49 protein-coding genes, 3 tRNA genes and 1 pseudogene (1 of these 53 only partly in view) are annotated in these 57,127 nt (G+C 71.8%); 30 read left to right on the top strand and 23 right to left on the bottom strand.

All coding sequences use genetic code 11. The features are described 5' to 3' along the window. From gyrA to IG02_RS0109770, 5 genes are all read left to right on the top strand, one after another. Window positions 1-1,445: the 3' portion of a DNA gyrase subunit A gene (gene gyrA, locus IG02_RS0109790; RefSeq protein WP_234314693.1), read on the top strand. The gene continues 1,120 nt to the left of window position 1, outside the view; 1,445 of the gene's 2,565 nt are visible here — the last part of the coding sequence; the start codon falls outside the window, past its left edge; the stop codon is at window positions 1,443-1,445. Window positions 1,446-1,538: 93 nt separating this feature from the next. Beyond that, on the top strand, window positions 1,539-2,276 hold the full coding sequence (locus tag IG02_RS39020; RefSeq protein ID WP_078854337.1) for a DUF3566 domain-containing protein: 738 nt from the start codon (window positions 1,539-1,541) through the stop codon (window positions 2,274-2,276). Between the two features lie 58 nt (window positions 2,277-2,334). Next, a tRNA-Ile gene (locus IG02_RS0109780) sits at window positions 2,335-2,408 on the top strand. A 263-nt stretch (window positions 2,409-2,671) separates the two neighbouring features. Further along, complete coding sequence (locus IG02_RS42685; RefSeq protein ID WP_003958712.1) at window positions 2,672-2,806, top strand: DLW-39 family protein; 135 nt, start codon at window positions 2,672-2,674, stop codon at window positions 2,804-2,806. A 364-nt stretch (window positions 2,807-3,170) separates the two neighbouring features. After that, window positions 3,171-4,595 (top strand): hypothetical protein, encoded by a 1,425-nt coding sequence (locus tag IG02_RS0109770; RefSeq protein ID WP_234314681.1) that lies wholly within the window; start codon window positions 3,171-3,173, stop codon window positions 4,593-4,595. A gap of 51 nt (window positions 4,596-4,646) precedes the next feature. Here the strand turns inward: IG02_RS0109770 and IG02_RS0109765 are convergent, their stop codons facing one another. Then, window positions 4,647-6,074, bottom strand: coding sequence for a serine/threonine-protein kinase (locus tag IG02_RS0109765; protein WP_030744290.1), 1,428 nt, complete (start codon window positions 6,072-6,074; stop codon window positions 4,647-4,649). Window positions 6,075-6,354: 280 nt separating this feature from the next. After that, window positions 6,355-6,903 (bottom strand): helix-turn-helix domain-containing protein, encoded by a 549-nt coding sequence (locus IG02_RS0109760; RefSeq protein WP_030744288.1) that lies wholly within the window; start codon window positions 6,901-6,903, stop codon window positions 6,355-6,357. 187 nt (window positions 6,904-7,090) lie between these two features. On the opposite strand from IG02_RS0109760, the gene IG02_RS0109755 reads away from it, so the two are divergent. Together IG02_RS0109755 and IG02_RS0109750 are read left to right on the top strand one after the other, a co-directional pair. After that, a tRNA-Ala gene (locus IG02_RS0109755) sits at window positions 7,091-7,163 on the top strand. Between the two features lie 224 nt (window positions 7,164-7,387). Then, window positions 7,388-7,762 (top strand): DUF6344 domain-containing protein, encoded by a 375-nt coding sequence (locus IG02_RS0109750; RefSeq protein ID WP_030744285.1) that lies wholly within the window; start codon window positions 7,388-7,390, stop codon window positions 7,760-7,762. Window positions 7,763-8,048: 286 nt separating this feature from the next. Here IG02_RS0109750 and IG02_RS0109745 read toward each other — a convergent pair whose 3' ends face one another. Beyond that, the gene (locus IG02_RS0109745; RefSeq protein ID WP_051764743.1) at window positions 8,049-8,702 is read right to left on the bottom strand and encodes a DUF5324 family protein; all 654 of its coding nucleotides are present in this window, start codon (window positions 8,700-8,702) and stop codon (window positions 8,049-8,051) included. Between the two features lie 336 nt (window positions 8,703-9,038). Here IG02_RS0109745 and IG02_RS0109740 point away from each other — a divergent pair, with 336 nt between their 5' ends. Both IG02_RS0109740 and IG02_RS0109735 read left to right on the top strand, forming a co-directional pair. Beyond that, window positions 9,039-9,566 (top strand): peptidylprolyl isomerase, encoded by a 528-nt coding sequence (locus tag IG02_RS0109740; protein ID WP_030744280.1) that lies wholly within the window; start codon window positions 9,039-9,041, stop codon window positions 9,564-9,566. A 146-nt stretch (window positions 9,567-9,712) separates the two neighbouring features. Beyond that, the gene (locus tag IG02_RS0109735; protein WP_030744278.1) at window positions 9,713-10,633 is read left to right on the top strand and encodes a rhomboid family intramembrane serine protease; all 921 of its coding nucleotides are present in this window, start codon (window positions 9,713-9,715) and stop codon (window positions 10,631-10,633) included. A 331-nt stretch (window positions 10,634-10,964) separates the two neighbouring features. Here IG02_RS0109735 and crgA read toward each other — a convergent pair whose 3' ends face one another. Next, window positions 10,965-11,222 (bottom strand): cell division protein CrgA, encoded by a 258-nt coding sequence (crgA, locus tag IG02_RS0109730; protein ID WP_030744276.1) that lies wholly within the window; start codon window positions 11,220-11,222, stop codon window positions 10,965-10,967. A 139-nt stretch (window positions 11,223-11,361) separates the two neighbouring features. Between crgA and IG02_RS0109725 the strand changes: the two genes are divergently transcribed. From IG02_RS0109725 to IG02_RS0109705, 5 genes are all read left to right on the top strand, one after another. Then, on the top strand, window positions 11,362-12,171 hold the full coding sequence (locus IG02_RS0109725) for a DUF881 domain-containing protein (protein ID WP_030744274.1): 810 nt from the start codon (window positions 11,362-11,364) through the stop codon (window positions 12,169-12,171). A 145-nt stretch (window positions 12,172-12,316) separates the two neighbouring features. After that, entirely contained in the window at window positions 12,317-12,490 is a 174-nt protein-coding gene (locus tag IG02_RS40490; protein ID WP_030744272.1) for a hypothetical protein, read from the top strand. After that, window positions 12,487-13,125: an aminodeoxychorismate/anthranilate synthase component II gene (locus IG02_RS0109715; protein ID WP_030744270.1), complete on the top strand. Its 639-nt coding sequence runs from the start codon at window positions 12,487-12,489 to the stop codon at window positions 13,123-13,125. The genes IG02_RS40490 and IG02_RS0109715 overlap by 4 nt, the downstream gene beginning before the upstream one ends. Then, a complete protein-coding gene (locus tag IG02_RS39010) occupies window positions 13,122-14,693 on the top strand; it encodes a class E sortase (RefSeq protein WP_078854336.1) in 1,572 nt (523 codons plus the stop codon). The genes IG02_RS0109715 and IG02_RS39010 overlap by 4 nt, the downstream gene beginning before the upstream one ends. A gap of 190 nt (window positions 14,694-14,883) precedes the next feature. After that, window positions 14,884-15,597 carry a class E sortase gene (locus tag IG02_RS0109705; protein WP_051764795.1) on the top strand — a complete coding sequence of 238 codons (714 nt, stop codon included), beginning with the start codon at window positions 14,884-14,886 and terminating at the stop codon, window positions 15,595-15,597. Window positions 15,598-15,692: 95 nt separating this feature from the next. Here the strand turns inward: IG02_RS0109705 and pknB are convergent, their stop codons facing one another. The 6 genes from pknB to IG02_RS0109675 form a co-directional block, all read right to left on the bottom strand. After that, complete coding sequence (pknB, locus tag IG02_RS0109700) at window positions 15,693-17,720, bottom strand: Stk1 family PASTA domain-containing Ser/Thr kinase (RefSeq protein WP_030744263.1); 2,028 nt, start codon at window positions 17,718-17,720, stop codon at window positions 15,693-15,695. Window positions 17,721-17,888: 168 nt separating this feature from the next. Then, window positions 17,889-19,355 (bottom strand): peptidoglycan D,D-transpeptidase FtsI family protein, encoded by a 1,467-nt coding sequence (locus IG02_RS0109695; RefSeq protein ID WP_030744261.1) that lies wholly within the window; start codon window positions 19,353-19,355, stop codon window positions 17,889-17,891. Beyond that, window positions 19,352-20,743 (bottom strand): FtsW/RodA/SpoVE family cell cycle protein, encoded by a 1,392-nt coding sequence (locus IG02_RS0109690; protein WP_030744259.1) that lies wholly within the window; start codon window positions 20,741-20,743, stop codon window positions 19,352-19,354. The genes IG02_RS0109695 and IG02_RS0109690 overlap by 4 nt, the downstream gene beginning before the upstream one ends. A 28-nt stretch (window positions 20,744-20,771) precedes the next feature. Further along, window positions 20,772-22,334 (bottom strand): Stp1/IreP family PP2C-type Ser/Thr phosphatase, encoded by a 1,563-nt coding sequence (locus IG02_RS0109685; RefSeq protein ID WP_030744257.1) that lies wholly within the window; start codon window positions 22,332-22,334, stop codon window positions 20,772-20,774. 84 nt (window positions 22,335-22,418) lie between these two features. Beyond that, a complete protein-coding gene (locus IG02_RS0109680; RefSeq protein WP_030744255.1) occupies window positions 22,419-22,931 on the bottom strand; it encodes an FHA domain-containing protein FhaB/FipA in 513 nt (170 codons plus the stop codon). A gap of 10 nt (window positions 22,932-22,941) precedes the next feature. Next, window positions 22,942-23,784 (bottom strand): FhaA domain-containing protein, encoded by an 843-nt coding sequence (locus tag IG02_RS0109675; protein WP_030744253.1) that lies wholly within the window; start codon window positions 23,782-23,784, stop codon window positions 22,942-22,944. A gap of 316 nt (window positions 23,785-24,100) precedes the next feature. On the opposite strand from IG02_RS0109675, the gene IG02_RS0109670 reads away from it, so the two are divergent. The 4 genes from IG02_RS0109670 (at window position 24,101) to IG02_RS0109655 (ending at window position 27,664) form a co-directional block, all read left to right on the top strand. After that, window positions 24,101-24,184 (top strand) — tRNA-Leu (locus IG02_RS0109670). A 340-nt stretch (window positions 24,185-24,524) separates the two neighbouring features. After that, on the top strand, window positions 24,525-26,105 hold the full coding sequence (locus tag IG02_RS0109665) for a DUF2252 domain-containing protein (RefSeq protein WP_030744251.1): 1,581 nt from the start codon (window positions 24,525-24,527) through the stop codon (window positions 26,103-26,105). 48 nt (window positions 26,106-26,153) lie between these two features. Continuing rightward, window positions 26,154-27,197, top strand: a complete 1,044-nt coding sequence (locus IG02_RS0109660; RefSeq protein WP_030744249.1) for a J domain-containing protein — start codon at window positions 26,154-26,156, stop codon at window positions 27,195-27,197. A gap of 122 nt (window positions 27,198-27,319) precedes the next feature. Beyond that, window positions 27,320-27,664, top strand: a complete 345-nt coding sequence (locus IG02_RS0109655; protein WP_030744247.1) for a rhodanese-like domain-containing protein — start codon at window positions 27,320-27,322, stop codon at window positions 27,662-27,664. A 131-nt stretch (window positions 27,665-27,795) separates the two neighbouring features. Here the strand turns inward: IG02_RS0109655 and IG02_RS0109650 are convergent, their stop codons facing one another. Genes IG02_RS0109650 through paaA form a run of 5 tightly spaced genes read right to left on the bottom strand, consistent with a single transcriptional unit; the run spans window position 27,796 to window position 31,470 of the window. Beyond that, window positions 27,796-28,863, bottom strand: a complete 1,068-nt coding sequence (locus tag IG02_RS0109650) for a 2Fe-2S iron-sulfur cluster-binding protein (RefSeq protein ID WP_030744244.1) — start codon at window positions 28,861-28,863, stop codon at window positions 27,796-27,798. Continuing rightward, window positions 28,864-29,409: a 1,2-phenylacetyl-CoA epoxidase subunit PaaD gene (gene paaD / locus IG02_RS0109645; RefSeq protein WP_078854334.1), complete on the bottom strand. Its 546-nt coding sequence runs from the start codon at window positions 29,407-29,409 to the stop codon at window positions 28,864-28,866. It lies immediately after the preceding gene. Further along, window positions 29,403-30,122 carry a 1,2-phenylacetyl-CoA epoxidase subunit PaaC gene (gene paaC, locus IG02_RS0109640; protein ID WP_030744240.1) on the bottom strand — a complete coding sequence of 240 codons (720 nt, stop codon included), beginning with the start codon at window positions 30,120-30,122 and terminating at the stop codon, window positions 29,403-29,405. Before paaC ends, paaD begins: the two co-directional genes overlap by 7 nt. Then, window positions 30,119-30,409: a 1,2-phenylacetyl-CoA epoxidase subunit PaaB gene (gene paaB, locus IG02_RS0109635; RefSeq protein ID WP_030744238.1), complete on the bottom strand. Its 291-nt coding sequence runs from the start codon at window positions 30,407-30,409 to the stop codon at window positions 30,119-30,121. The genes paaC and paaB overlap by 4 nt, the downstream gene beginning before the upstream one ends. After that, on the bottom strand, window positions 30,406-31,470 hold the full coding sequence (gene paaA, locus IG02_RS0109630) for a 1,2-phenylacetyl-CoA epoxidase subunit PaaA (protein WP_234314679.1): 1,065 nt from the start codon (window positions 31,468-31,470) through the stop codon (window positions 30,406-30,408). The genes paaB and paaA overlap by 4 nt, the downstream gene beginning before the upstream one ends. 119 nt (window positions 31,471-31,589) lie before the next feature. Here paaA and IG02_RS0109625 point away from each other — a divergent pair, with 119 nt between their 5' ends. From IG02_RS0109625 to IG02_RS0109615, 3 genes are all read left to right on the top strand, one after another. Next, a complete protein-coding gene (locus IG02_RS0109625; RefSeq protein ID WP_037802636.1) occupies window positions 31,590-32,300 on the top strand; it encodes a DUF5819 family protein in 711 nt (236 codons plus the stop codon). 149 nt (window positions 32,301-32,449) lie between these two features. After that, on the top strand, window positions 32,450-33,640 hold the full coding sequence (locus tag IG02_RS0109620) for an HTTM domain-containing protein (RefSeq protein WP_234314691.1): 1,191 nt from the start codon (window positions 32,450-32,452) through the stop codon (window positions 33,638-33,640). Window positions 33,641-33,737: 97 nt separating this feature from the next. Further along, entirely contained in the window at window positions 33,738-34,424 is a 687-nt protein-coding gene (locus IG02_RS0109615) for a TrmH family RNA methyltransferase (RefSeq protein WP_199813994.1), read from the top strand. A 110-nt stretch (window positions 34,425-34,534) separates the two neighbouring features. On the opposite strand, the gene paaN is transcribed toward IG02_RS0109615, so the two are convergent. Further along, window positions 34,535-36,256 (bottom strand): phenylacetic acid degradation protein PaaN, encoded by a 1,722-nt coding sequence (gene paaN, locus IG02_RS0109610; RefSeq protein ID WP_030744227.1) that lies wholly within the window; start codon window positions 36,254-36,256, stop codon window positions 34,535-34,537. Between the two features lie 229 nt (window positions 36,257-36,485). Between paaN and IG02_RS0109605 the strand changes: the two genes are divergently transcribed. Both IG02_RS0109605 and IG02_RS0109600 read left to right on the top strand, forming a co-directional pair. Next, entirely contained in the window at window positions 36,486-38,081 is a 1,596-nt protein-coding gene (locus tag IG02_RS0109605; protein WP_030744224.1) for a 3-hydroxyacyl-CoA dehydrogenase, read from the top strand. Then, window positions 38,078-38,677, top strand: a complete 600-nt coding sequence (locus IG02_RS0109600) for a TetR/AcrR family transcriptional regulator (protein ID WP_030744221.1) — start codon at window positions 38,078-38,080, stop codon at window positions 38,675-38,677. The genes IG02_RS0109605 and IG02_RS0109600 overlap by 4 nt, the downstream gene beginning before the upstream one ends. 19 nt (window positions 38,678-38,696) lie before the next feature. On the opposite strand, the gene IG02_RS0109595 is transcribed toward IG02_RS0109600, so the two are convergent. Next, window positions 38,697-39,260 carry an Lrp/AsnC family transcriptional regulator gene (locus IG02_RS0109595; protein WP_234314678.1) on the bottom strand — a complete coding sequence of 188 codons (564 nt, stop codon included), beginning with the start codon at window positions 39,258-39,260 and terminating at the stop codon, window positions 38,697-38,699. Between the two features lie 188 nt (window positions 39,261-39,448). Here IG02_RS0109595 and pdhA point away from each other — a divergent pair, with 188 nt between their 5' ends. From pdhA to IG02_RS0109560, 7 genes are all read left to right on the top strand, one after another. Beyond that, entirely contained in the window at window positions 39,449-40,717 is a 1,269-nt protein-coding gene (pdhA, locus tag IG02_RS0109590; RefSeq protein ID WP_051764740.1) for a pyruvate dehydrogenase (acetyl-transferring) E1 component subunit alpha, read from the top strand. After that, on the top strand, window positions 40,714-41,718 hold the full coding sequence (locus IG02_RS0109585) for an alpha-ketoacid dehydrogenase subunit beta (protein WP_030744213.1): 1,005 nt from the start codon (window positions 40,714-40,716) through the stop codon (window positions 41,716-41,718). The genes pdhA and IG02_RS0109585 overlap by 4 nt, the downstream gene beginning before the upstream one ends. After that, a complete protein-coding gene (locus tag IG02_RS0109580) occupies window positions 41,718-43,307 on the top strand; it encodes a dihydrolipoamide acetyltransferase family protein (protein WP_030744211.1) in 1,590 nt (529 codons plus the stop codon). Before IG02_RS0109585 ends, IG02_RS0109580 begins: the two co-directional genes overlap by 1 nt. Before the next feature lie 361 nt (window positions 43,308-43,668). Continuing rightward, complete coding sequence (locus IG02_RS0109575) at window positions 43,669-44,574, top strand: NTP transferase domain-containing protein (RefSeq protein ID WP_030744209.1); 906 nt, start codon at window positions 43,669-43,671, stop codon at window positions 44,572-44,574. Beyond that, entirely contained in the window at window positions 44,571-46,253 is a 1,683-nt protein-coding gene (locus tag IG02_RS0109570; RefSeq protein ID WP_078854332.1) for a molybdopterin molybdotransferase MoeA, read from the top strand. Before IG02_RS0109575 ends, IG02_RS0109570 begins: the two co-directional genes overlap by 4 nt. Then, complete coding sequence (locus IG02_RS0109565; RefSeq protein ID WP_030744203.1) at window positions 46,217-47,329, top strand: potassium channel family protein; 1,113 nt, start codon at window positions 46,217-46,219, stop codon at window positions 47,327-47,329. Before IG02_RS0109570 ends, IG02_RS0109565 begins: the two co-directional genes overlap by 37 nt. Before the next feature lie 176 nt (window positions 47,330-47,505). Next, window positions 47,506-48,495 (top strand): NAD(P)H-quinone oxidoreductase, encoded by a 990-nt coding sequence (locus tag IG02_RS0109560; protein WP_030744200.1) that lies wholly within the window; start codon window positions 47,506-47,508, stop codon window positions 48,493-48,495. 337 nt (window positions 48,496-48,832) lie between these two features. Here IG02_RS0109560 and IG02_RS0109555 read toward each other — a convergent pair whose 3' ends face one another. From IG02_RS0109555 to IG02_RS0109530, 6 genes and pseudogenes are all read right to left on the bottom strand, one after another. After that, the gene (locus tag IG02_RS0109555) at window positions 48,833-49,378 is read right to left on the bottom strand and encodes a bacterial proteasome activator family protein (RefSeq protein WP_030744198.1); all 546 of its coding nucleotides are present in this window, start codon (window positions 49,376-49,378) and stop codon (window positions 48,833-48,835) included. 101 nt (window positions 49,379-49,479) lie between these two features. Next, window positions 49,480-52,329 carry an ABC transporter permease gene (locus IG02_RS0109550; protein ID WP_030744195.1) on the bottom strand — a complete coding sequence of 950 codons (2,850 nt, stop codon included), beginning with the start codon at window positions 52,327-52,329 and terminating at the stop codon, window positions 49,480-49,482. Then, a complete protein-coding gene (locus tag IG02_RS0109545) occupies window positions 52,326-53,171 on the bottom strand; it encodes an ABC transporter ATP-binding protein (protein WP_078854330.1) in 846 nt (281 codons plus the stop codon). The genes IG02_RS0109550 and IG02_RS0109545 overlap by 4 nt, the downstream gene beginning before the upstream one ends. Window positions 53,172-53,666: 495 nt before the next feature. Further along, window positions 53,667-54,194, bottom strand: a pseudogene (locus tag IG02_RS0109540) (PadR family transcriptional regulator); the annotation flags it as partial. A 136-nt stretch (window positions 54,195-54,330) separates the two neighbouring features. Beyond that, on the bottom strand, window positions 54,331-55,005 hold the full coding sequence (locus IG02_RS41460; protein WP_030744188.1) for a hypothetical protein: 675 nt from the start codon (window positions 55,003-55,005) through the stop codon (window positions 54,331-54,333). 246 nt (window positions 55,006-55,251) lie between these two features. Continuing rightward, window positions 55,252-56,901 carry a protein kinase domain-containing protein gene (locus IG02_RS0109530; protein ID WP_030744186.1) on the bottom strand — a complete coding sequence of 550 codons (1,650 nt, stop codon included), beginning with the start codon at window positions 56,899-56,901 and terminating at the stop codon, window positions 55,252-55,254. Window positions 56,902-57,127 lie beyond the last annotated feature (226 nt).

Here is a 57,127-nt window from a genome sequence, read left to right as displayed (position 1 = left end):
GGGCGCACATCCTGCGCGGTCTGCTCAAGGCGCTCGACGCGATCGACGAGGTCATCGCGCTGATCCGGCGCAGCGACACGGTCGAGACCGCGCGCCAGGGCCTGATGGGCCTGCTCACGATCGACGAGATCCAGGCGAACGCGATCCTGGAGATGCAGCTGCGGCGGCTGGCGGCCCTGGAGCGGCAGAAGATCGTCGCGGAGCACGACGAGCTCCAGCAGAAGATCGACGAGTACAACGCGATCCTGGCCTCCCCCGCGAAGCAGCGCCAGATCGTCAGCGAGGAACTGGCGGTACTCGTCGAGAAGTTCGGTGACGACCGGCGCACCAAGCTGGTCCCCTTCGAGGGTGACATGTCCATCGAGGACCTGATCGCCGAGGAGGACATCGTCGTCACGATCACGCGGGGCGGCTATGTGAAGCGCACGAAGACGGACGACTACCGCTCGCAGAAGCGCGGCGGCAAGGGCGTGCGCGGCACGAAGCTCAAGGAAGACGACATCGTCGACCACTTCTTCGTCTCCACGACCCATCACTGGCTGCTGTTCTTCACGAACAAGGGCCGGGTCTACCGGGCGAAGGCGTACGAGCTCCCCGACGCGGGCCGGGAGGCGCGGGGCCAGCACGTGGCCAATCTGCTGGCCTTCCAGCCGGACGAGCAGATCGCCGAGATCCTGGCGATCCGCGACTACGAGGCCGTGCCGTACCTGGTCCTCGCCACCAAGGCCGGCCTGGTGAAGAAGACGCCGCTCAAGGACTACGACTCCCCGCGGTCCGGCGGTGTCATCGCGATCAACCTCCGGGAGATGGAGGACGGCCGCGACGACGAACTGATCGGCGCCGAGCTGGTGTCGGCCGCGGACGATCTGCTGCTGATCAGCAAGAAGGCGCAGTCGATCCGGTTCACCGCGACGGACGAGGCCCTGCGCCCGATGGGGCGCGCCACCTCGGGCGTGAAGGGGATGAGCTTCCGCGAGGGCGACGAACTGCTGTCGATGAGCGTCGTCCGGCCCGGTACCTTCGTGTTCACCGCCACGGACGGCGGGTACGCGAAGCGGACGGCCGTCGACGAGTACCGCGTCCAGGGCCGCGGCGGGCTCGGCATCAAGGCCGCCAAGATCGTGGAGGACCGTGGTTCGCTCGTCGGCGCGCTGGTGGTCGAGGAGACGGACGAGATCCTGGCGATCACCCTCGGCGGAGGTGTGATCCGCACGCGCGTCAGCGAAGTCAGGGAGACGGGCCGTGACACCATGGGCGTCCAACTGATCAACCTGGGCAAGCGCGATGCCGTCGTCGGTATCGCCCGCAACGCCGAGGCGGGCCGTGAGGCGGAAGAGGTCGAAGGGGCCGTGGACCCGGCGGCCGACGAGTCCGCTCCGGCCGCTGTCGCCGCGGACGGGATCGCCGAGGGCACGCGGCCCTTGGCAGGGGAGCACGAGGAGTAGAGCGTGAGTGGAGCCACGGGCGCCGGATCGGCCTCTTCCGGAGCGAGATCGAACGATGCCCGTGGCCCCGCCACGGACTCCCAGGGGGTAACGGTGACCGATACCCGGGGGCAGCAGCCCTCATACGAGAAGTACGGTGCTGAGCAGCCGCAGCAGGGCGCTCAGCCGTATCATCCGCCGCAGGCATATCCCTCGCCCCAGAGCGCGGGCGCCAAGAGCGGACCCGGTCAGAGCCGGAGCCAGGCACAGATCCATGGCCAGAGCCAAGGCCAGCAGGGGCTCGTACAGGGCCAGAAGGGGACTCCCGTGACATCAGCAGCCTCCACCGCAGGACCCGGTACCGCAGCCGGGCCCGCCCCGGCTGCGGCCCAGCCTCCGGCCGAGGGCCAGGGCACCCTGGCCGGTCAGGCCGGGGCGTCGGCGGTCCGCAGGCCGCGGACGAACGCGCGCACCACCCCGCGTACGCGCAAGGCACGGCTCCGGGTGGCGAAGGCCGACCCGTGGTCCGTGATGAAGGTCAGCTTCCTGCTCTCCATCGCGCTCGGCGTGTGCACGGTCGTCGCGTCCGCCGTGCTGTGGATGGTCATGGACGCGATGGGCGTCTTCTCCACGGTCGGCGGGACGATCAGCGAGGCCACGGGCTCGAACGAGAGCAACGGCTTCGATCTCCAGTCGTTCCTCTCGCTGCCGCGGGTCCTCGTCTTCACGTCGGTCATCGCCGTGATCGACGTGGTCCTGGCGACCGCTCTGGCGACGCTCGGCGCCTTCATCTACAACCTGTCGGCGGGCTTCGTGGGCGGTGTCGAGCTCACGCTCGCCGAGGACGAGTGAGCTCGGGGTATCGATTTTGGGGCTGGCCCTGAAGTGCGCTAATCTTCAGGGGCAGCGCGGGGCTATAGCTCAGTTGGTTAGAGCGCATCCCTGATAAGGATGAGGCCACAGGTTCAAATCCTGTTAGCCCCACCGCGTGGACCGGCCCGTACGGATTTGCTCCGTACGGGCCGGTCGCGTAAGGCCCGGCCGATGTAGGCCGGCCGATCCGACCGGTGGGCCGAAGGCCCGGCTCCGAGGCCCGCTCGGATTCTCCCTTGAGATTCCCCCTCGGGGTGACCGGGTCCCCTGTCCGGCGCTCTCCGGGTTGCGGCCAGGTCACCGATCGATATCGGTCGGTGTGTATAGTCGGGCGGCAGAAGTCCCCTTACGTCAAGGAAAGACGAGGTCGCGCGGTGAAGAAGCTTCTCCTGGTCGCACTGGCCGCAATCGGCGGGCTCCTCGTGTACCGCCAGATCCAGGCGGACCGCGCCGAGCAGGATCTGTGGACGGAGGCGACCGACTCCGTGCCCGCAGGTTCGGGTGTGTGAGCCCCAGCAGTCCTGAGAATGCGAGCCCCGGCCGCCGAGCGGCCGGGGCTTCGTGCTGTCCGGTGCCCCGTCGGCGCGTCGATTCACTTTCGCGAATCTTTCGTATGCGTGAGCGAATCGCGCAGGCGGGGGTGGCGTGCGGGTTCCGGGAGGACGGGGCCGGCCGCGTACACGCGATGAGGGCGGCCGCACAGACAGGGGGCCGGTCCTCGGGGCAGGATGGAGCGGCTCGGGCGCGTCCGGGGACCCGCCGGGCGGGAACGAGGGCGGAGCCGCCCGGGCGAGTCGCCCGGACGACCGGACCGGGCGGTGTGGCGGTCGGACGACGGCGCGAGGCGGCCGTGGGGGCAAAGGGGGCGAGCGCGTGAAGTGGCGGGGCGGCAGGGGCCGTGATGCGGGCCGTACGGCGGTGGTGGGCCGGGCACGGAGCGGACGGGGCGACCGGACGGGCCCGACCGGTCGGCTCGGAGTGGCTTCCGGCAGGCGGGCGTTCACCGGCCCACCCGCCGGGCGCGCGGTGCGGATCGTGGCCGTCGGCGCGTTGCTGGCCGTGGTGGTGCTGCCGGGAGCGCCCGGGCTGTCGGGCCGGGCGTCGGCCGCGGACGCGGCGCCGACCCCGTACGGATACGACCCGGAGGCGAAGCGCGTCACCGGCGCGTCGACCACCAGCGCGGCGGAGCCGCTCGACGCCGGCTCCACCTACCGCGACTCGATCGGGCCGAACCGGACCCGTGTCTACCGGCTGAACCTGGACGCGAAGACGAACGCCTATGTCTCCGCCGTCGCCGTGCCCGAAGCGGGCACGAAGGTCGACGGCCGCGACGAGCTGTCGGTCTCGGTCCAGGACCAGCAGGGCAGCGACTGCGGTTCGAACGACGCGCGGTTCGGCAGCAGTTCACGTTTTCCCCGGCCGCTCGCCGCCTACGCCTACCGGCTGATCGACAAGAAGGCCTACAACTGCCAGGAGGCGGGGCCGTACTACGTCGTCATCGAGCGGACCGGCGAGGCCACCTCCTCGGCCGAGCCCTGGGGCCTGGAGATCCGCCACCTCTCGGAGCCCGGTCTGGCGAAGACGGGGCCGACCGCGGCGCCGTCGCAGTGGCCCAGCGCCTCACCTGAGCCGCCGGCCGCCGTCGGCCCGCCCCAGTCCCGCGACGGTGGCGCCGGCTTCCATGACGCGACCGCGCTGACCTCCGGCGAGTGGTCGACGGAGATCGAACCGGGCGGCTCGCTCTTCTACAAGATCCCGGTCGACTGGGGCCAGCAGCTCTTCGCCGGCGCGGAGCTCGGCAGCTCGACGGGGAAGGGGTTCGTGACCGGCGCACTGGCGATGTCCCTGTACAACCCGGCGCGGGGGCTGGTCGACAGCAGTTCCCCGGTCTCGTACGACGGGAAGCAGAAGACGACGTCGCTCGATCCGCTGCCGCCGGTGGCGTACGAGAACCGCTTCGGGTTCAGCACCGGTGACAAGGACATGCGGTTCGCGGGCTGGTACTACCTGAAGGTCAGTCTCGATCCCGAGGTGGGCGAGAAGTTCGGAATACGGCCGTACGGGCTGACCCTGCGGACGAACGTCGAGGGCGAGGCGAAGGCGGGACCGGCCTACGACGGGCCGGCGGGCGAGTTCGCGGTGACGGACGACGACCGGACGGAGGCGACGGACGGCAGGGCGAGGAACGGCGCCATGGTGCTCGTCGCCACGGCCGCTCTCGGCACGGGCACGGTGCTGGTGCTCGGTCTCGGCGTCTGGACGCTGCTGGCCCGGCGACGAGCGGTGGCCTCTTCGTAGCAGAAGAGGGGACGAGGAAAGAGGGGTGCGGCCCGAGAGGCGCCCGCTCCCTCAGATCTGGGTCAGCGCCCAGATGCCCACGGCGAAGCAGACCAGCGCCACCAGCAGCACCGGGATCGCCACCTTCGAGGGCGGTCCCGGACGTATGTGCGATGAGGCATGGTGTGCGGGCGTCCGTGCCCGCTCGGCGGTGTACGGGCGGGTGGGCGCCGGCTCGTCGGGGCCGGGGCGCACGGGCGCGGCCGCGGTCGGAGCGTGGGCGTGCGCCAGCTCGGCCGGGGTGGGAGCCGAGCCGGCCCCGGGGGAGGACTCGTACTGCCGATCCGGAGGCGGTGGCAGATGGAAGCTGCCGGTGTCCGACATGGCGTCGGGAGCGGGAGCGGGAGCGGGAACGGGAACGGGCGACGGTGCGAACGGGGGTACGGGCGCCGGCAGGGGCGCGTATGCGTCGTCGGTCCGCTCCGCCCGGGGGTCGGAAGGGGCGCCGGTCCGCGGATCCGTCGGCGCGGCCGGTACGGAGCCGGGGGCGGCCCCCGCGTAAGGCCCCGCGTAAGCCCCCGCCCTCATGCCGGTGCCGGCGCCGCCTCCTTTGGGACGGGCGAGGGGGCCGGACGGGCCGTACCCGGGCGGCAGGGGGCCGATCTGGTCGAAGACCTCGACCGGCTCCTCTTCGAGTGACGGTTCGGGCAGCATCTCGACGGCGGTCGCCAGCGCCTTGCGGGCGCCCGTGGCCGTACGGAACCGCGCGTGCGGATCGGGCTGCAACAGGGCCGCCAGGACCTGCCACAGCGGCTCGGGGATGCCCTGGGGCGCCCCCGGGGTGCCATGGGAGACGAAAAGCTCCACCAGGGCCTGGGAATCGGGTTTGCTGCCCTGGAGCAGATAGAGGGCGACGAGACCGGTGGCGAAGAGATCGGCCGGGAAGTCGGGTTCGGCGCCCATGAGTTGCTCGGGCGCGAAGTAACCGGGTGTTCCCACCACGTAGTTGGTCTCCGTCAGCCGCGGCTCTCCCTTGCGCATGGAGATGCCGAAGTCGGACAGCCGCAGATGCGGGCGGGCCGTGCCGGTCGACTCCAGCAGGATGTTGGCCGGTTTGATGTCCCGGTGGACGACCCCCTCCGCGTGCACCGCGGAGAGCCCGGCCAGCAGCTGGTCGAGCAGGGTGCAGACGAACCGCGGCGGCAGCGGGCCGTAGTCGCCGATGAGATGCGCCAGGGACCCGCCGCTCACCAGATCCATGGTGAACAGCACCTTGTCGTCGTCCGCCGCCCAGCTGGCGGGCGCGAGGACGTGCGGGTGGTCGATCCGGAGCGCCTGCTCCCGCACGAACCGCAGCAGGGTGTGCGCGTCGCTCTGCTGGAGGACCTTCGCCGCGACGTAGCGCCGGCGGCGGTAATCCCAGGCGCGCCAGACGGCGCCGACACCGCCCCGCCCGATCGGGTCGATCAGCTCGTACCGTCCCGCGAAGACCTCACCCATACCGCCGCGCCGCTCCCCGTCGTCCCGTCCTGTACATTCCGCACGCTTCCCGTACTGCCCTGACGCCGCTCCGTACAACCGCCGCGGTCGCCGCGGCGGCGGCCTGTGCCCGGTCGGGCCCGGTCGTGCCTCCGGACGCACCAACAGCGTCGTGCCTCCGGCTCGGGCCCCCGGCCCGCGCGCCACCCCCCTGGCGCGCGCCCCCGGCCTCGGGGCCCCGGCTCGGAACCGGTCCGGCTGATCGGTCCTGCTGATGGGTTCAGCCGGCCGGCCCGGCTGGCTAGCCCTGGTGCGCCTCGTAGTGCGCGACCGCCTCGGCGGTGCGGCCGGCGCCGTACACCCGGAGGAACTCCGCCAGTTCGGGCTGGGTCCGGGCGAGCGAGTCGGCGGCGTCGATGATGTCCCCGGCCCCGGCCACCGAGCGCAGCAGCGACTGGATCTCACGGACCACCCGGCGCACGGTGGGCGCGCCCGAACTGTTCGTCGTCTGGCTGGTGCCGGTGAGCACCGAGCCGCCCTGCGACTTCTTGATCTCCGCCATGCGGTCCGCCGCCTCGGCCGCGCTGACGCTGCCGTCGGCCACCTGACCGGCCAGGTCCTGGAGGGCCTGGACCCGCTGGACCACCGCCGGGTTGCCGATCTTCGCGCGTTGACCGCTCATCAGCTGGGAGAGCATCGGCGCGGACAGGCCCAGGACCGAGGCGAGCCGGGCCTGGTTCAGCCCCAGGTCGTCGATGAGGCGACGGAAGAGCGCCCCCAGCGGCTCCCCGTACCAGCTTCGCTGCAGCTCTCTGGCTCTTGCCGTCGATTCCTGCTGTGTTGCGTCCATGCGCGTCTCCCCATCGCTTCCCCAATGCGGCAGCTTCGCTGCTGCGAACCTCGTGGGGCATCTTACGGAGCGTGGTCGCGCGCGGGGAGTCCCCATCGTTTTGCCGGATCGCGGGGTACACCCGGTACTCTGGTGCGCGGTGATGGACGTGCCGCTCTCCTCGGCCCGACCGTACCCATCCCGTCCCGGGGCCTTAGCTCAGTTGGTAGAGCGCTGTCTTTGCATGGCAGATGTCAGGGGTTCGACTCCCCTAGGCTCCACGTCCAGACCCCTCTCGCCCGTGTGCACGCGGTGAGAGGGGTCTTCTCATGTCCGGGCGGGGTCTCTCATAGGTCATGACAGCCGGTCCCGCACGTCTGGTTGGACCGTACGAGTGGTGTTCATCCGAAGAACTGCGGACCGAGGGCGTCGCTGCCGGGATTCCCGAGTTGCGTACACATCATGAGGAAGGTATTTAAACCGCCCAACCCGAAAGCGAGGGGTCATGGCCGCCGTCAAGGTCAAGAATCTGTGGACCGTATTCATCACCGCCTTCTTCGCGGTGCTCGCCTCCCTGGGGTTCAGCACCCCCGCCGCTGCCGCCGGTAGCGCCGCCGTGCGCCAGCCGGCCGAGCAGCCCGCGTCGGCCCCCGCCGCCGCGCTGCGCACCGACGCCAGGACGGCGCGGGCCCTGCCGCCGAGAGCGCTGCCCCGGGACCGCTCGCTGCCGCCCACGATCAAGCAGCGCATCACCGCCGAGGCGCATGGTTCGTCACCGTCGGTCCGGCACCTTCCGGCGAGCCGGCAGTCGAGCGAGAACGACCCGCGTGCGGCACGCGAGCGGGCGTACGCCGCGGACGCGGCACTCGTCGCCGCGTGAGCGTGGTCAGCGTCCGGCCCGCACGACGTGGTCCCGCTTTCCGCCGGGACGGCACAGAGCGCCGACGCCCAGCCGAGTGCCGAGTCCGCTCGCACCGCCCGGACTGCCGGAAGCCCGAAGACCGCCCGGAGCCAGAGGACCACCGGAAAGCCGAAGACCGCCCGAAGCCCGAAGACCGCCGGAAAGCCGAAGTGCGCCGGAAGCCTCCGGAACGGAGGAAGCCCCGAGACCGCCGGGATGCCCGGGGTCGTCGAGGCCACCACGATCGTCGGCGAGGTCCCCAGGATCAGGGACGGTCGTCCCGGTCCGCGCCGGGCGTTCCCGCCTCCGCCACATGGCTCCCGCCGAGCGGCGCGGACGAGGCGTGCGCGGAGACCTCGGTGGCCGCGGGAGGCTCCACCAGCCAGTCCGGATTCGCCTGCTTGTGCCACCACTTCCAGGCGGCGAAAGCACCGCCGGCCAGCATTCCGAAGACCGCGAGGCCCTTGGCCACGCGACCGGCCCTGGCCCGCCGCTCGTGCTTCCTCGACAGTTTCCGGATCTCCCGCACGGTGACCTGTCCGCGCAGCGCCGCCACGGCCGCCGCGGAGCGGGCCGCGGCCTCCTCGGCCACCGGCTGAGCGGTCGCCACCGCGTGCCCGACCCGTGGGACCGTGTAGTCCGCCGTCTGACGGGCGACCTCGCGGGTGCGGACGGCCGCGCGATGAGCCGCCGCGTCGATTTTCGGGGGTACCCGGGGCGCCACATGGGCGCAGTACTGAACACGAGCCTGCTTCGCGGCCTTCGACATCGTCGGGGCGAGCCGTACGCGGGCCTCATTGGCGTACAGAGCGGCGTGCTGCTTCGCCGTACCGGCGTACGGTGCCACCGCTTCCGCGGCGTGCTGGACGCTCTCCTTCGCCGAACCCGTAGCGGCGCGCACGCTGTCCATGCGGGTCACTGGATCAACCTCCTCGGTGGCGTTCCGTGTTTCGCCTGTCCGCCCTTGCCGAAATCATGCCTGCCGGGGTCCGACCCGGCATGTGGTGCGGGCATCCGGGTCACGCCGCGCTCTTCCCGTTCTCCCTCCGGCCGCGCTTCGCCTTCTCCGTGCCGGTCCGTACGGCCCGTACCGGCTCGTACCCTTCGCCGTGTTTCGCCTGTTCCGCGCCTCTTTCGTGTGTCCTCCGCAGGGCCGCCCACGGCCCGCTGTGCCTGTCGGCGCCGCTCGCGTGCGAGGATCGGGAGGGTCGGAGAAGACGTACGAAGACTTACGAAGACTTACGGAAGGCAGATCGTGGCCGAGCAGCTTTTCGCCACCCTGAAGACCAACCACGGTGACATCGAGGTCCGGCTGCTGCCGAACCACGCCCCGAAGACGGTCAAGAACTTTGTCGAGCTCGCCCAGGGCGAGCGGGAGTGGACGCACCCCGCGACCGGAAAGAAGTCCAAGGACAGGCTGTACGACGGCACGGTCTTCCACCGGGTGATCAGTGGCTTCATGATCCAGGGCGGTGACCCGCTGGGCAACGGCACCGGCGGCCCGGGCTACGAGTTCGAGGACGAGTTCCACCCGGACCTCGCCTTCGACAAGCCGTACCTGCTGGCCATGGCCAACGCCGGCCCGGGCACGAACGGCTCGCAGTTCTTCATCACCGTGGCGCCGACCGCCTGGCTGACCCGTAAGCACACCATCTTCGGCGAGGTCAGCACCGAGGCCGGCAAGAAGGTCGTGGACGCCATCGGCGCCACCCGGACCAACCCGCGCACCGACCGTCCGGTGGAGGACGTGGTGATCGAGTCCGTCGTCATCGAGACGCGCTGACCCAAGGGCCGACCGGTCCGCCCTTCCCGCCGAGGGGACGCCCCTCCGGGAACCTTCCCGCCCTGCCCGTCCGTAGTGGTTACATAACCGGCCGGGCGGGGCGGCGCGCTGTGCGCCGCCCGCCGTGACGAGGACCGAGGGGACCGATGGACCACCCGCCTGGAGGCCACGGAGGCCAGGACCAGCCCGCTGCCGGCGAGGGGCTGCCCCACTGCTACCGGCATCCCGGCCGTGAGACGGGCATACGCTGCACCCGCTGCGAGCGCCCCATCTGCCCCGACTGCATGATCAGCGCGTCCGTCGGGTTCCAGTGCCCGGACTGTGTGCGGCAGGGGTCCGGTACGGGGCGCGGGCCCGCGGCCGCCCGGCCGCGCACCCTCGCCGGGGGGACCGTCACGTCCGACCCCCGGCTGGTCACCAAGGTCCTGATCGGGATCAACGCCGCGGTCTTCTTCGCGGTGCTCGGCGTGGGCGAGAACCATCTGCTGATCAAGCGGCTCGACCTCATCGGGGCCGCCTTCGACCCGGCGCTCGGCCATTCCGTCGGTGTCGCCGACGGCGAGTGGTACCGGCTGGTCACGGCGATGTTCCTGCACCAGGAGATCTGGCACATCGCGTTCAACATGATGGGCCTGTGGTGGCTCGGCGGACCGCTGGAGGCGGCGCTCGGCCGGGTCCGGTTCCTGGCGCTCTACCTGCTCTCCGGACTGGCGGGCAGCGCCTTCACGTATCTGATCGCGGCGCCCAACCAGGGCTCACTGGGCGCGTCCGGTGCCGTCTTCGGACTGCTCGGCGCGACCGTCGTGCTGATGCGCCGGATGAACTACGACCTGCGGCCGGTCCTGATCCTGCTGGCGCTGAATCTGCTCCTCACCTTCACCTGGTCCGGTATCGCCTGGGAGGCGCACGTCGGCGGACTGGTGGCGGGCACGGTGATCGCCATAGGCATGGTGCACGCGCCCCGCGCGCACCGGACGCCGGTGCAGTCAGGGACCTGCGCGCTGGTGCTGGCGACGACGGTCGCGATCGTCGTGCTCAGGACCATGTCGCTGACCACCGGCGGCTGAGCGGGCGACCCCCGACGCCCGGGCCTACCTGATGGTTGTCCACAGTATGTGGTGGATCTTGTGCACGCCGTGGGGAACATGCGTGCCCCTTGTCCCCGATGTGGGTCTGACCAGCGGCGACAAGGGGCGTGCGAGGCGGCGGAGCGGCGGACGCGGTCACACCGGCGTCAACATTCCGTGGAGTTATCCACAGATCGTCTGACCTTTTCCCCTGCTGTGGACAACGCTGTGGATAAGTCGGGGCGGAGCTTGACGAGCGTGGGGCGGATCCGCTATCTCCGCCGCCGGGAGCCCCCGCCGGCCTCGTGGGTCAGACCCACATCGGGGCCGGCTACTTCCACTGAGTGGAGACGCCGAACCCCGCCGCGATGAAGCCGAAGCCGACGACGATGTTCCAGTTCCCGAAGCTGTCCACCGGGAGATCACCGTCAGTTACGTAGAAGACGACGATCCAGGCCAGCCCGATCAGAAACAGCGCGAGCATGACCGGGGCCACCCAGCTCCGGTTGGTGAGCTTTATGCTGGCCGCCTGCTTCGCGGCCGGCGGCGGCGTGAAGTCGGCCTTCTTGCGGATACGTGACTTCGGCACGAGGGACTCTCCTGTCGATGCGCTGCGTGACCGCGCAGGTAACTGAAACGGGCTGCCTGGGCGACGCGCAGGGGGAAACGCCACTCCCGGGCGTCCGTTAGCGTAGTGCTTCCGCGGCGCCGAAGGAGATAAGGGTACGTTGAGCAATTCCGCCGACTCTCTCCCGAAGCAGGCCGACTCTTCCCCGGAGCGGGAGCCAGGACCGCGCTCCAGGCCCTCCCTGCGGCCCGTACGGCTGCTCACGGCGGCCGTTTTCGGCCTCGCCGGGCTGATCTTCGTCACCAGCTTCAACACGGCCAAGGGCACCAACATCCGCACCGACGCCTCGCTGCTGAAGCTCTCCGACCTGATCCACGAGCGCGACCGGAAGAACCAGCAGCTGGGCGACACCACCGCCGCTCTCCGGGACGACATCGACACCCTGGTCCGCCGCGACCACGGCGCCACCGACGCGGAGAACGCCGGGCTGCGCGCCCTGGAGAAGTCCGCGGGGACGGAGAAGGTGACCGGTGAGAGCCTCACCGTCACGCTGAACGACGCCCCGCCGGACGCCACCGCGAACCCCGGCTACCCCGAGCCCCAGCCCAACGACCTCGTCATCCACCAGCAGGACCTCCAGGCGGTCGTCAACGCGCTGTGGGCGGGCGGCGCGCGGGGCATCCGGGTGATGGACCAGCGGCTGATCTCCACCAGCGCCGTGCGGTGCGTCGGCAACACGCTGATCCTCCAGGGGCGTGTCTACTCCCCGCCATACAAGATCACCGCTGTCGGTGACGCGGACAGGCTGCGCAAGGCCGTCGACGATTCTCCCGCGATCCAGAACTACCTGCTGTACGTGAAGGCGTACGGGCTGGGCTGGAAGCTTGAGGAGCGCGGCGAGGAGACCCTCCCCGGCTACTCGGGCACGGTGGACCTGCACTACGCGGAGCCGGTGCGGCCCTCGGAGTAGCCACGGTGTACGCCGGACGGGCGGCTGTGACGAAGAGCAACCCCGAACCTCCGTACAGCTGCCCCATGCGCCGCCCATATGCCCTCGGTGCCCTTTAGTCTGGTGCCGTACCGCCCGAGGGCGGCACCAGGACGGAAGGGACGGCATGTACGGCTGGATCTGGCGGCATCTGCCGGGCAACGCGTGGGTGCGGGCGGCGCTCTCGCTCGTGCTGGCGCTCGCCGTCGTCTTCGTGCTGTTCCAGTACGTCTTCCCGTGGGCGGAGCCGCTGCTGCCGTTCAACGATGTCACCGTCGACGGAGCAGGAGCTGCCGGATGAGCGCGCGCATTCTCGTCGTGGACAACTACGACAGCTTCGTCTTCAACCTCGTCCAGTACCTGTACCAGCTGGGCGCCGAGTGCGAGGTCCTGCGCAACGACGAGGTGGCCACCTCGCACGCCCAGGACGGCTTCGACGGCGTCCTGCTCTCCCCCGGCCCCGGCACTCCCGAACAGGCCGGTGTCTGCGTCGACATGGTGCGCCACTGCGCCGCGACCGGCGTGCCCGTCTTCGGCGTCTGCCTCGGCATGCAGTCGATGGCGGTGGCGTACGGCGGTGTCGTCGGCCGCGCCCCCGAGCTGCTGCACGGAAAGACATCGCTGGTCCTGCACGAGGGGCGGGGCGTCTTCGCGGGGCTGCCCTCGCCGTTCACCGCCACCCGCTACCACTCGCTGGCCGCGGAGCCCGCCGAGCTGCCGGCCGAGCTGGAGGTCACGGCGCGGACCGAGGACGGCATCGTCATGGGGCTGCGCCACCGAGAACTGCCGGTCGAGGGCGTGCAGTTCCACCCCGAGTCGGTGCTCACCGAATACGGCCACCTGATGCTGGCCAACTGGCTGACGCGGTGCGGTGACCCGGGCGCGGTGGGCCGGTCGGAGGGCCTGGCGCCGGTGGTGGGCAAGGCGTTCGCGTGACCGAACCCCGTCCCGAGCACGGTACGGGTCCCGGAGATCCGTACGGGGAGTACGGACGGCACGAGCAGAGTCCGTACGGGCAGGGCTCGTACGGGCAGGGAACGCCGTCGCACGAGCAGGGGGCGTACGGCCGGGGACCGTACGAGGGCGCCGACGCGCCGGGGGCGGAGAGGCCGGTGGACCCGCTGAACGATCCGCTTCCCGACGGACAGCCGCCGCCCCCGGAACCGGGCCGGAGACAGGGCGGCCGCCACCGCGGTCGGCAGCGGGAGGGACAGCCGGACGCGCCGGGCCCGGCATTCCCGGGGCCCCCGCGGGACCACGCCGCGGGGCAGCCAGGACCGGTGCGGCCCGGACAGGGACGGCGCAGACGGCACGGCGCGCCCTGGTCGCCCGAGGGCGAGCGGCCGGCGGGGCCGGGAGCGGCGGGGCCCGGCCCCGTACCGGCGCCGGGCCCCCTACGGCCACCAGGACGGGCATCGGCGCCGCCCGCAGGGCCGGCGGGCCCGGCCGGACCGGGCGTGCGGGAGTTCTCCGTACAGGGGCCTCCCGGACCGCAATCTCCCGCTCCGGAGCCCCCCGCGCCGGATCAGGCGGCCACGGCGGTCCTCCCCGTCATCGGCCCCTCGGACGACGAGACCGTGGGGCTGCGTACGCGCGACACGCGTCGTGCCGCCGCACCGGGGGCGGGAGAGGCCGGGGAGCCCCGTACGGGCGGCCGGGCCGAGCGGCGCCGGGCCGCGAAAGGGGGCGGGCGGGGGCGCAGACGCGCGGCGTCCGCCGCGACGGGGACGGCTGCGGTACCGGCCGGTGCCGGTGCCGGGGCCCGGTCCGAGGCGGCGGCGGCCTCCCGGCCGCTCTCCCGCGTCGAGGCGCGCCGCGCGGCCCGCGCACTCAAGGAGAGCCCGGCCGTCATCGTCAGCCGGGTGGTCGGCGAGCTGTTCATCACCTTCGGCGTCGTGATGCTGCTGTTCGTCACGTACCAGCTCTGGTGGACCAACGTCCGTGCCGGTGCCTACGCCGGCGACCAGACGAACCAGATCCAGGACGGCTGGGCCAAGGGCCGCAAGCCCGACGCCTTCCGGCCCGGACAGGGCTTCGCCATCATGTACATACCGAAGCTGGACGTCGTGGTGCCGATCGCCGAGGGCATCAGCAAGACGCAGGTCCTCGACCGCGGAATGGTGGGGCACTACGCGGAGGGCGGCCTCAAGACGGCGATGCCGTCCGCCCGCCAGGGCAACTTCGCGGTGGCCGGGCACCGGAACACGCACGGCGAACCGTTCCGCTACATCAACCAGCTCCAGCCCGGCGACGACATCGTCGTCGAGACCCAGGACACGTACTACACGTACGAGATGGCCAGCATCCTGCCGCAGACCCCGCCGTCGAACGTGAGCGTGCTCCGTCCCGTGCCGCCGGGTTCGGGGTTCACCGGGCCCGGTCGCTACATCACGCTGACGACCTGCACGCCCGAATTCACCAGTACCTATCGTCTGATCGTGTGGGGCAAGATGGTGGAGGAACGGCCACGCAGCAAGGGCAAGCCCGACGCTCTCGTGAGCTGAGACCGCGTGAGACCGCGCGTACACAGGACAGCGGCACGTTGACGGGGAACAGGGGACAGGGGCGTTCGCGGTGGCAGGGAGCAAGCACGACGATGAGCGCGCCGAGCGCGCCGAGCGCGAGGACACCCCGCCCGCCCCGGGCCCGCCGCGGTCGGCACCGGAACCCGCCGCGCCGGACGCCGCGTCGTCGGTGACGCCGCCCCCGGCCCGTCCGCGAAAGGGCCGCAGGAGGCGTCTCGCGTCCGTGGTCAGCGTCCTCGGCGAACTGCTCATCACCGCGGGCGTGGTGATGGGTCTCTTCGTCGTCTACTCGCTGTGGTGGACGAACGTCCTGGCCGACCGCGAGTCCGCCAAACAGGGCGACGAGATGCGGCACGACTGGGCGCGTGAGGCACCCAAGGGGACGCCCCGCGCCTTCGACTCCGAGGACGGCATCGGGTTCCTCCACGTCCCGGCGATGGACAGCGGCGAAGTGCTCGTCAAGAAGGGCACCAGCACCTCGGCGCTGAACAACGGGATCGCCGGCTACTACACGGATCCGGTCAAGTCCGCGCTCCCCTGGGACGAGAAGGGCAACTTCTCCCTGGCCGCGCACCGGGACGGCCACGGCGCGCGGTTCCACAACATCCACAAGCTCAAGGACGGCGATCCGGTCGTTTTCGAAACCCGGGACACCTGGTACATCTACAAGGTCTTCAAGACGCTGCCGAAAACGTCGAAGTACAACGTGGACGTGCTTCAGCCGGTCCCGGAGGAGTCGGGAAAGACCAAGCCCGGTCGCTATCTGACGCTGACGACCTGCACGCCTATCTACACCTCGGACTTCCGCTACATCGTGTGGGCCGAACTGGACCGTACGGAGAAGGTCGACAAGGAGCGCACGCCTCCGCGCGAACTGAGCTGAGGACGGGCCCCTGTTACGCCGATGGCCCCGACACCCTGAGTGGGTGTCGGGGCCATCGGCGTTCGACGGGTCGCCGTCGGCGTCGGCGTCGGCCGTCAGCCGCCGACGCCGGCGAAGAAGCCGCCGCCAGGGCCGTTGTCTCCGTTGTCTCCGTTGTTTCCGCCGTTACCGTTCCCGCCGTTGCCGTTCTGGCCGCCGATGGTGGTGACCGTGACGGTGTCGCCCTTGTTGACCTCGGTTCCCGAACCTGGGTCGACGCTCACGACGAAGGCATTGGGATCGGTGGACGAGTTGGGACCGGGCGCGACATTGAGCCCCAGACCCTGGAGCGCGCCCTGGACCTCGCCGAAGCGCTTGCCTGCCAGACCGTCGGGGATCCTGACCTTTTCCTGCTGCGGACCCTTGGAGACGCTCAGCGTGACCTGGTCGCCCTTGGACACCTGGGTGCTGGGAGACGGGTCCTGCGCCGTGACGGTGCCCGCGGGCTGTTCGCCGTCCACGTCGTTGCGTACGACCGAGAGGCCGAGCCCTTCCAACTGGCTCTTGGCGGCGTCGAACTGGTTGCCCACCACCTGCGGGACGGGGAACTGCTCCGTCTTGGCGATCGACAGCGTGATCGTGGACTTCTGCTCGACCTTCGTGCCGCCCTCCGGATCCTGGCTGACCACGGTGCCCGGGTCCTCGTCGGACTCGATCTGCTTGGTCTCGACCTTGAATCCGTCGGACTTGAGTATGTCGGTGGCGTTGTCCACGTCCTTCTGGGTGACGTCGGGGACCTTGATCTGCGGGGCGCCGTCCGAGATGACGACCTGAAGGGTCTCGCCCTGCTGCATCGTGCCGCTCGCCGGGATCTGCGAGCAGATGGCGTCCTTGGGCTGGTCGCAGCGCTCCCGGCCGGACTCGGTGACCTTCACGCTCGCGTTGGTGGCGAGTTGTTGTGCCTCTTCGAGCGTCTTGCCGACGAGCTGGGGGACCGCGACCTCACCGCTGTCCCCCTTGTCGGCGAAGACCGCCCTGCCGATCAGGATCGCGCCGATCAGTACCAGGACGCCCGCGACCACCAGCAGGATCGTGGAGGTGTTGGACTTCTTCGGGGCCTGCCGGCGCCTGCCCTGGCGGTCGTCGTAGCCGAAGCCGCCGTCGTCCGGGTTCACCGGGGGGAGCATCGAGGTCTGGCCGGCGGCGCCCGGGGCGGTCGCGGGCATCGCCGTCGTCGCCTGGTTGTCCCCCGCGTAGCCGGCGCCGTAGCCCACCGCTCCCATGGCGGCGGTCGCGGCGACGGGCTGTCCGTCGAGGCACGCCTCGATGTCTGCGCGCATCTCGTCGGCGGACTGGTAGCGGTAGTCCGGGTCCTTGACCAGGGCCTTCAGGACGATCGCGTCCATCTCGGGCGAGATCTCGGGGTCGAAGACGCTCGGCGGCTGCGGCTCCTCGCGTACGTGCTGGTACGCGACGGCGACCGGGGAGTCGCCGATGAAGGGGGGCCGGACTGCCAGCAGTTCGTACAGCAGACAGCCGGTGGAGTAGAGGTCGGACCGCGCGTCGACCTGCTCGCCCTTGGCCTGCTCCGGGGAGAGGTACTGGGCGGTGCCGATGACGGCCGAGGTCTGGGTCATCGTCATGCCGGAGTCGCCCATGGCGCGGGCGATGCCGAAGTCCATGACCTTGACCTGGCCGGTGCGCGTCAGCATGACGTTCGCCGGCTTGATGTCGCGGTGGACGATGCCGTTGCGGTGCGAGTACTCCAGCGCCTGGAGGATGCCGATGGTCATCTCCAGCGTGCGCTCGGGCAGCAGCCGGCGCCCGGAGTGCAACAGCTCCCGCAGGGTCGAGCCGTCGACGTGCTCCATCACGATGTACGGCAGGGAGACCCCGTCGAGGTAGTCCTCGCCCGTGTCGTACACGGCGACGATCGCGGGGTGGTTGAGCGAGGCGGCCGACTGGGCCTCTCGGCGGAACCGGGCCTGGAACGACGGATCGCGGGCCAGGTCGGCCCGCAGTGTCTTCACGGCGACGCTACGGCCGAGGCGGGTGTCGTGGGCGAGGTAGACCTCGGCCATGCCACCACGGCCGAGCACCGAGCCCAGCTCGTACCGGCCGCCGAGGCGACGCGGCTCTTCCATAACTGTTCCAGCCCTCTCCGTCGATCCCGACCGCACCCGTGTGTGGTCCGGCGGTGTGCTGCTCGCGCCTACGCTACCGGGCACGCCGTACCCGGTTGGCCCCTAACGGGCACCTGATACACGACCGGTATCGCAATGTGCAGATATGGATGTGAGCCGTGACCGGCGTCACTGCTTACCGTCGATGACCGCTTTCATGACGTCCTTCGCGATGGGGGCGGCGAGGCCGCCTCCGGAGATGTCGTCGCGGCTGGCGCTGCCGTCCTCGACCACGACCGCCACGGCCACGGGGGAGCCGCTGTCCGTCTTGGCGTACGAGATGAACCACGCGTACGGGTTCTGGTCGTTGTTCTCGCCGTGCTGCGCCGTACCGGTCTTGCCGCCGACGGTCACGTTCGGGATCTTCGCCTTGGTGCCCGTGCCCTTGTCGACGACGGTCTCCATGATGCTCTGGAGCATCTGGGCGTGCTCCTGGGACAGCGGCCGGCTCATCTCCTCCGGCTCGTTCTTCTCCAGGACGTCCAGGTTGGGGGCTTCCAGCCGGTCGACCATGTACGGCTTCATCAGCTTGCCGTCGTTGGCGACCGCGGAGGCGATCATGGCCATCTGGAGGGGGGTGGCGCGGGTGTCGAACTGGCCGATGGACGAGAGCGCGGTCTGTGATTCGTTGATGTCCTCGGGGAAGACGGACTTCTCGACGCGGACCGGGGTGTACTGCTCCTCGTTGAAGCCGAACTTCTTCGCGGTCTCCAGCATCTTGTCCTTGCCGAGGTCCGCGCCCAGCTTGCCGAAAACGGTGTTGCAGGACACGCGCAGCGCCTCGCGGAGGGTGGCGTTCTTGCAGGGCAGGTCGCCCTCGTTCGGCAACTCCTGGGTCGTCCCGGGCATGGTCCACGGCAGCGGGCTGTCGGTGGGCTCGTCGGGTCCGGAGACCTTGCCGTGCTCCAGGGCCGCGGCGGCGGTGAGCACCTTGAAGGTGGAGCCGGGCGGGTAGGTCTGGCGCAGGGCCCGGTTGAGCATCGGGTCGTCGGGGTTGTTCTTCTTGTCCAGCGCGACCCAGGCCTTCTCGTCCGCCTTGCTGTTGCCCGCGAACGTGGACGGGTCGTAGCTGGGGGTGGAGGCCAGCGCGAGGATCTTGCCGGTCTGCGGGTCGAGGGCGGCGACGGCGCCCTTCTTGTCACCGAGACCCTCGAACGCGGCCTTCTGGGCGGCGCTGTTGAGGGTGGTGACGACGTTGCCGCCCTTCTCCTTCTTGCCCGTGAACATGCTCATGGTGCGGTCGAAGAAGAGCTTGTCGTCGTTGCCGGTGAGGATGCCGTCCTCGATCTTCTCGATCTGGTTGGCGTCGAACGCCTGGGAGGCGTAACCGGTGACGGGTGCCCACATGGGGCCGTCGGTGTAGGTGCGCTTGTAGACGAAGTCGGTGCCCTCGGTCCTGGCCGAGCCGGTGATCGGCTTGCCGTCGACGATGATGTTGCCGCGCTGGTGGCTGTAGCGCTCGATGAGGACACGGCGGTTGTACTTGTGCGAGTTGAGCTCGTCGGCACGGACGTACTGGAGCCAGTTGTCGCGGATCAGCAGGGCCATGACCAGCAGCCCGCAGAAGAGCGCGATACGTCGCAGGGGCTTGTTCACGGACGCACCACCTGGGTCATCTCGGCGTCGGGGGACGGGGCGGGGGCCGGCGCGGGGCGGCGGGCGGTGTCGCTGATACGGATCAGGATGCCGATCAGGGCCCAGTTGGCGAGCACCGAGGAGCCGCCGGCCGCGAGGAACGGCATGGTCATACCGGTCAGCGGGATGAGGCCCATCACGCCGCCCGCGACCACGAAGACCTGGATGGCGAAGGCCCCGGAGAGGCCGATGGCGAGCAGCTTGCCGAACGGGTCGCGGGCGGCGAGCGCCGTGCGGATACCGCGCTCGACGATCAGGCCGTAGATCAGCAGGACGGCCATGACGCCGGCGAGTCCGAGTTCCTCGCCGACGGTGGAGAGGATGAAGTCGGAGTTGGCGGCGAAGCCGATGAGGTCGGAGTTGCCCTGGCCGAGCCCGGTGCCCAGCGTGCCGCCGGAGCCGAACGCCATCAGGGACTTGGCGATCTGCTCGCTCGCCGCGATCTTTCCGTAGCCCTCGAACGGGTCGAGCCAGGCGGTGACGCGCTGCTGGACGTGCGGCTGGAAGGTGGCCACGCTGACGGCGCCGGCCGCGGACATCAGGAGGCCGAAGACGATCCAGCTGGTCCGCTCGGTGGCCACGTACAGCATGACGACGAACATGCCGAAGAAGAGCAGTGAGGTGCCGAGGTCGGTCTCGAAGACCAGGATCAGGATGGAGACGGCCCAGACCACCAGGATCGGCCCCAGGTCGCGGCCGCGTGGCAGGTACAGGCCCATGAAGCGGCGGCTGGCGAGCGCCAGGGCGTCGCGTTTGACCATGAGATAGCCGGAGAAGAAGATCGCGATGATGATCTTCGCGAACTCACCCGGCTGGAGCGTGCCGAAGCCGGGGATCGTGATCCAGATCCTGGCCCCGAACCTGGCGGGGAAGAACATCGGCAGCACCAGCAGGAACATCGCCACGGCCATGGAGATGTAGGTGTAGCGCTGGAGGATGCGGTGGTCCTTGAGGAGGATCAGCACGGCCGCGAAGAAGGCGACGCCTATGGCGGAGAACATGAGCTGCTTGGTGGCCGCGGCGGGGATGTTGTCCAGCCGCGGTGACTGGTCCAGGCGCCAGATCAGCACCAGTCCGAGGCCGTTGAGCAGCGTCGACAGCGGCAGCAGCAGCGGATCGGCGTACCGGGCGAACTTGCGCACCACGAGGTGCCCGACGCCGGCGAGAAGGGCGACGCCGAGGCCGTAGCCCAGCATCCCGGTCGGCACCTCGCCGTCGAGCGCGAGGCCGACGTTCAGGTACGCGAACACCGGGATGATGACGGCGAAGGCGAGCAGCAGCAACTCGGTGTTGCGGCGGCTCGGTGCGTCGATCGCGCCGATGGTGGTCGTATTGGTGACAACGCTCATGGTGGTGGAAGGCCCCCTACGGCCGGCTCTACTGCTTCCCGCAGTTCGAGGCCACTTTCTGCTCCTCCTCCGAGAGGCTGGGGCCCGGATTGGGAGTCGCTTTCGGCTTGTTGTCGCTGTTCTTGGCGGGAGAACCGGTCGGCGGCGGGCTGCCGGCCGGGTTCTCGGCGGCTTCTTCGTCGGAGGGGACCGAACCGGCCGCGCTGTCGGCGGCCTTGCGGCGGAGTTCCTCCTTCTGGCAGGCCGACGCCTGCACGGCGAGCTCGTCGATCTTCTCCCGGCCGCCCGCGAGGCTGCCCTCGGCGATCGTCGCCTCGACCTGCTTGCGCTGGTACGGCGGCAGGTACTGGAGCTTGATCGCGGGGTGGTCCTTCTCGACCTTCGACAGCGAGAGCCACGCCAGGTCCTGGCTGATGCCCCGGTAGAGCGCCACGTGGTCCTCGTTGGCACCGACGTAGTACTGGTTCTGGGTCCAGCGGTAGCCGCCGTACAGACCGCCGCCCACGACGGCCAGCGCGAGCACGGTGTAGAACGATCTCTTGAGCCACTTGCGGCCGCCGCGCTGCTTGGTGAAGTCGTCGTCGCCGTACGCGCCGAAGGAGCCGTCCTGCGGCATGGAGCCGTAGTCGGCGTCGTCGCCGCTGCCGGGCGGGCCGAAGCCGCCGCCGGGCTGCTGGGGCACCCCGCGGCCGAGGCCGGCGGCGCGGCCGGCGGGCGTCTGCATCGCGGCGTTGTCGGTGGAGTTCAGCGGGAGCTGGTTCTCCGCGACGGCCCCGACGACGACCGGGGTGTCGTTGAGCTGGACCGACAGGGTGTCGCTCGAGTCGAGTTCCAGGACGTCGGCGACGATGCAGGTGATGTTGTCGGGGCCACCGCCGCGCAGAGCGAGCTGGATGAGCGCCTGGATGGTCTCCTGCGGGCCCTGGTAGCTGGCGAGGGCCTCTTCCATCGTCTGGTGCGAGACGACGCCGGAGAGCCCGTCGGAGCAGATCAGGTAGCGGTCGCCGGCCCGGACCTCGCGGATGGAGAGGTCGGGCTCGACGTGGTCGCCGCTGCCCAGCGCGCGCATCAGCAGGGAGCGCTGCGGGTGGGTGGTGGCCTCTTCCTCGGTGATCCGGCCCTCGTCGACCAGCCGCTGCACCCAGGTGTGGTCCTGCGTGATCTGGGTCAGCACGCCGTCGCGCAGCAGATAGGCGCGGGAGTCGCCGACGTGGACGAGGCCGAGCCGCTGCCCGGTCCACAGGAGCGCGGTGAGTGTCGTGCCCATGCCCTCCAGCTGGGGGTCCTCCTCGACCATCACCCGCAGCTGCTCGTTGGCGCGCTGCACCGCCGTACCGAGCGAGGTGAGGATGTCGGAGCCCGGTACGTCGTCGTCGAGCTGCACCAGGGTCGAGATCACCTCGGAGGAGGCGACCTCGCCCGCGGCCTGGCCGCCCATGCCGTCGGCGATCGCCAGCAGGCGGGGACCGGCGTAGCCGGAGTCCTCGTTCCCCTCGCGGATCATGCCCTTGTGCGATCCGGCGGCGAAACGCAGAGACAGACTCATGCGCACCTCGCCCGTCGGCTCGGGGTACAGCCGGTCTCGTGCCACACTGCCCACCCTCCGGTCGGGAGCCTGCCGCGGTCCGCGGTGGGGACCGTCGCGGCTCGCTCGCTCCGCTCGCTCATTGTCGTACTACTTCCGCAGCTCGATGACGGTCTTGCCGATGCGGATCGGAGCGCCCGGCGCGATCGGTGTCGGGCTGGTGAGCCGGGTCCGGTCGAGGTAGGTGCCGTTGGTGGACCCGAGGTCCTCGACGATCCACTGGCCGTCCCGGTCCGGGTAGATCCTGGCATGCCTGCTGGACGCGTAGTCGTCGTCCAGCACGATCGTCGAATCGTGGGCGCGGCCCAGGGTGATGGTCTGCCCCTGGAGGGCCACCGTGGTGCCGGTGAGGGAACCCTCGGAGACGACCAGCTTCGTGGGCGCGCCCCGGCGCTGCCGGCCCGGCTGCTGCTGGCGCTGCTGCGGCGGGGCGGCGGCCTGGCGGTTCTGCTGGGGACGGGCGTCGGCCCCGCGGCGTGAGCCGCGCTGCGTGACGCGCGTTCCGAACAGATCGCTGCGGATGACCTGAACGGCCACGATGACGAACAGCCACAGGACGGCCAGGAAACCCAGCCTCATGACCGTCAGGGTCAGCTCTGACATTGCCCCCGCTTCACCCTTCGGCTTGCCGGTAAACGATGGTGGTGTTGCCCACGACGATCCGCGAGCCGTCGCGGAGCGTAGCGCGGGTGGTGTGCTGTCCGTCTACCACGATGCCGTTGGTGGACCCGAGATCCTGGATGGTCGGGGGCGTACCGGTCCGGATCTCGCAGTGCCGGCGGGAGACACCGGGGTCGTCGATCCGTACGTCGGCGTCCGTGCTGCGGCCCAGGACGAGCGTGGCGCGGGAGATCTGGTGACGGGTGCCGTTGATCTCGATCCAGCGGCGCACCTGGCTGTTCGGCAGGGCGCCGGCACCCGGGCCGCTCGGTCCGGCGGCCGGACCGCGGGCGCCGGGCGGCGGGCCGGCGGGCATGGGAGGCGCCGAGGCGGGCGGGTAGCCGTAGCCACCGGGGGCGGGCGAGGAGGGGCCCGGCCGGCCGCCGGGGCCCTCGGGGGCGCCTCCGGGCGACTGCGACGTGCTCGACGCCAGGGTGCGGCTGCGGACCCGGTACAGGCCCGTGTCGAGGTCGTCGGCCTTCTCCAGATGGACCTTGATGGGGCCCATGAAGGTGTAGCGCTGCTGCTTCGCGTAGTCGCGGACCAGCCCGGCCAGTTCGTCGCCGAGCTGGCCGGAATAGGGGCTGAGGCGCTCGTAGTCGGGCGTGCTCAGCTCCACGATGAAGTCATTGGGGACCACGGTCCGGTCGCGGTTCCAGATCGTTGCGTTGTTGTCGCATTCACGCTGGAGGGCACCCGCGATCTCGACGGGCTGGACCTCGGACTTGAACACCTTCGCGAAGGTGCCGTTGACCAAACCTTCGAGACGCTGTTCGAATCGCTTCATGACTCCCATGGGGCACCTCCTCCGTCGTTGCCGTCCTGGTACTGCTTACTGATCGTATCCACGCGCCGGGAAATCGGGTGGTTCCCCTTGTCTGCCCCGTCCATGAGTGTCACCTCTCACACGGGATCGTAGAGGCGGCCTCACGCCAGTGTCCCGCACCCCGGGGCATGCTCAGGCGGCACCGGGTCGGCGGAGGCCGATTCCCCGTTCCGTTCCCCGGGCCCCCGGAGAACGGATGTGAACGGACCCTCGGCGGCGTGCTAGTGTTCTGGATGTCGCCAGGGGCACACACCAGCAGGTGGGAGCACCGGACGACACGCCCGATGCGCGGGTGGCGGAATAGGCAGACGCGCTGGATTCAGGTTCCAGTGCCCGAAAGGGCGTGGGGGTTCAACTCCCCCCTCGCGCACAGAGAAGAACCGATGAACGGGTCTTCACCGGAGACGGAAGTCTCGGTGGGGCCCGTTTTTCGTCGTATCCGTGAGTTGTGAGGTATTGCACGGGTCAGTTTCGGCCAGGTGCCGGAGGCCCGGTGCGGGCGGCCGTCGGGTGCTCGGCGGAGGGTTTTCCACAGGCGGAGCCGGGGTGTCCTGGGCCGGGAGTACCGTCGTAGCCGGTTGATCTCGCGGTTGGCCCCACGGCTGCTCCCACGGCTGTTCCGAGGGCTGATCCCACGATCGATTCGACTGTTGGTCTCACGGGCCTCGCGCGAGGTACCGCGGCGCGAATACGGGGGGAGGCGGCACGCCATGGGTCGTGTCGAGGTCGGGGACGAGCCGGCGGTGGCGGGAAAGGCGCCGTCGGCCGGGACCGGGCGCATTCCGGCGGTGCCCGGGTTCGCCGCGCGCGCCGAGGGCGCGTCGGCGGCGAAGGAGCGGGGCAAGGCGCTGCGGGCGCGGGTGCCGCGGTCCGCGCACGGCGGCGTGGCGTTTCCGGCCGGGCGGCCCGACGCGGTGCGGGCGGTCGAGGAGTCGAGCCGGGGCCGGGTGGCCGAGCTGACGCCGATACGGGTGGGGCGCATGGCCGCCACGCCGTTCGCCTTTCTGCGCGGCGCCGCCGGGCTGATGGCCCACGACCTGGCGGGCACCGCGGTCACGGGCGTGGGCGCGCAGATATGCGGTGACGCGCACGCGGCGAATTTCGGCCTCTACGGCGACGCGCGCGGCCGGCTCGTCATCGACCTCAACGATTTCGACGAGACGGTGGTCGGCCCCTGGGAGTGGGACGTCAAGCGGCTCGCGACCTCCCTGGTGCTCGCGGGCCGGGAGGCGGGTGCGGACGAGGACACCTGCCGCCGCGGCGCGTGCGACGCGGTCGGGTCGTACCGGCGCACGATGCGGCTGCTGGCGAAACTGCCCGCGCTGGACGCGTGGAACGCGATCGCGGACGAGGAACTCGTCTCGCACGCCGACGCGCGCGATCTCGCCGGAACGCTGGAGCGGGTCGCGGCGAAGGCCCGGAGGAACACGAGCGCGCGGTTCGCCGCCAGGTCCACCGAGGCGGTGGCCGACGAGAGCGGTGGTGCGGCGGGGCCCGGTGGTGCGGCGGGAAGCGGTGATGCGGCGCGGGGCGGGGGCGCGGCGCGGGGCGGCGGCGCGGGGCCCGGCGGTGCGGCGGGAAGCGGCGGGGGTGGTACGGGCGTGGTGCGGCGGCGCTTCGTCGACGCGCCGCCCGTCCTGCGCCGGGTGTCCGACGAGGAGGCCGCGGCGGTCGCCGCCTCGCTGGAGGGGTATCTGGGGACTCTGCCGGAGGACCGGCTGCCGCTGCTGGCGAGGTACGCGATACACGACGTGGCGTTCCGGGTGGTCGGTACGGGCAGTGTCGGGACGCGGTCGTACGTGGTGCTGCTGCTCGACCACCGGGGTGAGCCGTTGGTGCTCCAGGTGAAGGAGGCGCGGCCCTCCGTCCTGCTGCCCCACCTTCCGGCCGCCGGATTCGAGCCGCCGGAGGTGGCGCACGAGGGGCGCCGGGTGGTGCTGGGACAGAAGCGGATGCAGGTGGTGAGCGACAACTTGCTCGGCTGGACGACGGTCCACGGCCGGCCGTTCCAGGTACGGCAGTTCAGGAACCGCAAGGGGAGCGTGGACCCGGCGGCGCTGCCCGCGGACCAGATGGACGACTACGGGCGGATGACGGGCGCCCTGCTGGCCAGGGCGCACGCGCACAGCGTGGACCCGCGGCTGATCGCCGGGTACTGCGGCAAGAACGAGGAACTGGACGAGGCCGTGGGCGATTTCGCCGTGGCGTACGCGGACCGTACGGAGGCGGACCACGCGGCGCTGGTCGCGGCCGTCAGGAGCGGGCGGATCGCCGCCGAGCCCGGCGTGTGACGGCGGGACGGGGGCCGGGGCGGTGGCGATCGCCCGTAGGCTGGGCGGGTGATGTACGACGCCCCTGGGGAGCCGACGATCCGTAACGACGACGAGCAGGACGTACGACAGGCCGTACGAGACGTGCGGGACATGCCCGGTGCCGACGTGCGGGACATGCCCGGTGCGGCGGAAGCCACGGCGACGGCGGGTGTCGGCGCGGACCGGGCCGGCGGCGAGCGGATCGGTGGCGGGCAGGCCGGCGACGCGGGGGAGTCGACGGATCGGGACGGCATCCCGCCGGCGGACGCGGCGGACGCGACGGACGAGACGGGCTCCGAGCGGCCGGAGGCCCGGCTGGACAAGGCCGTGCGCGCAGCCGAGCAGGCGCTGATCGAGTTCGAGATCGCGGTGGAGACGTTCCGGATCGAGGTGGAGAACTTCTCCCGGCTGCACCACGAGAAGCTGGGCCCGATGTACTCCCGGCTGGACGAACTCGACGCGCTCATCGCCGAGGCACGGGCGGCCAGGACCGGGGATCCGGAGGACCTGCGCAAGGCGCGGGAGGCACGGGCGATCGTGCAGCCGATGCCGGGGGTGGAGGAGCTGTTCCACGACTGGCTGGACTCCGACGGGCTGTCGCAGGAGGCGGCCGCGATGCTGACCGGCCAACCGGTGCGGCCGCCCCAGCGGGTGCGGCCGAGTGACGAGGTGCGCAAGCTCTACCGCGACCTGGTGCGCAAGGCGCACCCGGACCTGTCCCGCGACGAGGCGGAACGGGCCCGGCGCGAGGAGTTCATGACGCGGGTCAACGCCGCGTACGGCCGTGGGGACGGACCACAGCTCACGCAGCTCGCCGAGGAGTGGGCGGCGGGGCCCGCGCCCGGGACGGACCGGCTGAGCGAGAGCGAGGAGCTCTACGCCCGGCTGGAGTGGCTGGCGCAGCGCAAGGAGATGCTGGCGCTGGTGGCCCGGGAGCTGGAGGAGAGCGCGATCGGCGCGATGCTCAGGATGGCACCTGACGACCCGGACCGGCTGCTGGAGGAGATCGCCGAGCAGTTGCTGGCCGAGGTCTCCGAGCGCGAGGCGGAACTGGCCAGGCTGGTGCAGTAGGTTTTTTCGAGCCCCGCGCGCCCGGAAGGCGGGTTCCGGAGTCCGGCCATCGCGGTCCGGTCCACCGCCGGGTCCCGCTACTCGGGTTTCGCCGCCCGAATCCGTACGAGAGAAGGAACCCCATGGAATTCGCCCCGCTGCCCGCAGTCGACGCCGCCGCGGTTCCGGCGGACGCTCTGGTGCTGGATGTCCGGGAGGACGACGAGTGGGCGGCCGGTCATGTGGAGGGGGCGCTGCACATTCCGATGAGTGACTTCGCCGCCCGCTTCCCGGAGGTGACCGAGGCCGTGGAAGGGGGCCGGCGGGCCTATGTGATGTGCCGGGTCGGCGGTCGCTCCGCCCAGGTCACCCAGTATCTGGTGCGGCAGGGGATCGACGCGGTGAACGTCGACGGCGGGATGCTCGCGTGGGACGGCGCCGGGCGTCCGATGGTCACGGACGACGGTGGCCCGGCCGCCGTCCTCTGAGACGCCCGGTGCCCTCCCGCGGTGCTGCGCGTGCCGGGAGTGCTGTCGGTGGCGCGGGCGCTGTCCGGGGCGGGAGCGCTGCCGGTGGCGGGGCGTGGCCGCCCGCCCGTGACCGGCGGTGGCGTGCGGCGTCAGCGGTCGAAGTCCAGCTCCACCTCGGTCGTGGTCGGACGGGACTGACAGGCCAGGACATAGCCGGCCTCCGTCTCATCCGGCTCCAGCGCGAAGTTCCGCTCCATCCGGACCGCACCGGAGACCAGGAACGCCCGGCAGGTTCCGCAGACCCCGCCCCTGCACGCGTACGGCGCGTCCGCGCGGGCCCGCTCCACCGTCTCCAGCAGGGATTCGCCCGCCCGGACTGGCCAGGTGCCGGAGCGGCCGTCCAGGGTCGCGGTGAGGGTGCTGTGGGCCGGGGCCCGTACCCGTACGGCCTCGGGCGGAGTACCGGCCGCGGCGCCGGCCGTTCCCTCGTCGATATGGAAGATCTCCTGATGGATGCGGTCACGGCGCACGCCGAGAGCGCGCAGGGCCCGTTCGGCGTCGACGACCAGACCGAGCGGGCCACAGAGGAACCAGCCGTCCACGTCGGCCGTCGGGAGCAGGGCGGGCAGCAGCGCCGTCAGCCTGTTCCGGTCCAGCCGCCCCGACGGCGGCCCCGCCTGCCGCTCCTCCCGTGAGACCACGCTGACCAGCTGGAAGCGGTCCGGATAGCGGTCCTTGAGGTCGGCGACCTCGTCCAGGAACATCGTCGAGGCGACCGTACGGTCGCTCCGGACGAGGCAGAACCGGGCGGTGTCCTCGCGCGCCAGGAGCGTGGCCGCCATCGACAGCACGGGCGTGATCCCGCTGCCGCCCACGATCGCGGCGAAGCGTCCGGGGCGCGGCGTCAGCACGAAACGGCCGGTCGGCTCCATGACCTCGACCGTGTCGCCGACGGCCAGCTCCTTGAAGGCGAACGTGGAGAACTCGCCGCCCTCGATCAGCCGGATTCCCACCCGGAGCACCGGCTCGGGACCGGCCGGGGCGCAGATCGAGTACGTACGCCGGATCTCCCCGTCCGGGGCGGCGCGGCGCAGGGCGATGTGCTGGCCCGGGGTGTGCCGGAACGCTTCGCGCAGCTCGGGCGGTACGGCGAAGGTGACCGCGATCGCGTCGTCCGTGAGCGGCTCGACCTCACTGACCCGGAGCGGATGGAACATCTACAACTCCTTGAAGTGGTCGAACGGTTCGCCGCACGCCGTGCAGCGGCGCAGCGCCTTGCAGGCGGTGGAGGAGAACCTGCTCAGCAGCTCCGTGCCGGCCGAGCCGCAGTGCGGGCAGCGGATCGAGAGCGTCAGCGGGACCGCGCCGTCCGTACCGCGCGGGCGGGGCGGGGCGATGCCGGACTCCGCGAGCTTGCGGCGGCCCTCGGCGCTGATGTCGTCCGTCGACCAGGCCGGGGCGAGAACCGTGACGACGGTGACCTCCGGCACCCCGTGTTCGTGCAGCGCGCGCTCTATGTCCGAGGACATCGTCCCGATCGCGGGGCAGCCGGTGTACGTGGGGGTCAGCTCGACCTGGACCCGTCCGGCCTCCGAGACATGGACCGCGCGCAGCACCCCCAGCTCTTCCAGGGTGAGCACCGGCAGCTCGGGGTCGGGCACGCGGCCCGCGACCCGGCGCAGCTCGGCCTCCAGGGCCGTCGGGGCCGCGTCTTCGCGACGACCGGTGCCGGTGCCGGTGCCTGTGCGTGTGCCGGTCACCATGACGCACCCGGGTGGCTGCGGTGGAGATGCTGCATCTCGGCGAGCATCCGGCCGAACGGCTCGGTGTGCAGCCCCTGCCGGCCCGCGCCGGCCGTCCAGGCCCGGGAGCGCGGTCCGTCCGGCACGGTCAGCGTCGCCCGCTCCAGCACGGAGGCGACGGAATCGAGCCACCGCTCTTCCAGTGCCGGGAAGTCGACGGCGTCCAGCCCTTCGACCGGCTGGAACATCTCGGCGGTGAACGTCCACAGCGCCTCGCAGGCCCGCCGCATCCGCTCATGGCTCTCGGCCGTGCCGTCCCCGAGCCGTAGTGTCCAGTGCTCGGCGTGGTCCTGGTGGTAGGCGACCTCCTTGACCGCCTTGGCCGCGAGCGCGGTGAACTCGCTGTCGGACGAGGCGAGTCGTTCGTACAGGAACCGCTGGTAGGTGGAGAAGTAGAGCTGGCGGGCGATCGTGTGGGCGAAGTCGCCGCCAGGCTGCTCGACCAGGTGCAGGTTGCGGAAGGACCGTTCGTCGCGCAGATAGGCCAGCTCGTCCTCGTCACCGACGAGGGAGAGCAGGATCCGGGCCTGGCCGAGCAGATCCAGCGCGATGTTGGCGAGCGCGACCTCCTCCTCCAGCACCGGGGCCCGGCCCGCCCACTCCCCCAGCCGGTGCGAGAGCACCAGGGCGTCGTCACCGAGCGCCAGCGCCGCGCTGTGCCAGGGGGCGGTCACAGGTGCTTCACCCCCTCCGGGATCTCGTAGAACGTCGGGTGCCGGTACGGCTTGTCGGCGGCCGGGGCGAAGAACGGGTCCTTCTCGTCGGGCGAGGTGGCCGTGATCGCGGCGGACTCCACCACCCAGATCGACACGCCCTCGTTGCGCCGGGTGTACAGGTCCCGGGCGTTACGCAGCGCCATCTCCGCGTCCGGTGCGTGCAGACTTCCCGCGTGCGTATGGGACAGCCCCCGGCGGGAGCGCACGAAGACCTCCCACAGCGGCCAGTCGCCCTGGTTGCTCATACCGCCGCCTCCACATGCGTCCCTGTCTCTTCCGCCCGCGTCCCGGTCTCTTCCGCCGGCTTCTCCGGCCGCTCGCGGTGCGTCCGTCCCGCCGGTCGTCCCTCCGGCGGGTGCTCGCCCGGCCGGCCGGGACGCGCACCGTGCTTCGTGGCGTACGCGGCCGCCGCCTCCCGGACCCAGGCCCCTTCCTCATGAGCCCGGCGGCGCCGGTCGAGCCGCTGCTCGTTGCAGGGCCCGTTGCCCTTCAGCACCTGCTGGAACTCGCTCCAGTCGATCGGTCCGAAGTCGTACCGCCCCAGCTCCTCGTTCCAGCGGAGGTCCGGGTCCGGCAAGGTCAGACCGAGGGACTCGGCCTGTGGGACACAGATGTCCACGAAGCGCCGGCGCAGCTCGTCGTTGGAATGGCGCTTGATCTTCCAGGCCATGGACTGCGCGGAGTGCGCCGACGCGTCGTCCGGCGGGCCGAACATCATCAGTGACGGCCACCACCAGCGGTTCACCGCGTCCTGCGCCATCTCGTGCTGGGCCGGGGTGCCCTTGCTCAGCGTCAGCAGCAGCTCGTACCCCTGGCGCTGGTGGAAGGACTCCTCCTTGCAGATCCTGACCATCGCCCGGGCGTACGGCCCGTACGAGCAGCGGCACAGCGGGACTTGGTTCGTGATCGCCGCGCCGTCCACCAGCCAGCCGATCGCGCCGACGTCCGCCCAGGTCAGCGTGGGGTAGTTGAAGATCGACGAATACTTCTGCCGACCGGTGTGCAGCTTGTCCAGCAGCTCCTCGCGGCTCGTGCCGAGGGTCTCCGCCGCGCTGTACAGATACAGGCCGTGGCCCGCCTCGTCCTGCACCTTGGCCATCAGGATCGCCTTGCGGCGCAGCGAGGGGGCGCGTGTGATCCAGTTCGCCTCCGGCTGCATGCCGATGATCTCGGAATGGGCATGCTGCGCCATTTGCCGGACCAGCGAGGCGCGGTACGCCTCCGGCATCCAGTCGCGCGGCTCGATGCGCTCGTCAGCGGCCACGGCGGCGTCGAACGCTGCCTGGAACGCCTCCACCGTCGTCATCCGGGACCCCCTGTCCACCGACCGATCGTTCGGTTCGTCGGCTTCAATGGTGTGGCGGCGGACCGTAGGGTGTCAACCCTGTGGATAACTGACGGGCTACCGGCGGGGATCGGGACGGCATGGATACGTACGACCACAAGGGCGGGAGCGCCGGGCCGCCGCCCGGCGTCGGCATAGCCGGCCTCTCACGCCGTGGCCAGGTGGTGGCCGCCGTCGCGCTCGCGGCCGTCGGGGTGGTGGCCTGTGTGCACCTGGGAATGGTGTTCTTGCACGTCGCCCCGTCGAACACGGCCAGCAAGCAGTACGACGAGGCCGTCGACGACTGGGTCTATCCCGAGTTCGAGCAGAACTGGAAGCTCTTCGCGCCCAACCCCGTCCAGTCGAACATCGCGGTCCAGGCGCGTGCCGAGGTCGCGGACTCCGACGGAGCGCTGCGGACCACCGGCTGGATCGACCTCTCGGCCGAGGACGGCGCGGCGATCCAGGGCAGTCTGCTGCCCAGCCATGTCAACCAGAACGCCCTGCGCCGGGGCTGGGACTTCTACATCGGCTCGCACGACGAGGAGGAACGGCCCAACGGCCTGCGCGGGCGGCTCTCGGAGAGCTACGTTCGCCGCATGGTGCTGTCGCGTCTGGCGGACCGTGAGCCGGCCGGGCGGCTGGAAAGGGTGCAGATCAGGTCCGTCACGACCGCCGTCGCACCGCCTCCCTGGAGCGACGAGAAGGCGCGGACGCGGCCGTACTACCGGACCTTGTCCTGGTGGACGGTGACGTCGGAGGACCTCCCCGAGGGGGCCCGTGACGGCCGTGCGGAGGGAAGCCGCGAGTGAGCGAGCACGTCACGCCGGGCCCCGGCCCGGTGCCAACCCCCCGTCTCCCGGATGCGAACCCGCCCGGATCCGGCTCCCCGGATTCCCACCCGTCCACGCCGTTCCCGCCGTCCCCGTCCCCGTCCGTTCCGCCTCCGTCGCTCACGAGCCTGGTGGCCGCCTGCCGCCGGCGGGCGGCGCACGCCGTCCAACGCGTCACGGCCACCGCCCTCGGGCCGTACCAGAGCGCCGTCCTCCGTATCGGCTTCGCCGGTACCTGGCTGCTCTTCCTGCTGCGTGAGGTGCCTCACCGCAGGGAGCTGTACGGGCCGGACGGTCCGTGGAGCTGGGACATGGCGCGGCAGCTGATCGCGCGGAACCACGCCTTCACCGCGCTCATGTGGTCGGACAGCGCGGTCTGGTTCGAGGCGGTGTTCGCCGTGGCCGTGCTGTCCAGCGCGCTGCTGATGCTCGGCTGGCGCACCCGCACCATGTCCGTGATCTTCATGCTCGGGGTGTTGTCGCTCCAGAACCGCAGCATCTTCGTGGGCGACGGCGGGGACAACGTCGTCCATCTGATGGCGATCTATCTCGTGCTGACGCGCTGCGGCCGGGTGTGGTCGCTGGACGCCCGGCGCGCCGCCACCACCGCGCGGGCCGCCGCCACCGCTCCCGTCCGGGACCGGGTCGGACCGGTCCTCTGGGGCGTCATGGCCGTTCCCCTCCTCGTCGGTACGGTGACCGACGGGGTGACCGTCGAGGTGTGGCTGCTCGTTCTGTGCTGGGGCATGTGGGCCGCGCAGGGGCTGTGGTGGCTCGCGAACCGCCGGGGCCCGACGGGCGAGGCACGCGCCCTGCTGGACGTGCTCGCCAACATCCTGCACAACGGCGCGCTCCTCGTGATCATGGCCGAGGTCTGCCTGATCTACGCCACGGCCGGCTGGTACAAGATCCAGGGCTCCCGCTGGCAGGACGGCACCGCCCTGTACTACCCGCTGAAGCTGGACTACTTCTCCCCGTGGCCCGGCCTCTCCGATCTCCTGGCGGCCAACGGCATCGTGGTGCTGCTGCTGACCTACGGCACGGTCGCGGTGCAGGTGGCCTTCCCCTTCGCGCTCCTGAACCGGCGGGTCAAGAACGTGCTGCTCGTCGTCATGATGCTGGAGCACCTGGGCATCGCCGTCCTGCTCGGACTGCCCTTCTTCTCGCTCGCCATGATCACGGCGGACGCGGTGTTCCTGCCCACGGGCTTCCTGCTGTGGCTCGGCGGCCGGGCCGCGACCCGGCCGCGGCGGCCGGTACCGAAGAGCGGAGGGGCACCGGCGCCACGGGTCCCCGTACCCTCGTCGGGTGAGCAGTGAGAGACCAGCGGTGGCCGGTGTGCCCGGGCCGGCGGGTGCGGCCGACGAGACCGGGCCGGCCGGTGACACCAGTGAGATCGACGCGACCGGCACCACCGTGACCCGGGCGCGGGGGACGGTGCGGACCGGGATCGCGGAGCCGACGCAGTACGACGAGGGCTTCACCCCCGAGGTCGGCGTCGGCCCGCACCCGGGACCCTGGCCCGAGGACGAGCGGTACGACCCGGAGCTGCTGGCGCACGGCGACCGGCGCAATGTCGTCGACCGCTACCGGTACTGGACGCGCGAGGCGGTCGTCGCGGACCTGGACACCCGGCGGCACGACTTCCATGTGGCGGTGGAGAACTGGAGCCATGACTTCAACATCGGCTCGGTCGTTCGGACCGCCAACGCCTTCCTCGCCAAGGAGATCCACATCGTCGGCAGACGGCGCTGGAACCGGCGCGGTGCGATGGTCACCGACCGGTACCAGCACGTACGTCACCACTCCGGCACCGCCGAGCTGACGGCCTGGGCGGCGGCGGAAGGGCTGCCGATCATCGGTATCGACAACCTGCCGGGCGCCGTGGCCCTCGAACGGACCGAGCTGCCGCGCCGGTGCGTGCTGCTCTTCGGGCAGGAGGGCCCGGGGCTCACCGAGGAGGCGCGCGAGCACGCCTCGATGGTCTGCTCGATCGCCCAGTTCGGCTCGACCCGCTCGATCAACGCGGGCGCGGCGGCGGCGATCGCGATGCACGCCTGGGTGCAGCGGTACGCCGACATCCCCGAGCCACCTGCCCTCTGACCGCCGCCGTCCCTCTGACCGCCGCCGGCCTTCCGACCGGGCACCGGCCTTCCGACCGGGCACCGGAACGGGGCGTGCTCCCGTCCCGGTGCCCTCCGTTCGCGGTGGCCTCATTCCGGGCGGCGGACTTCCACCATCCGGAAGCGGTTCGCCACGAAAGCCGCGTCGCACAGGGTCGCGTTCGCCGCCGGGTTGCCGCCGGTGCCGTGGAAGTCGGAGAACGCCGCCGTCTGGTTCACATACACCCCGCCCGTCAGATTCAGCGAGAGCTGCGCGGACTCTTCCAGACAGACCTCCTCGAGCGCGCGCTCCGTCTCCGGCGAGGTCGTGTACGCGCCGACGGTCATCGCCCCTTTCTCCCGGATCGTCCGCCGCAGCAGGTCGAGCGCGTCCCGTGTCGAGTCCACCGCGACCGCGAAGGACACCGGACCGAAGCACTCGGAGAGATAGGGCACCTCCGCGCCGCCTCCGGCCCCCTCGCTCTCCCCGGACTTCTCCCAGACCTTGCGGGCACCGTCCGCCTTCACCAGCGCGGGCGTGCGGACCACGGCCTCGGGGAAATCCGGGTGGGTGATCTCACGGGAGGTGAGAGCCACGTCCCCGAAGTCGGCCGCGCCCTCCAGCCGGGCCTTCACGTCCGGATTGACCAGCGCCCCCAGCAGCCCGTTCGCCCGGGCGTCGTCCCCCAGCAGTCCGTCCACCGCGGCCGCGAGATCGGCCACGACCTCGTCGTACGACTTCTCCCCGGCGTCCGTCGTGATGCCGTCCCGGGGGATCAGCAGGTTCTGCGGGGTCGTACACATCTGGCCGCTGTAGAGGGACAGTGAGAAGGCGAGATTGGCGAGCATCCCCTTGTAGTCGTCGGTGGAGTCGACGACCACCGTGTTGACGCCGGCCTTCTCCGTGTGGACCACGGCCTGGCGGGCGTGCGTCTCCAGCCAGTCGCCGAAGGCGGTGGACCCGGTGTAGTCGACGATCCTGACCTCCGGCCGCAGCGCCAGCGAGGCGGCGATCCCCTCGCCCGGCCGCTCCACGGCCAGCGCGACCAGGTTGGCGTCGAATCCGGCCTCCGCCAGCGCCTCACGGGCCGCCCGGACCGTCATGGCCAGCGGCAGCACGGCCCGCGGGTGCGGCTTGACCAGCACCGCGTTGCCCGTGGCCAGCGAGGCGAACAGGCCCGGGTATCCGTTCCAGGTCGGGAACGTGTTGCAGCCGATCAGCAGGGAGACACCGCGCGGCGCGGCGATGAAGGATTTCCGCAGCCGCAGCGGATCGCGCTTGCCCTGCGGCTTGGACCAGTCGGCGGCGCCGGGCGTACGGGTCTGCTCCGCGTACGCGTAGGCCACCGCCTCCAGGCCGCGGTCCTGGGCGTGCGGGCCGCCCGCCTGGAACGCCATCATGAACGCCTGCCCGCTCGTGTGCATCACCGCGTGCGCGAACTCGTGCGTGCGGGCGCTGATCCGGGCCAGGATCTCCAGGCAGACCAGCGCCCGGGTCTCGGGTCCCGCGTCACGCCAGGCGGCCATGCCCGCCCGCATCGCGGGGAGCAGGACGTCCGGGTCCGCGTGGGGATACTCGATCTCCAGCGCCGGGCCGTACGGCGAGACCTCGCCGCCCGTCCAGCCGTCCGTACCCGGCTGGTCCAGCTCGAAGCGGGTCCCGCGCAGGGCCTGGAAGGCGGCGAGCCCGTCCGCCGGCGCGCTCTCCCCGTACGCCTTCGGGTGTTCGGGGTGCGGTGACCAGTAGGCGCGGGTGCGGATCGTCTCCAGCGCGCGGTCGAGCGTGGGCCGGTGCTTCTCGGAGAGCTGCTGGGGGCTGAGCCGGGCGGTCATGAGGGACCAACTCCTCGTCGAGCTGGGGCTGGGACAGGGACGAAGACATCTACGGGCCGACAGAGTTAGAGTAACCGAACGATCGGTCGGGACAAGAGGGCCCGGTCAACCTGTGGACAACCGGCTCGGGGACGCCCAGGCCCTGCGGGAGGGCAGGGACGACGGGGCCCGGACCGTCTCCGTCCGGGCACTCACACGCGTGGTTCACTCATACGGGAGGATGGCGGCCATGACAGCAAGGGCCGGCACAGCCATCGAGTCCGACCGTGTCGTCGCGGTTGTCGGCACCGGGACGATGGGACAGGGGATAGCCCAGGTGGCGCTGGCCGCCGGCCATCCCGTGCGGCTTCACGACGCCGTGCCCGGTCGCGCGGAACAGGCCGCCACGGCCATCGCCGGCCGCCTCGGCCGTCTGGTCGAGAAGGGCCGGCTCGACGCGGCCGGGCGTGACGCCGCCCTGGCCCGGCTCCACCCGGTCGCCGGCCTCACCGAGCTGGCCGATGCCGCGCTCGTCGTCGAGGCCGTGCTGGAGCGGCTGTCGGTCAAACAGGAACTGTTCGCCGCCCTGGAGGACATCGTCGCGGACGACTGCCTGCTCGCGACCAACACCTCCTCGCTCTCCGTCACCGCCGTGGCCGGACCGCTGCGCCGACCGGGCCGTTGCGTCGGGCTGCACTTCTTCAACCCGGCGCCGCTGATGCCGCTCGTGGAGGTCGTCAGCGGGTTCGCGACCGACGAGGCGGCCGCCGCCCGCGCTTACGGAACGGCCAGGGCCTGGGGCAAGACGCCCGTGCGCTGCGCGGACACCCCCGGCTTCGTCGTCAACCGCGTCGCCCGCCCCTTCTACGCCGAGGCGCTGCGCCTGTACGAGGAACGGGCCGCGGACCCGGCCACGATCGACGCCGTCCTGCGGGAGAGCGGCGGCTTCCGGATGGGCCCCTTCGAGCTCACCGATCTGATCGGTCAGGACGTCAACGAGGCCGTCACCCGGTCCGTATGGGAATCCTTCTTCCAGGACGTCAGGTTCACGCCGTCGCTCGCCCAGCGCAGGCTGGTCGAGTCGGGACGCCTCGGCCGCAAGACGGGCCGGGGCTGGTACGCGTACGGCGACGGCGGCCCTGCCGTGCACGGAAGCGGAAGCGGAAACGCGGGCGACGGCGGGGCCGGGCGCGGGAACGCGGACGGGCGACCGCACACGGCGGAGCCCTGTCCCGCGCCCGCGTCCGTCGGCATCCACGGCGAACTCTTCGCGGCGGACGCCCTGCCGCGCCTGATCGAGGAGGCGGGCGTCGAGGTCGTACGGGGGGACGGTGCCGTGCCGGGGCATCCCGGCTGGATCGAACTCCCCAGCGGGACGCGGCTGTTCCTGGCGGACGGTACGGCAGCCGACGAGGCCGACATGCCCGTCGTCCACTTCGACCTGGCACTGGACTACCGCACCGCCGGCCGGATCGCGCTCGCCCCCGCCGCCTCCGTCGACGACAAGGGCAGGGCGGAGGCCGTGGGCCTCTTCCAGGCGCTGGGCAAGGACGTGAGCGTGATCGCCGACGTGCCCGGCATGATCGTCGCCCGTACGGTCGCGATGCTGGCCGACTTCGCGCTCGACGCGGCAGCGCGCGGGGTCGCGACGGCCGAGGACATCGACACGGCGATGCGGCTCGGAGTCAACTACCCGCGGGGCCCGCTGGAGTGGGCCGCGGAACTCGGCCACCGGTGGGTGCGGGACACGCTGTACCGCCTGCACGACGAGTACCCGACGGGCCGTTACGCCCCTTCCCAGGCGCTGTGCCGTCTGGCCGCCGCCCAGGAGGACGACGCGACATGACCACCGCCAAACGCGACACCTATACGCCCGAGACGCTGCTGGCCGTCGCGGTCCAGGTCTTCAACGAGCGGGGCTACGACGGCACGTCCATGGAGCACCTGTCCAAGGCGGCGGGCATCTCCAAGTCCTCGATATACCACCATGTCGTGGGCAAGGAGGAGCTGCTGCGGCGGGCCGTCAGCCGTGCCCTGGACGGCCTCTTCGGGATCCTCGAGGAGGAAGGGGCGACGCGCGGCCGGGCCGTCGCGCGGGTCGAGTACGTGACCCGGCGTACGGTCGAGGTGCTGATGGCCGAGCTGCCCTATGTGACGCTGCTGCTGCGGGTCAGGGGCAATACGCGGACCGAGCGCTGGGCCCTGGAGCGGCGCCGGGAGTTCGACCACCGGGTCGCCGAGCTGATCAGGGCGGCGGCGGCAGACGGCGACCTGCGGGCCGACCTGGACACCAGACTGGCGACCAGGCTGCTCTTCGGGATGGTCAACTCCCTGGTGGAGTGGTACCGGCCGCAGGCGGCCGGCGGCCACGACCGGGCGCAGGTGGCGGACACGGTCGTACGAATGGCCTTCGACGGCCTGCGCGCGGGACCGGGCCGGTAGGCCGGGGGCCGGAAGGCCGTCACAGAGCGGGGCCGGCGTCCGCTCCCGGGTCGAGGTCGGTCTCCTCGAACACCAGGAGCGTCCGCGTCGACAGCACTTCGGGGATGGCCTGGATCCTGGTCAGGACCAGTTCCCGAAGGGTGCGGTTGTCGGGGGTGTGGACCAGGAGCAGCACGTCGAAGTCCCCGCTGACGAGTGCGATGTGGGCGGCGCCCGGCAGCTCCTGGAGCTGTTCGCGCACCGTGCGCCAGGAGTTCTGCACGATCTTGAGGGTGATGTAGGCGGAGGCGCCCTGCCCCGCGCGTTCGTGGTCGATCCTGGCGCCGAAGCCCCGGATCACGCCGTCGTCGATGAGCCGGTTGATCCGGGCGTAGGCGTTGGCCCGGGAGACGTGGACGCGTTCGGCCACGGACCGTATCGAGGCCCGGCCGTCCGTCCGGAGGATACGGAGGATGTCACGGTCGATGGCGTCCAGCTGACGCGGTGGCGGGACGGGCTCGGCGCCGCCGCCGGGCCCGTCCGGCTCGCCGCCGCCGTGACCACCACCACCGCCCGTCCGGGCGTCGACACGGTCCGTGGCCATTTGTTCAGCGCTCCTGTCCCCCCGCCTCACCGGCATGGACGGGCTGAGTCCATACCAGGCTGTGGAGAACCGTTTGTCCACAGGCTGAGGCCGCCTGTAGCCAAAATGCGTCGCCGACCGAACAATCGTTAGGGAAGGCGTGCCGTGTCCGGCACCCCGCTCGCCCGCTCCCACGAGGAGGTGCACGCGTGAAGAAGAGCAGTACGCCGGTCCAGGAACCGCCCGGCACCGATGCCCACCGGCCCACCCCGCCACCGGCCTGGCGTCCGCGTACCGACCCCGCGCCGCTGCTGCCCGATGCCGAGCCCTTCCGTGTCCTGGGCACGGACGCGGCGGCCGGGGCGGACCCCGCGCTGCTGCTGCGGCTGTACGGGGAGCTGGTCCGCGGCCGGCGCTACAACACGCAGGCGACGGCCCTCACCCGGCAGGGCAGGCTCGCGGTCTATCCGTCCAGCACCGGCCAGGAAGCGTGTCAGATCGCCGCGGCGCTGGCCCTGAGCGAGCGGGACTGGCTCTTTCCCAGCTACCGGGACACGCTCGCGCTCGTGGCCCGCGGGCTCGATCCCGTACGGGCGCTGACGCTGCTGCGCGGCGACTGGCACTCCGGCTACGACCCGTACGAGTACCGGGTGGCCCCGCTGTCCACGCCGCTCGCCACTCAGCTGCCGCATGCCGTCGGCCTGGCACACGCCGCGCGCCTGAAGGGGGACGACGTCGTCGCGCTCGCCCTGGTGGGCGACGGGGGCACGAGCGAGGGGGACTTCCACGAGGCCCTGAACTTCGCCGCCGTCTGGCGGGCCCCGGTCGTCTTCCTGGTGCAGAACAACGGTTTCGCGATCTCCGTGCCGCTCGCCAAGCAGACCGCCGCGCCCTCCCTGGCCCACAAGGCCGTCGGGTACGGCATGCCGGGCCGGCTGGTGGACGGGAACGACGCGCTCGCCGTGCACACGGTGCTCGGCGAGGCCCTGGCCCGTGCCCGGCGCGGTGCGGGGCCGACGCTGGTGGAGGCCGTCACCTACCGGATCGACGCGCATACGAACGCCGACGACGCCTCGCGCTACCGGAGTGAGGCGGAGGTCGAGATGTGGCGGGCGCACGACCCCGTTCTGCTCCTCGAGCGCGAGCTGACCGGCCGGGGGCTGCTCGACCGGAGGGGCGTCGAGCGGGCCGCCGAGGCAGCGGAGGAGATGGCGGCGCGGCTGCGGGACCGGATGAACGCGGAGCCCGCGCTCGACCCCGCGGACCTCTTCGGTTACGTCTACGCCACACCGACCAGCCAGTTGTGCGAGCAGGCGGACCAACTCCGTGCCGAGCTGGCGGCGGAGATGGAGGCGGAGGCCGAGGCCGGGCTCCCGGACGCCGCACAGCCGCCGGAAGCACCGGGGCGGACGGGCCCGTCGGGCGGGCCGGGTGTGCCGGGCGGGACCGGCGGCGCGGGGGCGGGGGAGCGGCCATGACCACGGTCGCGGCGAAGCCCGCCACCATGGCGGAGGCCCTCCGGCGCGCCCTGCGCGACGCCCTGCGCGAGGACCCGTCCGTGCACGTTCTCGGCGAGGACATCGGCACGCTGGGCGGGGTCTTCCGGATCACCGACGGCCTGGCCGCCGAGTTCGGTGACGACCGCTGCACGGACACGCCGCTCGCCGAGGCCGGCATCCTGGGGGCGGCGGTCGGCATGGCGATGTACGGTCTGCGGCCGGTCGTGGAGATGCAGTTCGACGCCTTCGCCTACCCGTCGTTCGAGCAGCTGATCAGCCATGTGGCCCGGATGCGCAACCGCACGCGCGGCGCGATGCCGCTGCCGGTCACCGTCCGGGTGCCCTACGGCGGCGGTATCGGCGGGGTCGAGCACCACAGCGACTCCTCCGAGGCCTACTACATGGCGACGCCCGGCCTCCATGTCGTCACCCCGGGCACGGTCGGTGACGCGTACGGACTGTTGAGGGCCGCGATCGCCTCCGACGACCCGGTGGTCTTCCTGGAGCCGAAGCGGCTCTACTGGTCGAAGGCCACGTGGTCGCCGGAGGCGCCGGAGCCCGTGGAGCCGATCGGCCGGGCTGTCGTCCGCCGCCCGGGCACGAGCGCCACGCTGATCACGTACGGTCCTTCCGTGCCGGTCTGCCTGGAGGCGGCGGACGCGGCCCGTGCCGAGGGCTGGGATCTGGAGGTGGTCGACCTGCGCTCGCTGGTGCCGTTCGACGACGAGACGGTCACGGCGTCCGTGCGGCGCACGGGACGGGCGGTGGTCGTCCATGAGTCCACCGGCTTCGGCGGACCCGGCGGGGAGATCGCCGCCCGGGTCACCGAGCGGTGCTTCCACCACCTGGAAGCGCCGGTCCTGCGCGTGGCCGGATTCGACATTCCCTATCCGCCGCCCATGCTGGAGAGGCACCATCTTCCGGGAGTGGACCGGGTGCTGGACGCGGTAGCGCGGCTCCAGTGGGAGACGGAGAGCTGATGGCCCAGGTGCTGGAATTCAAACTGCCGGACCTCGGGGAGGGCCTGACCGAGGCGGAGATCGTCCGCTGGCTGGTGGCGGTGGGGGACGTCGTCGCCGTGGACCAGCCGGTGGTCGAGGTCGAGACGGCCAAGGCCATGGTGGAGGTCCCCTGCCCCTACGGGGGTGTCGTGACGGCCCGCTTCGGCGAGGAGGGCTCGGACCTGCCGGTCGGCGCGCCGCTGCTGACGGTGGCCGTCGGGGCATCGGATCCGGCCGAGGTCCCCTTGTCGGCCGTGGGGCCGCCGGGCGGGTCGGGCCCGTCGGAGCAGTCCCCGCCAGGTGCGTCGGGCCCGTCAGGTTCGTCAAGGAGCGGACCCGGAGCGGGGGACCTCGGCCGGACGGCCGGCCCTGGGCCGGATCCGGCGGGGAGCGGCCCGTCGGCGGCGGCGCGGACTTCCCCGCCCACCGGTCCCGGGGCGGCCGGCAGGGGACCGGCCGGGGGCGGAAGGTCGGGAAACGTGCTCGTCGGCTACGGCACGGGCGCGCCCACCGGACGCAGGCGCCGGGTCCGCAGGCCTGCGCCCGCCGCTTCCGGGGCGCGCGTCGAGCAGCCGGACGGGGCCGCTCAGGGGCCGGTCCCGGTCGTCTCGCCGCTGGTCCGCCGGCTGGCCCGGGAGCGCGGGGTCGATCTGCGAGCACTCACCGGCACGGGCCGGGACGGCCTGATCATGCGCTCCGACGTCGAGCGGGCCGCCCTGCGGACCGAAGTGGCGGAGGCGCCGACGGCCGGATCCGTGTCTGCCGGGCCTGTGTCCGCACCGTCCGTGTCCGCCGGTCCCGCACCTGCCGAGTCCGTGTCGGTGGAGGCCGCCCGGGCCGAGTCCTTCCGTCCCGTCGCGGGTGCCGCCCCGCGCGCGGGCGTCGTACGGGTGCCGCTGCGCGGCGTGGCGGGGGCGGCCGCCGAGAAGTTCGCGCGCAGTCGCCGCGAGATCCCGGACGCGACCTGCTGGGTCGACGCGGACGCCACTGAGCTGATGGCGGTTCGCTCGGCGATGAACGCGGCCGGGGGGCCAAAGATCTCGATCCTCGCGCTGCTGGCCCGGATCTGCACGGCGGCGCTGGCGCGTCACCCGGAGCTGAACGCCACGGTGGACCAGGCCGCGCGGGAGATCGTGCGGCTGCCCGAGGTGCACCTGGGCTTCGCCGCACAGACCGACCGGGGGCTCGTCGTGCCCGTCGTACGGGACGCGCATGCCCGTTCCGTGGAGTCCCTGAGCGCCGAGATCGCACGACTGACGGAGGCCGCGCGGGTCGGCAGGATGGCGCCGGGCGATCTGGTGGGCGGTACGTTCACGCTCAACAACTACGGGGTGTTCGGCGTCGACGGCTCCACGCCGATCATCAACCACCCCGAGGCGGCGATGCTCGGGGTCGGCCGGATCGTGCCGAAGCCATGGGTCCATGACGGTGAGCTGGCCGTGCGTCAGGTCGTGCAGCTGTCGCTGACGTTCGACCACCGCGTCTGCGACGGCGGTACGGCGGGCGGTTTCCTGCGTCATGTGGCCGACTGCGTGGAACAGCCGGCGGTGCTGCTGCGGTCGCTGTGACGCGCTCGCTTCGAGCCGCGGCCGCATGGGGCGCGCTCGCTTCCAGCCACGGTCGCGTGGGGGCGCGCTCGCTTCCAGCCACGGTCGCGTGGGGGTGCGCTCGCTGTGGCCCGCGAAGGGCGTGGCAACCGAACGGGGCCCTGACGCGCGGGTGGGCAATGGACCGGGCTCGGCCGATCTGCGGGCGCGTCATCCTCGTCGTCGTGCGGTGCGTGCCCCGGTGACCCTGTCGCCGCGGTCGGTCCTCTCCCGGACCGGCCGCTGACGCACGACCGTGTCCCGGCCGGGGGCTCCCACGCTCCCGACTGTCACGGGCCGGCCTCGTGTGCTTCGCAGGGCCCCGCGCGGCGATACTTCTGGCATGACCGCGTATGACGCCATCGTGCTCGCCGGAGGGGCCGCGAAACGGCTCGGCGGGGTCGACAAGCCCGGAGTCCGGGTAGGGGGCCGGGCGTTGCTCGACCGAGTGCTCGCCGCCTGCGCCGGTGCTTCCCGTACGGTCGTCGTGGGCGGTCGGCGACCCACGGCGCGGCCGGTTCGCTGGGCCCGCGAGCAGCCGCCCGGCGGCGGACCGCTGGCGGCGCTCGACGCGGGGGTGCGGTGCGTGGACGCCCCGGTCGTGCTCGTGCTCTCGGCCGACCTGCCCTTCCTGGCGACGCCGACCGTGGAACGGCTGGTCGCGGCGATCGGCTCGTCGGGCCGGGAAGGCGCGCTGCTGACCGACCCCGACGGCCGCGACCAGCCGCTCGTCGCCGCGTACCGCACCGAGCCGCTCCGGCGTGAACTCGCCCTTCTGGCCACGGAGTACGGCAGACTGGGCGGGCTTCCGCTGCGCCTGCTGCCCGCCGGACTGGACCTGGTCAGGATCGACGCGGATCCGCTCGCGTCCTTCGACTGCGACACCTGGCTGGACATCTCCGCAGCCCGCACACGCATCAGGGAGCATGGGATCGTGCTGGACGAATGGATCACCGCAGTCAAGGACGAACTCGGCATCGAGCTGGATGTCGACACCCGTGTCCTCCTCGATCTCGCCCGCGATGCCGCGCACGGTGTCGCCCGGCCCGCCGCACCGCTCACGACCTTCCTGGTCGGTTACGCGGCGGCCAAGGCCGGCGGCGACGGGCCCACGGCGGTCGCCGAGGCGGCGCGCAAGGCGGCCGAACTCGCCGTGCGCTGGGCCGAGGAGGCAGAGGGCACCGACGGGCCAGGGACCGGTTCCGATCCCGGGGCCGGTGCCGCGGCCAAGGAGGACGGCCGAGGATGACCGGCCAGGACGGTGAGGTCGACGGGGTCGAGGACGTACTGGCCCTGGTCGGCCGACGTCCGGCCGCGACGTACGGCCCGGGACGAGGCACCGGGCCGGACGACGGCACGGGCTCGGGGGCGAGCCGGCGGTACGGCGCGGACTCCGGCTCTCTCCCCGACACCGGGACCAGCACCGGAGCCGGCCTCGGCTCCCGCCATGAGGCGGGCACCGCCCCGGAGAGCGGGCCCGGTGCGGAGGCGGCCCACGGCGCGGGGAACACCGGAGCCTCCGGCACCGGCCGAGCGACGGCGGCGCGGCAGGGCGCTCCCGGGGCCGGACCCGCCGGGGCGGGAGCCCCCGGGGCCGGAACCGCCGGGAGTGGAGCCGTCGGGACCGGAGGCGGCCGTTCGCGCCGCTCGTGGGACGCGGCCCGGACGCTCGCCGCCCGTGCCGTACGGTCCGACCCGGTTGCCCGAGCCCGCCGGGTGCCGCTCGACCAGGCGCTGGGTCACGCCCTCGCGGAGCCCCTGACGGCGCTCACCGATCTGCCGCCCTTCGACACCTCCGCCATGGACGGCTGGGCCGTCTCGGGCCCAGGCCCCTGGACGGTACAGCCCGTCCAGCCCGTACAGCCCGCCGCACCGGTGGCGGAGGCGGACGAGCCGCGGGCTCGGCCGGGCTCGGCCGGGGCCGCGGTCCCCGCCGACCGGGGCATTCTCGCCGGGCACGCGAGGAGCGACCCGCTGCCCGACGGCGCCGCGGTACGTATCGCCACCGGCGCGCGTCTCCCGCCCGAGGCCACCGCCGTGATCCGCACCGAGCACGCGCGTACGGACCGGACCGGTCATCTCCACGCCGAGCGCGAGGTGACCCATGGTCAGGACATCAGGCCGCGCGGTCAGGAGTGCCGGTCGGGAGATCCGCTGCTGCCCGCCGGCTCCTTGGTGACCCCCGCGGTCCTGGGCCTCGCGGCGGCGGCCGGGTACGACGAACTGCCGACCGTTCCGCGACCACGCGTCGAGGTGCTGGTCCTCGGCGATGAACTGCTCTCGCGGGGGCTGCCCCATGACGGGCTGATCCGGGACGCGCTGGGGCCGATGCTCGCGCCCTGGCTGCGTTCGCTGGGTGCCGAGGTCATCGCCACCCGCCGGATCGGCGACACGGCGGACGACCTGCGGCGCGCGGTCGCCCGCTCGGCGGCGGAGCTGGTGATCACCACGGGGGGTACGGCCGCTGGGCCCGTGGACCACGTCCACCCGGTGCTGTCCCAGCTGCGGGCGGAGCTGCTGGTGGACGGCGTCGCCGTACGGCCCGGTCACCCCATGCTGCTGGCCCGGCTGGACCGAGGGCGCCACTTTGTCGGGTTGCCCGGCAATCCCCTTGCGGCGGTCTCCGGACTGCTGACGCTCGCCGAGCCCCTTCTGCGGACGCTGTCGGGGCGGCCGGCCCGGGAGCCGTACCGCGCACAGCTGCGGGACGCGGTCAACGGCCATCCGCATGACACGCGCCTGGTGCCCGTCGTGCATCGCGACGAGGGGCTCGTGCCCCTGCGTTTCAGCGGCCCTGCCATGCTGCGGGGTATCGCGGTCGCCGATGGACTGGCGGTCGTGCGGCCCGGTGGGGCCCGGCGTGGTGAGGAGCTGGACGTGTTGGATCTGCCATGGATGGCTTCGGCCGAGGGCGGGTGTTTCACGTGAAACTGCCCGGACATGACGCGATGGCCCGGCAGGCTGAGGAACACCTGGTCGCGGCCCGGGTGAAACTGCCGCGTCGTAAGGTCCAGCGGCCGTTGCTCCAGGTCAGCAGGCGGCTGCTGATGGCGTTGTTCGTGCTCGCCCTGACGGTGTTCATCGTCTATGTCGACCGGGCGGGCTACCACGACAACGCGGACGAGTCGGTCGACTTCCTCGATGCCGTCTACTACGCCACCGTCACGCTCTCCACGACGGGCTACGGCGATGTCGTCCCGTACAGCGACAGCGCCCGTCTGGTGAATGTGCTGCTCGTGACACCGCTGCGGGTCTGCTTTCTGATCATCCTGGTCGGCACGACTCTGGAGGTGCTCGCCGAGCGCACCCGGGAGGAGTGGCGACAGAATCGCTGGAGGTCCAACTTGCGTGACCACACCGTCATCGTCGGCTTTGGCACCAAGGGGCGTTCCGCGCTGCAGACGCTCCGGGCCACGGGGCTCAAGAAGGACAAGATCGTCATTGTCGACCCCTCCGGCAAGGTGATCGACTCGGCCAACGCGGAGGGGTACGTGGGGGTGGTCGGCGATGCGACGCGCAGTGACGTGCTGTTGCGCGCGGAGCTTCAGCGCGCCCGCCAGATAGTCATCGCGACCCAGCGCGATGACACGGCGGTGCTGGTCGCGCTGACCGCGCGCCAGCTCAACCGCACCGCGAAGATCGTTGCCGCGGTGCGCGAGGAGGAGAACGCGCCCCTGTTGCGGCAGTCCGGCGCCGACGCCGTCATCACCAGCGCGAGCGCGGCCGGTCGGCTGCTCGGCCTCTCGGTCCTCAGCCCCAGTGCCGGGACGGTGATGGAGGACCTGATCCAGCAGGGCAGCGGTCTCGATCTGGTCGAGCGTCCGGTCATAAAGTCCGAGGTGGGCCGGAGCGTCCGGGAGACGGATGACCTGGTGGTGAGCGTGCTGCGGGGGCACCGGCTGCTCGGGTACGACGACCCCGCGGCGAGCCCGCTGCAGCTGACCGACCGCCTGATCACCATTGTCCGGGCCCAGAGCCCGGGGGTCCCGGAGCAGCAGGACTGAGACGGCACGTGCCATCCTTGGCGCCGTTGAGCCGTCTGTGAGCTCCCCATGGAACTCCCCATGGAACTCCCCATGGAACTCCCCATGGAACTCCCCGTGAGTTGTCCTTGATCCGTCCGTGGTCGGTCCGCCAATGGCGGGCGGCACCGGCCGGGTTGAGGAGTAGCCTCGCGGCCATGTATGCGATCACGATTCCGGAACCCGGCGGCCCCGACGCACTCGTCTGGGCCGAGGTCCCCGATCCCGTGCCCGGTGAGGGGGAGGTGCTCGTCGAGGTCGTCGCGAGCGCCGTCAACCGTGCGGATGTCCTCCAGCGGCAGGGCTTCTACGATCCGCCCCCCGGTTCGTCCCCGTACCCGGGCCTGGAGTGCGCCGGCCGCGTCAGCGCGCTGGGGCCCGGCGTCTCGGGCTGGTCCGTGGGTGACGAGGTGTGCGCGCTGCTGGCCGGCGGCGGATACGCGGAGAAGGTCGCCGTGCCCGCGGGGCAACTGCTGCCCGCGCCCACGGGGGTGGACCTGGCCACGGCCGCGGGGCTGCCCGAGGTCACCGCGACGGTCTGGTCGAACGTCTTCATGGTGTCCCACCTGCGGCCGGGCGAGACGCTGCTGGTGCACGGCGGGGCCAGCGGGATCGGCACGATGGCGATCCAACTCGCCAAGGCCGTGGGCGCGCGGGTCGCGGTCACGGCGGGCGGTGCGGACCGGCTGGCGCGCTGTGCCGAACTGGGCGCGGACATCCTGATCGACTACCACGAACAGGACTTCGTCGAGGAGATCCGGAAGGCCACGGACGGCGCGGGCGCCGATGTCATCCTGGACATCGTCGGGGCGAAGTACCTGGACCGGAACGTCCGGTCCCTGGCCGTCAACGGCCGGATCGCCGTGATCGGCCTCCAGGGCGGGGTGAAGGGCGAGCTGAACCTGGGCGCCCTGCTGAACAAGCGCGGGGCGGTCACGGCCACCTCGCTGCGGGCCCGCCCGCTGACCGAGAAGGCCGCGATCGTCGCGGCCGTACGGGAGCACGTATGGCCGCTCATCGAGGGCGGTGACATCCGCCCGATCGTGGACCGCTCACTGCCGATGGAGCAGGCGGCCGAGGCGCATCGCGCGCTGGAGGCCGGCGGCCACGTCGGCAAGCTGCTGCTGCTCACCCCCGTGGCGGTCTGACGGCCGGCCGACGGGCCGGCCGACGGGCCGGCCGGCGGCGAGGCCGGTCGCCGGCCGACGACGGAGCGAGCGGGCCGGCCTCCGCGCGAGCGGAACGGCCGGCTCCCGCCCGGCCCGTACGCCCGGGCGCACCCGGTGCGGGCAGGTGGCCGCCGACGGCCCGCGCGCCATGCCCGGGCCGCGCCCGTCGCGCCGGGCCCGTCACCCGCCGTACCCGTACGTACAGGTGAGCGCCGCTTCCAGCGGTACGGCAGCCGGACGGACCCGCTCTCCGCGACGAGACCCGCTTCCCGCGGGCGAGGTGGTCGTACAGCGGTACGGGCCCGCCCACAGGCGATTACAGGTAAGGGCCCGACCGGATCGCGCCGTGGCCCTGGTCGCCGACCTCTTCCTCCGGCAGCGAGCCGGGCGGCAGCGCGCGGCGCATCTGCTCCAGCTGGGCCCGCGCCGCCATCTGCTGGGCGAAGAGCGCCGTCTGGATGCCGTGGAAGAGCCCCTCCAGCCAGCCCACCAGCTGAGCCTGGGCGATCCGCAGCTCCGCCTCCGAGGGGATCGCCTCGTCGGTGAAGGGCAGGGAGAGCCGCTCCAGCTCCTCGACCAGTTCGGGTGCGAGCCCGTCCTCCAGCTCCTTCACGGAGCCGGCGTGGATCTCCTTGAGCCGCACCCGGCTCGCCTCGTCCAGAGGAGCCGCCCGTACCTCCTCCAGAAGCTGCTTGATCATGCTGCCGATACGCATGACCTTGGCGGGCTGTTCGACCATCTCCGTCACCGGGACCTCGCGCGCCTCGTCGTCGGTTCCCCCGCCGCCGAGCGCCATCCCGTCCTGCCCCACCACGAGGACATGGGGGCTCTCCTGCGACCGTTCGTTCCTCGGCATCTCCATGCGCTCCATTGTCGCGCACCCGTCGCCCACACGTGGCGTGCCCCCGTACGAAGGTGATCCACCTCGTACGGGGGCACGGACACGCGGCCAGAAGGCGCCGTCTACGTCACCGCGCGGCGGCCCATCGAGCCGTTCGAGCGGGTGACCAAGGCGGCCAGGACAGTGGCGACCAGAGGTACGACGATCAGCAGACCGCCCAGCGTCTCCCAGGGGATCACGATCGGCGTGTACGGCGACGAGGGGGTGCCCAGCGCCTCGTCCAGCGACTCCTGGAACATTTCCATGGCGCTCCGGCGCTCGGTCAGCCGGAGGGCGACCGCCGGGAGCACGCCGGCCAGCGAGCCCAGCACCACTCCCATCGTGGCCACCACCCCGCACTGGAAGCCGCTGAGCGTCCTGCGCACCCGGGACGGGGCGCCGACGGCCTCCAGCGTCTTCAGGTCGGCCTCGGCGTCGGCCTGGGCGAGCCCGGTCGCGATGGCCGCGGCACCGAGGGTGATCAGTCCGGCGAAGACGGTCAGCACCAGCAGGGTGGTGTTGCTGTCGCCGACGTAGCCCTGCTCCACCCGCAGGCTGACGCTCGACCCGAGCTTGTCGAGGTCGCCGTTCAGCTTCTGCTGCTGCTCACTGCTCGGCAGGGCGCTCGTCGAGTAGTACGCGCCGACCGGAGCGGTCTTGAGGCCCGCCGCCTTGGCCGTGGCCGGAGTCATGAGGACCTCGGCACCGTACGACCGGGGGTCACCCTTGACCTGGTGCGCCGCGATCGACTTGACCTCGCCCGGCGCTTCCTTGCCGTCCGAGATCGCCTCCTGCGCCGCGTCGGAGTCCATGATCAGACGGATCCCGACCTTGCCGTCCTTCTGGAGGTTGAACTTGTTGAACGACACGGCCCGGCCGTCCGCCAGCGCCGTCTTGGCCGCCGGATCCTTGATGCCGAGTACGTCGAGCACCTCGGGACCGCCGATCAGGATGCCCGCCTCGATGCCGCTGTAGTCGTTGTTCTCCTCGCAGCGGGGATCCTTCATGAGTTTGCGCCGCTCCGCCGCGCTGAACTCCAGTTCCGCATCCTGGACATCGGGGGCCCACAGCGGGCACACATTGGCCTTGGGGACGGCGATCTCGACGCTCCCGCAGCCGTCCTCGCCGCCGTAGTACATCCGACAGCCGGCCTTGCCCACCAGGACACGGTCGACATCGGCCCGGACATCGATGGACAGATTCTTCTGGATCGCGTCGCGTACCGCCGGCACGTCCCGGCTGTCGCCGTCGTCGACGACGGCGGACACTGCGCCGTACGGGAGGGACGACTCGTACTTGGCCCGCTGTTCCGCGTCGTCGCTCGCGGCGTACGTGGCGACGGCCACCGAGCCGGCGACCGCGGCCAGCACCGCGGCCACGGCGGGCGCCGTGCGCCCCCGGTTCCGTACGGCGTCCCGCAGGGCCAGCCGGGGCGAGAGCGGCATCCAGCGCCCGGCCCGGCCGAAGAAGCCCACCAGCGCCGGCGTCATCGCGACGACACCCAGCTCGGCCAGCGCGCTGCCGGCCGCGACGAGCGTCACCTGCGAGGACAGCGTCGTCCCGTACAGAGCGATCGCCGCACCCAGTGCGGTGGCGATCAGCCCGAGCACCGGGAGCACCCTGCTGCTCTTGCGGACGCCCCGGCGGCCGGTCAGCGAGGCCAGCACCGTCTGCCGGGAGGCGGTAATGGCCGGGACGATCGCGGCGAGCAGGCCGGTCACCACGGCGATGAGCGCGATGCCGAGCAGTTCCAGCGGCCGGATGTCGAGGCCTTCGAAGCGCTGCCCCAGGTACTCCTCCATCAGCGGGCGCACGGCCACGGTGAGACCGAAGGCCAGGACCGTGCCGACCACGGCGGAGGCCACTCCGATCACCAGGCCGCCCGCGAGGACCACGGCACGGATGTGCGACCGGTCGCCGCCGTTGGCGCCCACGAGACCGAGCTGGCGGCGCGAGCGCCGGGCACCGACGGCGAACGCGGGGCCTGCCAGCAGGCAGATCTCCAGCATGGCGAGTCCGACCACGGTGGCCAGGATCACCATCTCTTCGTCCTCGATTCCCCCGCCCGAGTCGTACGGGGACTCACCCGCCTCCTGGTACAGGGGGACATCGGAAAGGGCCGGCGGGTTCAGCGCCACGGCCCGGGACGTCACGACGAGGCCGTGCTTGTTGGTCTCCTTGACCATGTTCCACGTGAAACCACCGGAGATCTTCACCAGGTGGGTGGTGCTGGATTCCACGCCGGGCAGCTCGTCCGCCTTCAGCGCCTTGTCGAGCGGCGCGAGGAAGGTCCCGGGGAGCGCGTTGACCTGATCGGTGTTGAGGTCGCTGGGCAGTTCATAGGCCCCCACGATCCGGTACGAGGTGTCGAGGCCCCGCGCGGTGACCGAGTCGCCCACGCTCAGCTTGCCGGCCTCCAGGAAGTGAGTGGTCGCCGCGATCTCGCCGCTCCGCTGGGGGAAGCGGCCCTCGGTGAGCCGCATGATGCCCTCGGCCATCGGGTCCGACGCCTTCAGCTCACGGATCTCGGTCGGGAGCAGACCGTACGAGGTACGGAGCTTGCCCGTCCCGGTCGAGTCCTCCAGCGTGGTGGCCCCGGCCGGGACACCCTTCTCGAGGTCTGCGGGGCCCTCCGGATACGGCTTGTTCTCGAAGTCTCCGACCGGGCGGTAGCCGTTGCCGTCCGGGCCCTGGTAGAGCGGGGCGCCGCCCAGCTCGGGGTCGGAGATCCGGGCGTCCGACCGGCCCATGTCCCGGGTCAGGGTCTCCTCGACGGAGAGCTCCGAACTGCGGTACGTCAGATCGGCGGCGCCCACCCCGAGGATGGGGAGGGTGAGCATGGCCAGGACGAGGAAGCTGCGTCCCTTGAAGCGCCAGGCGTCACGGCGGGCTATGCGCACCGCGGCGCGCCAGGAGTGGAACCAGGTCTTCACAGGTCGGCCGCCTGCCCGGTGAGCAGCGAGTCCGCGGAGGAACGGAGGGTCTGGTCGACCACGGAACCGTCCCGCAGGAAGACCACCCGGTCCGCCCAGGCCGCGAAGCGCGGCTCGTGGGTGACCAGGACGCCGGCGGCGCCCGCGTCGCAGCGGGACCGCAGCAGGGCGAGGACGGCCTCACCGGTCTCGGAGTCCAGCGCACCGGTCGGCTCGTCCGCGAGGACCAGCCGGCGGTCGCCGACGAGCGCGCGGGCGAGTGCCACCCGCTGCTGCTGGCCACCCGACATCTCGTCCGGGAACCGGTCGGCGAGCTGGGTGAGCCCGATCTCCTCGAGTGCGGCCAGCGCCTCGGCACGCGCCTTGCGCGCGGATATGCCGTCGAGTTCCCGGGGGAGGGCGATGTTCTCGGCCGCGGTGAGAGCCGGGATGAGGTTGTAGTCCTGGAAGACGTAGCCGATGCTGCGGCGGCGCAGGGCCGCGAGGCTCTTGCGGTCGGTGGTGGTGATGTCGGTGCCCTCGACGATCACGCTGCCGGAGGTCGGCTTGTCGAGGCCGCCCGCGATGGTGAGCAGCGTGGACTTGCCGGATCCGGACGGTCCCATGATGGCGACGAGTTCGCCGGGGAAGAGGTCCAGGTTGATGCCGCGCAGGGCCTGTACCTCGGTGGCGCCACTGCCGTGGACGCGGGTCAGCTCCACCAGCCGGAGGACGGGGTCGGCCGAGCGCGCCGAGTTCGGCGACGGCGCCGCGGTGAGCGGCGACGGGCGCTGCGAAGCGTGCGGCGCGTCGGCATCGGGCCGTGGTCCGTGCTGCGGGCTGTTGTGCGGGTGTCGAGGCATGGGTGTGTTCTCCCCTTGGCGTACGCGGGGGTGCGTACGAAGCGGTTGGGTGTGCGGAAGAAGCGTGGGAGCGGCGGGGCGGGCGGGCCCGGCCCGTCCCGCCGCGGGGCCGTCGGCGGGCGGCGGAGCGGACCGCGCGGCGGAGCCGGGGCGGGGGTGGGGCCGATGCCGGGTGGGCCGGCTCGGAGGGCGCGGCGCCATCGGCCGGCGAACCGGGCCGACCGGTCGCCCGCTGGGCCCGGTTACCGCCGGGCCGGCCGGTTACCGCCGGGCTGTCCGGCCCGGCCGGGAGCCGCCCGCGCGGGCGACCGGGCGCGTGCCCTTGTCTTCGCTCGTGCCTGTGTCCGTGTCCGTGACGGCGTCTGTGCTTGTGCCTGTGCCTGTGTGGGTTCCTGAGCCTGAGTCTCTGTTCGTGAGCGAGTCCGGGAGCGAGTCCGTGGGCGAGTCCGTGAGGGAGCCCGCCGTCGCGTCACCGGCCTCCGGCGGAATCACCAGCGAGAGCCGGATCAGCCGCTGTTCGCAGTGGTCGAGCCAGCGGGCCTCGGCCTCTGTCTGGAAGATGAGCTGGTCCAGTACGAGCAGCCACGCGACGTCGTCCCGGTCCGTGGGCGTGACCGTCAGGGCCCGCGCCTTGAGCCGCGTGTAGTCCTGCATCGCCTTGACCGTGTGGTGACGCTGCGACTGGATGACCTCCCGGATGTCGACGCCCGGAGCCCCCACCGCCATGGCGAGTTTGATCGCCAGTTCGTCGCGGGGCGGGCTGGCGCGGTCGACGGGCGTACGGAACCAGGACCGCAGTTCGTCGCGTCCGGAGTCCGTGATGACGTAAAGGGCGTGGCCCGCGTCGTCCTCGCCGTCCTGGACGACCATCCCGTCGCGCTCCAGGCGGGCGAGGGTCGTGTAGACCTGGCCGACGTTGAGCGGCCAGGTGGCACCGGTGCGGGACTCGAACTCCGTACGGAGCTGAGAGCCGTAGCGCGGGCCACGTTCCAGGAGGGCGAGTAGCCCGTGACGTATCGACATACTGAGTATGTATACCGAGTATGTGGCGGCCCGCCAAGCAACTTGAGACGGACCTTGCGAGTCCGTCGCAAGGATGACGCCGGGCCGGGACCAGGTGGTTACGAAGCGGTTCCGGGGCGGTTCGCGCGGTGGTGGGTCAGCGGCGTCGCAGCCGGAGCCCGAAGAAGCCGAGCCCCAGGCCGAGGAGCACGATTCCGGCGCCCAGGGTGAGGACCGGAACGGGGCGCGTCATGGCCTCGTCCACCGCCCGCACCCGTACCGCGCCGGTGTCGCCCGACGGCCGGTCACGGGGCGCGGCGGGCGGTTCGGGCGGGTGGACGGCGTCCTCCCGGTGCTCCTCCGCCTCCAGATCCCGCGGCCCGTCCGCGTTCCTCTCCCCGGTGGCGGCTCCGTCGTCCGTACCGCTGCCGGACGGCGACGCGTCCGCCGACGCGGAGGCGGAGGCGGAGGGCGTCACGCGGGAGGCCGTACGGGAGGAGGAGGCGGCCGGGGAGGCAGGCACGCCGGACGCGGCCGGCGCGGCGGACGACCGGGCGGGGGAGGCGGCGGCCGACGACCGCGCGGACGGACTCGCGCTCGGCACCGGTTCGCCCGGGCGCTCGCCCGGCCGGGCGTCCCCGGACTCCGGCCGTCCCGGCCGCTGCCGCCCCTCCCCGGCCGGGTGCCCGGCCAGCGCCTCGCTCGGCACGGCGGTGGTCGGATGCCCCCCGGCGGACGGCGCCGGCGACGTCCCCCCGCCGTCCGCGCCGGGCGCGGCCAGCAGGACGGACACGACCGCGATCGCGCAGGACGCGCGGAACGTTGAGGTCACCGACTCAGCGTCACACGGGGCGACAACTCCGGCATCCGGAGTGTTCCGGAACAGACACGTCCGGATGAGGCGGGATCAAAAGAGGCGCGGTGACACCGGAGGGCCCTGTAAGGCCCCGCAGCGATTCCGGAGGGGCCGTGTAAGGGCTACGTGAGACTCGCGCGACGATTTGGGGAGGATACGGAGCGGCGCGGGACGGCCGGCCCGCCGTCGCTCCCGCAAAGGCGAACCGTGCCCGGCGCCGAACTACCCCGCGTTGCCCGTGGAGATGGTCAGTTCGAACTCCTGCGAATCGGCGGGTATTGCCGCTCCCGGCCGCGGGAACTGCTCGATCACGATGTCCTCCGCCTGGGAGCCGTCGTTCTTCTTCTTCGGCTCGGCCCAGGTCCAGCCCGCCTCCCGCAGGCACTCCTTCACCGACAGGATGTCCTTGTACCGCAGGTCGGGCGCCTGGACCTTCGTGGGGTCCGAGAAGTCGTCCTGCGCCTCCGTGCACTCGTCGGAGTCGATCGTCCGGTTCCGCTCCGGATCGCGGTGACCCGCGGGATCGGCGCCGGCGGACTGGTCGGCTCTCGGGTCGCCCTTGCCGCCGTCGCCGCCGTTCGCGGAGAGGGCCACTATCAGGCCGCCCATGGCCAGGAGCGCGACCACGATCGAGCCCACGACGAGCGGCATGGTCCGCCGCCCGCCGCCCGTGCCGCCGCCGACGCCGTGGCCGGTGGCGGTCGTCTGCTGCGGCGTGACGTTGTAAGGCTGGGGAACCGGGGGCGGGGACATCGGCGCCGGGGCCTGGTAGCCCTGGCCCGCCTGGGGGTAGCCGTATCCCGGGCCGGTCCCGTGGCCGGGGGGCGGCGTCGGCGTGCCGTACGGGCCCGGCTGCTGGTACGGCGTCTGCGCGTTGGGGTGCGGAGAGGGGGCAGGCGCCGACTGGTCGAGGGGCGGGAAGACCGCCGACCCCACCCCCGCGCCGCTGTTCTGCGGCAGGCCCTGCACGATCACCGGCGCGGCCGTCTGCCCGGTCGCCCCCAGCACCCGCTCGCACTCGTCGCGCATCGCCTCCGCGCTCGGGAAGCGTTCGTTCGGGTTCTTCTTCAGCGCCCGGGCGACCAGCGCGTCCATCGCCGGGGTGATCGCGCGGTTGACGGAGGACGGCGTGGGCGGCTCCTCCTGCACGTGCGCGTACGCGATCGCGAGCGCCGAATCCGCCTCGAACGGCAGCCGCCCCGTCAGCAGCTGGAAGAGCATGATCCCGACCGAATAGAGGTCGGAGCGGGCGTCCACGCCCCGCCCCAGCGCCTGTTCCGGCGACAGGTACTGCGGCGTGCCGACGACCATGCCCGTCTGCGTCATGGACGTGACACCCGACTGCATGGCGCGTGCGATGCCGAAGTCCATGACCTTGACCACACCGCGTTTGGTCATCATCACGTTGCCGGGCTTGATGTCCCGGTGCACCAGCCCCATCTCGTGGCTGGTCTCCAGCGCGGCCAGCACGTCGGCCGTCACCTTGAGGGCCTTGTCGGCCGGCATCGCGCCGTACCGCGCGACGTCCGCCTGGAGCACGGAGCCCAGCGGCTGCCCCTCGACGTACTCCATGACGATGTACGGCATCAGAGCACCGTCAAGCTCGTCCTCTCCGGTGTCGAAGACGGAGACGATGTTGGTGTGCGACAGCTTGGCCACGGCCTGGGCCTCGCGGCGGAACCGCTCGCGGAAGGACTGCTCGCGACCCAGCTCCGTGTGCAGGGTCTTGATGGCGACCTGACGGTCCAGCGCCGAGTCGTAGGCCAGGTAGACGGACGCCATGCCGCCCTCACCGAGCAGGTCGCGGAGCTGGTAGCGGCCACCCGCGACCGAACCGCCCGCATAGCGGCCCTGTGCGCCGTGCTGGCTCATGACTGTGCTCCCCCTCGGCGCGCTGACGCTCCGTACTGAACGCGCCGTCCGTTCCGACCGGCCGGGCGGACGGACAGCACACGACCCCGTTAAATCGGGCCAAGATTACGCGCCCAGTCTGCCCGAGGGCCCGGACACGTCAAGCCAGGTGCCCGTTCCGTGACCGTACGCATGCCAAGCGTCCCGGAAGCGTTACAGGAAACACATGGAATTTGCATGTGCGCCG

The organism is Streptomyces sp. NRRL F-5135 (genome assembly GCF_000719775.1).
Taxonomy (GTDB): Bacteria; Actinomycetota; Actinomycetes; order Streptomycetales; family Streptomycetaceae; genus Streptomyces; species Streptomyces hebeiensis.
This window is presented reverse-complemented; position numbering and strand designations above follow the sequence as displayed.

Bases quoted from the DNA above. Each gene is read 5' to 3' on its own strand.
- IG02_RS0109765 (WP_030744290.1), bottom strand. From the start codon at position 6,074: ATGGGTGAGGTCTTCGCGGGACGGTACGAGCTGATCGACCCGATCGGG.
- IG02_RS0109760 (WP_030744288.1), bottom strand. From the start codon at position 6,903: ATGGACGCAACACAGCAGGAATCGACGGCAAGAGCCAGAGAGCTGCAG.
- IG02_RS0109750 (WP_030744285.1), top strand. From the start codon at position 7,388: ATGGCCGCCGTCAAGGTCAAGAATCTGTGGACCGTATTCATCACCGCC.
- IG02_RS0109735 (WP_030744278.1), top strand. From the start codon at position 9,713: ATGGACCACCCGCCTGGAGGCCACGGAGGCCAGGACCAGCCCGCTGCC.
- IG02_RS40490 (WP_030744272.1), top strand. From the start codon at position 12,317: ATGTACGGCTGGATCTGGCGGCATCTGCCGGGCAACGCGTGGGTGCGG.
- IG02_RS0109715 (WP_030744270.1), top strand. From the start codon at position 12,487: ATGAGCGCGCGCATTCTCGTCGTGGACAACTACGACAGCTTCGTCTTC.
- pknB (WP_030744263.1), bottom strand. From the start codon at position 17,720: ATGGAAGAGCCGCGTCGCCTCGGCGGCCGGTACGAGCTGGGCTCGGTG.
- IG02_RS0109690 (WP_030744259.1), bottom strand. From the start codon at position 20,743: ATGAGCGTTGTCACCAATACGACCACCATCGGCGCGATCGACGCACCG.
- IG02_RS0109680 (WP_030744255.1), bottom strand. From the start codon at position 22,931: ATGTCAGAGCTGACCCTGACGGTCATGAGGCTGGGTTTCCTGGCCGTC.
- IG02_RS0109675 (WP_030744253.1), bottom strand. From the start codon at position 23,784: ATGGGAGTCATGAAGCGATTCGAACAGCGTCTCGAAGGTTTGGTCAAC.
- IG02_RS0109665 (WP_030744251.1), top strand. From the start codon at position 24,525: ATGGGTCGTGTCGAGGTCGGGGACGAGCCGGCGGTGGCGGGAAAGGCG.
- IG02_RS0109655 (WP_030744247.1), top strand. From the start codon at position 27,320: ATGGAATTCGCCCCGCTGCCCGCAGTCGACGCCGCCGCGGTTCCGGCG.
- IG02_RS0109650 (WP_030744244.1), bottom strand. From the start codon at position 28,863: ATGTTCCATCCGCTCCGGGTCAGTGAGGTCGAGCCGCTCACGGACGAC.
- paaD (WP_078854334.1), bottom strand. From the start codon at position 29,409: ATGGTGACCGGCACACGCACAGGCACCGGCACCGGCACCGGTCGTCGC.
- paaB (WP_030744238.1), bottom strand. From the start codon at position 30,409: ATGAGCAACCAGGGCGACTGGCCGCTGTGGGAGGTCTTCGTGCGCTCC.
- paaA (WP_234314679.1), bottom strand. From the start codon at position 31,470: ATGACGACGGTGGAGGCGTTCCAGGCAGCGTTCGACGCCGCCGTGGCC.
- IG02_RS0109625 (WP_037802636.1), top strand. From the start codon at position 31,590: ATGGATACGTACGACCACAAGGGCGGGAGCGCCGGGCCGCCGCCCGGC.
- paaN (WP_030744227.1), bottom strand. From the start codon at position 36,256: ATGACCGCCCGGCTCAGCCCCCAGCAGCTCTCCGAGAAGCACCGGCCC.
- IG02_RS0109605 (WP_030744224.1), top strand. From the start codon at position 36,486: ATGACAGCAAGGGCCGGCACAGCCATCGAGTCCGACCGTGTCGTCGCG.
- IG02_RS0109600 (WP_030744221.1), top strand. From the start codon at position 38,078: ATGACCACCGCCAAACGCGACACCTATACGCCCGAGACGCTGCTGGCC.
- IG02_RS0109595 (WP_234314678.1), bottom strand. From the start codon at position 39,260: ATGGCCACGGACCGTGTCGACGCCCGGACGGGCGGTGGTGGTGGTCAC.
- IG02_RS0109585 (WP_030744213.1), top strand. From the start codon at position 40,714: ATGACCACGGTCGCGGCGAAGCCCGCCACCATGGCGGAGGCCCTCCGG.
- IG02_RS0109580 (WP_030744211.1), top strand. From the start codon at position 41,718: ATGGCCCAGGTGCTGGAATTCAAACTGCCGGACCTCGGGGAGGGCCTG.
- IG02_RS0109575 (WP_030744209.1), top strand. From the start codon at position 43,669: ATGACCGCGTATGACGCCATCGTGCTCGCCGGAGGGGCCGCGAAACGG.
- IG02_RS0109570 (WP_078854332.1), top strand. From the start codon at position 44,571: ATGACCGGCCAGGACGGTGAGGTCGACGGGGTCGAGGACGTACTGGCC.
- IG02_RS0109565 (WP_030744203.1), top strand. From the start codon at position 46,217: ATGGATGGCTTCGGCCGAGGGCGGGTGTTTCACGTGAAACTGCCCGGA.
- IG02_RS0109560 (WP_030744200.1), top strand. From the start codon at position 47,506: ATGTATGCGATCACGATTCCGGAACCCGGCGGCCCCGACGCACTCGTC.
- IG02_RS0109555 (WP_030744198.1), bottom strand. From the start codon at position 49,378: ATGGAGATGCCGAGGAACGAACGGTCGCAGGAGAGCCCCCATGTCCTC.
- IG02_RS0109545 (WP_078854330.1), bottom strand. From the start codon at position 53,171: ATGCCTCGACACCCGCACAACAGCCCGCAGCACGGACCACGGCCCGAT.
- IG02_RS0109530 (WP_030744186.1), bottom strand. From the start codon at position 56,901: ATGAGCCAGCACGGCGCACAGGGCCGCTATGCGGGCGGTTCGGTCGCG.